Source organism: Lactobacillus ultunensis DSM 16047, assembly GCF_001436305.1.
Classification (GTDB): Bacteria; Bacillota; Bacilli; order Lactobacillales; family Lactobacillaceae; genus Lactobacillus; species Lactobacillus ultunensis.
Genome location: NZ_AZFO01000002.1, coordinates 57,672 through 115,342 on the forward strand (window position 1 = coordinate 57,672; position 57,671 = coordinate 115,342).

Below are 57,671 nucleotides of genomic sequence, written 5' to 3' on the forward strand. Positions count from 1 at the left end.
TGCATATCTTTACCATCCAAGTAATCTTGTGCTTCCTGCTTCAATTCATTAATAGCGGCTTGACCTGCACCAGAAGCAGCTTGATAAGTCGAAACGATAATTTGTTTTAAACCAAACTTTCTCCTAATTGGTTCCAAAGCCATAACCATTTGAATAGTGGAGCAATTTGGATTAGCAATAATACCATGATGATGTTTCAAAGCTTCTGGGTTAACTTCTGGCACAACCAATGGGACATCTGGTTCCATTCTAAATGCACTAGTATTGTCAACACATACAGCTCCACGCTTTACTGCTTCTGGTAAAAACTTTTTAGAAACAGCACCACCAGCTGAAGATAATACTAAATCTACACCATCAAATGATTCTGGCTTAGTTTCTTCAACTGTTAAATCTTGATCTCTAAACTTTAAAACAGTTCCAGCTGAACGATATGAGGCTAAAAGCTTAACACTCTTAACAGGAATAGTTGACTTAGCCAACTGATCAATCATTCTTCTACCAACGGCACCAGTAGCGCCTAAAATTGCAACATTATATTCTTTAACCATTATTTATCCTCTTGTAAAAACTTATTGATTCTCTTCATTGCTTCATGCAAATTCTCATCACTTGATGCATATGACATTCTCACGTAGCCTTCACCACCAGGACCAAAAGCACTGCCTGGAGTGATGCCCACTTTTTCTTTAAAGGCTAAATCCAAAGCAAATTGCATATCATCTTTGCCATACTTTTCAGGGATCTTAGCGAAAATATAAAAGGCACCTTCAGGCTTAACCGCATGCATCCCCATCTTTTCCAATTCTTGCAGAACATAGTCCCGCCGTTTTTCATAAATATCACGGTAATACTTTGGATCATCTAGTCCATGTTCCAATGCTTCGATAGCTGCGGCTTGTGAAGAATCAGTAGTTGTAGTTACCATTAAGCCATGAACCTTGCCAATTTGTTCCATAATCTTAGCAGGAGCAGCAACATATCCTAGACGGTAACCGGTCATCGCATGAGATTTAGATAAACCTGAAATATAAATAGCTCTTTCAGGGATCAAACTGGCAATTGAAAAATGTTTAACACCATAAGTTAAAGTTGAATAAATTTCGTCAGTAATTACATATAAATGATTTTCTTCAATTACTTTAGCTAAAGCTCTAATTTCTGCTTTACTGTATTCAACTCCAGTTGGATTAGTTGGATAATTCAAAATAACCGCCTTAACACTCGGATTTTCTTTGATAGTTTCTTCTAACTTAGCTGGAGTTAATTTAAAATTATCTTCTGACGTATTCATCAACACATAATCTGCATCTGCCAATGTGGCAACTGGCCAATAAAGTGAAAAGACAGGCGTAGGAATTGCAATCTTATCACCAGGATTAGTAATTGCATACAATGCGGCATTAATCGCTTCTGTAGCTCCAACAGTCACCACAATCTCAGTTTCGGGATCATAATCAATACCAGTTGCTTTCTTCAAGTATTGACTAATAGCTTTCCTTAATTCAAGCTTGCCTTTTTGAGGAGCATAGTGTGAATCATTATCTTGGATACTTTTAATTGCTGCTTGTTTGACATGTTCAGGAGTATTCATATCAGGTTCACCTAAAGTCAACTTGATAATACCGGGAATAGTTGAAACTTTATTATCAAAGATTCTGATTCCAGAAGCCTTAACATTTTTTACTTTTTGACTAAATTTTAAGTCTTGAGCTAATTCTGGCATAAGTTGCCTCCTTTATAGAATATTTTCTAATCCTACTACTAATTCATTCAGTTGATCGACCTTTTCCAAGGCAACTTTGACACCGCCCATAAAACTGCCACGATCAAATGAATCTTGTCTGATAGTTAAAGCCTCACCTGGACCACCAAACAAGACTTGTTCATGAGCAATATATCCAGGTAACCGAACAGAATGAATTTTAATACCCTGATAATCTCCGCCACGAACATTCTTTAAAGTTTCAATTTCATCTGGCGCAGTTTGATGTGCTGGTCTATTTTCTGCAATCATTTTAGCTGTCGATAAGGCTGTACCTGAAGGAGCATCCTTTTTATCGGCATGATGCATTTCAATAATCTCAACATCTGGGAAATATTTAGCTGCTTCCTTAGCAAATTTCATCAGTAAAACAGCTGACATGCCAAAGTTAGGTGCAATTAAACCACCAATTTTTTCTCGTTGTGAAATTTTAATCAATTCTGCTTCTTGCTCATCAGTCATTCCTGTAGTTCCAACTACAGGAGAAATGTGATGAGTTAAAGCAAACTTCACATTGTCATAAACAGCTTTAGGAGTAGTAAAATCAATCCAAATATCAGCTGCATGATCAGGGATTTCATCTAGACTCTTAAAAATCTTGGCATCAGCTGATAAATGATATTTTTCTGGATCATTTTCAGCAATCGGAGAAAGACCAGCTACTACTTCAAAGCCATTTAACTTATTAACTAAGCCAACGGCTTTTTGCCCCATTGCTCCGGTAAAACCGGCTACTAAAACTTTTTTAGTCATTTTCAAGTTCCTTTCCTAAATCGAGTGGCAACTTTTGCATTAATGCATTTTCATTTAAACCTAAAGCCTTAGCTAAAGTCTCTTTTTCTTCATCATCTAAGCTAACAATTGGCAAACGACAACCCCCCACTTTCAAGCCTTGAGCATTCAAAACTGCTTTAATTGGTGAAGGTGACGGATACATAAACAAAGCCTGCATCTTCGGTGTCAACCAGCGTTGAATCTTGGCTGCTGCTGGATAATTGCCTTCATAAAGAGAATTGTACATCTGACGCATTTCTTTAGTATAAATATGACTAGCTACAGAAATCACACCGTTGGCTCCCAATAATCTGGCAGTCAAAGCTTGCGTATCTTCTCCAGTGAAAACCTGGAAATCTTTATCTTTGTTTTCAATGATATATTCCATTTCTTCTAGAGAGGCACATTGCTTAATACCTTTGATATTCTTCAAATGAGAAAGTTGAACGATCGTTTCCTTTTCCATCTTAACGCCTGTTCTACCAGGGATGTTGTAAATCAAGATTGGCATATCAACATTGTCATTGACAGCAGTGAAATGAGCAATCATACTGCGCTGATTTGGTTTATTGTAAGGTGGAACAACAACTAATGCATAATCTATACCTTTAATTTTTGCTACTTCATTAGTAAAACTAATCGTCTCTGCAGTATTATTGCTTCCTGTTCCTGCAATTACAGGAACACGACCATTCACAATTTGACCAAAATGCGTATATAAGTCAATTTTTTCATCATGGGTTAAAGTGGGAGTTTCTCCAGTGGTTCCTCCAACAACAAAGCCATTGCATCCCAAATTGATTAAACGATTAGTCAATTTTTCCAAACTAGCAAAATCAATCTTTTTATTCTCATCAAAAGGTGTAACAATTGCCGTTAATAAATCTGCATCAATTAATGTAGCCATTTTAATTCTCCATTCTATTGATCAAAAATCCCTTAATTGCATCAATACCACGTTGGACACTTTTTTCATCTGGTTTAAGCGTAGCCGAATGCAGTTGTGCTCCAGGATCGCCTACGCCTAACCAAAACATAGTTCCTGGGAATTTAGCTAACAAGAAACCAAAATCTTCACCAGTCATCTTAGGAGCAGTTTCGATGAAATTAACCTTTGGATTATTTTTCATGTAAGAAATAAAATTCTTAGTTAATTTAGGATTATTCTCTACGGGCCAATAGCCCCCTTGATTCAAATCCAATTTCACTTTCATATTGTAGCTACGAGCAATACCTTCACAGACATCTTTTAAACGATGATCGATATGTAAAATCATCTTTTGTGTTAGGCCACGGATAGTACCTTCAATTCGAGCATGTCCTGCAATGACATTTCTAATTGTTCCTGCTTCAATCTTACCTAAAGTGATCACACCACTTTGAATGGGGTCAATACTACGAGAAATAATAGTTTGAATCTGCATAATCAAACTTGCCGCAGCTACAACTGTGTCATTGGCATTCTGTGGGAAAGCTGCATGACCGCCTTTCCCCCAAAGATCAATATTAACTTCGGTAGTACCAGCAAATAATGTTCCCATTCGGCAGCCAATCGCCCCAGCAGGCAATTCAGGATTATCATGCAAGCCATAAAACTCATCAGGCTTGAATTTTCCTTGCAAAACACCTTTTTCATAGGCTTGCTTGCCGCCACTTTCACTTTCTTCAGCCGGTTGGAAGAAGAAAAGCAAATTATCTTGCGGTTGCTTTTCACTAAAATAATTCAAAAGCCCTAAAGCTACCGTCATATGAATATCATGCCCACAAGCATGCATTACGCCCGGATGTTTAGAAGAATATGGTAAATTTGTTTTTTCTTCTACTCGTAAAGCATCAATATCGGTACGATAACCAATTGTTCTTTGCGGATTTCTTCCTTTTATTAGAACCAAGATTGCGGTTGGCAATTCCTTAGGCACTTCAATTGTTAAATAATCTTGCTTAAAACCTTTAATTATTTCCAATAAATAATCATGTGTCTCTTGCTCGTGCAAAGCGAGTTCTGGAATTTCATGCAAATGTCTTCTAATCTGAATTAATTCATCTTCGCTTAAAATCGCCATTTTATATCTTTCTCAAATCGTCTTCGAGTCCTGTCTTGCTTTCAGTTTGCTCATCAACTTTTTTAATTACACGAGCTGGAACACCCGCTACCATTGTATGTGGTGCAACATCTTTAGTAACAACCGCACCAGCGGCAACTACTGCACCTTCACCAACATGTACGCCTTCAATTACTACGCTATTAGCACCCATGACAACATTATCATCAACCTGAACTGGTTTAGCCGAAGCTGGTTCAATTACACCAGCCAAAACGCTACCGGCACCAATATGACAATGTTTACCGACAATTGCACGACCGCCTAAAACAACGCCCATGTCAATCATGGTATCATCGCCAATTTCGGCACCAATATTGATGATCGCTCCCATCATAATTACTGCATTTTTACCGATTGCTACTTGATCACGAATAATTGCACCAGGTTCAATCCGCGCATCAAACTTTTTCAAATCAATTAATGGCACAGCTGAATTTCGAGCTTCATTTTCAATATAATAATCTGTAATTTCACTATGAGCTTTTAAAAATGGCTCAACATCTTTCCAGTCACCAAAAATTACACCAGAATGTTCTTCTGTGAAGTTTTCAATTTCCTTAGGAAATTCAACTTTAGTTAAATCACCTTTAATAAAAACCTTAACTGGGGTCTTCTTAGGAGCATTGCCAATATATTCAATAATGCTTTTTGCATCTAATTTTGCCATAGCTTTTTCCTTTCATTAATCTGCACTATAAGACTGATCTAAATGAACTAAATCTTCCAAGCTTTCTCTTTTAATAACTACCTTAGCTTTTCCTTTTTCCGCAAAAACAACAGCTGGACGAGGATTACGATTGTAATTAGAAGCCATCGAATATCCATAGGCTCCCGTATCTAACATAGCAATTAGAGAACCAGCTTTAGTTACTGGTAATGCTTGATCCTCAGCTAAGATATCACCACTTTCACAGTATTTACCAGCAATACGAACATGTTCAGTTGAAGGCGCTTGAGGATCGCTAGCCAAAACTGATTCATATTTTGCTTGATATAAGGCTGGGCGAATATTATCACCCATTCCTCCATCAACTGCGACGTAAGGACGATGTCCTGGGATTACCTTGCGACTACCTGTAGTGTACAAATTATAACCGGCTGGACCTACAATTGAACGACCTGGTTCAATATCAATTTCTGGAACTGGAAATGATGCTCTTTCTGCTTCCGTTTTAATAGTTTCTACAATCGCCTGAACGAACTTTTCAGGTCTTAATGGATTATCCTCGGCCGTATATTTAATACCAAAGCCCCCGCCAACATTAATCACCTTAGCGGTATAACCATATTGATTACGCCAATTTTCAGCAACCTCCATCAATTTTTTGGCCGCCATTTCAAAACCGTTCAATTCAAAAATTTGCGAACCAATATGAGCGTGAATACCAACTAAATTCATTCGAGAATTGTTCAACACTTGTTCCAAAGCTAAATCAGCTTGACCAGATTCTAGATCAAATCCAAATTTGCTATCAACTTGTCCTGTTTGATCATATTCATGCGTATCAGCTGAAATACCAGGCGTAATTCTAAGCATAACGTCGATTTTGGCATTCTGTTCTTTCAGTACTTGATCCAATAACTTGATCTCATGGAAATTATCAATAATGATCTTGCCAACATGATGCTTAACAGCCATTTCAAGTTCAGCTAAGGACTTATTATTGCCATGAAAACTAATATGTTCTACAGGGAAATTAGTTTTTAATGCTGTATAAAGTTCACCTGCTGAAACTACATCAGTATAGGCACCTTCTTGCTCGGCAACCTGATACATTGCAACGCAACTAAAAGCCTTGCTTGCATAACTTACAGCGTATTTAACGCCTTCTTCTTCGAAAACCTTCTTAAAGGCTCTAATTTGATGACGAATTTGTTCCACATCATAAACAATTAGTGGCGTACCATACTTTTTAGCTAACTCAACTAAATCAACTCCACCAATTGTTAAATGACCTTGTTCATTAATCTGATCTACCGAAATCTGAGGATTCATGTTTACACTCCATTCTGATTGGACGAAACGCTAATAAAAAAATCCACTGTTTGCGCTAAGCAAACAATGGATTAAATAAACTTCACTTAATCTTATGGTCGATAGCGCTCCGCGAATTATGTTTTCGCGACAGTTCGCAATTTATTCAACTGCGACCCAGCTTATCTCTTTGGCATGAAATAAGCTTCGGCAACCTCCCCTTTCACAATTCATCTTCGTTTTGCCTAACTGCTAATTGCTACTAATGTCAGTTGCACCTCTATAGATTTACTTGTAGTCTACAGTTTTATGAAAATATAGTCAACTCTTTTATTATAAAAATTTAATTTTCAATTATCTTTTATTGTTTTTCACCTGATTGCATTCAAGTTCTTCTTGCAAGATTAAAAAATAATGTTAAAATTCAACTAAATTCAGTTTGATTTTATTATGTAAATTAACGATTTCTGAAAATTATTTTCAAGGAGTTTTTTTATGAAAGTTGTTAAGTTTGGTGGTAGTTCACTAGCTAGTGGACCAAGCGTAGAACATGCATTACGAATTATCCTAAGTGATTCACAAAGACAGGTAGTAGTAGTCTCAGCACCAGGTAAAAGAAACGACAAAGACATCAAGGTAACTGATTTATTAATTAAGTACGCCAACTCTGTTTTAAATAAAAAAGAAACAACTAAAATAGTCCAACAGATCTTTTCACGTTATCAAGAAATAGGCCATTATTTCGGCTTAAATGATGATCATTTAGAGCAAATAAAAAATATCTTAATGGCTTTACCAGAACAGGATTACCCAAATTCTGATTATCTAATGGCTGCATTTAAAGCACATGGTGAACGACTTAATGCTCGTTTGATTGCACTAATTTTGCAGCACAAAGGTGTGAAAGCTCGTTTTTTAGATCCAGTAGATGCTGGCCTAATTGTTACTGGTGAACCTAATGACGCCCTAGTTAATCCAGAAAGCTATTTAAATCTGGATCAAGTAAAAATTGATCCAGATGAACGTATTATTTTCCCTGGTTTCTTTGGCATCACCCCATCAGGCAATATCGCTACCTTCTCACGTGGTGGTTCTGATATTACTGGTGCTATTTTGGCGCGTGGCTTTCACGCTGATTTATACGAAAACTTTACTGATGTAAACGGCATTTTTGCCGCAAATCCACACATTATTTCTCATCCTCAGTCAATTAGAAAAATGACCTATCGAGAAATGCGTGAATTGTCCTATGCCGGTTTCTCTGTCTTTCACGATGAAGCTCTAATTCCTGCTATTCAAGGGCAAATACCAATCAACGTTAAAAACACGAATGAACCTGATAATCCAGGTACAATGATTGTTCCTGAAAAGAATTTTGCTCCAGATAATACCATCACAGGAGTAACTAGCCAAAAACATTTCTCTGCTTTGTACTTACATAAATATTTGCTTAACAAAGAAGCTGGCTTTACCCTGCGTATCTTACAGATTTTATACAAACACAATATCCCTTACGAACACATGCCATCCGGGATTGATGATATTACTATCATCTTCAATAATGACTTTCTTAATGATCAACTTATTGATCAAATCTGTAATAAAATTCAAGCAACAATCAATCCAGACCAATTGGAATGGATCGACGATTATGCAATTATTATGATTGTCGGTGAAGGGATGAAAAAAGAACACGGCGTTAGCAGAAAAATTTTAGATTCACTGGACGATCACGATATTACCCCACGTATGATCAACCAAGGTGCATCCCAAATTTCAATGATGATTGGCACCAAAAAAGAAAAGGCTGATCAAGCCGTTAAAATTATCTATCATCAATTTTTCAACTAAGGAGAGAAAATGGTCAATTTATTAAAAGTTCATGGCTCACAAAATCATTTCTTCATTCTAGATCAAACTGAATTAGAATCCCCACTAACGGATAACGAACTTAAATCATTTACCAAAAAAATTAGTGATCCAAAAACCGGTTTATTAAATGGTACAGACGGTGTTTTAGTTATCAATAAGCCAGTGCGTGAACATGCTCTAGCACAAATGCGCGTGATCAATGCCGATGGTAGTGAAGCTTCTATGTGCGGTAATGGTTTACGTACAGTCGCTCGTTATTTAAGTGAAAAATACCATAAAACTTCTTTTTTAGTAGACACTATGAATGCGAGTTTGCGTGTACGTAAGGACAAAGATTTTGCTCCAAATGTACCAGCTTTTGCGGTTGAAATCTCACCGGTTCGTTTCAATAAAGAAGCTTTGCCTTTTGATAATTTAGGTTATGATCGTTTAATTGATAATTATATTCCAGAAATTTATCCTGGTTTACGTTTTACTTCAATTGCGGTTCCTAATCCCCATCTGATCAGTTTCATGAATCAAAAACAAATTACTGGACCAATTCTTGGGACTGTTGGTAAAAGGTTAAACGATAAAAATCCTTACTTTACAGATGGGGTAAACGTTAACTTTGCTCAAATTCTAGATAAAAATAAGTTATTCGTTAGAACCTATGAAAGAGGCGTAGGCTTTACTAATGCCTGTGGTACAGGAATGTCAGCTACTTCCTTAGCCTTAGTATTAACACATCCTGAAATGGCCGATTTGGATACGCCAATCAGTGTTTATAATCCAGGTGGGATGGTTAAAACCGTTGTTCACTACGAAGAAAGCCAATACTGGATTGAGTTAATCGGTAATGCCACATTTACACATCATCTCTCGCTTGATGAGGCAGACTTGAGAACTGGCACTTTTGAACATGTCAAAATTACCGAAACTAATGAACAAACAGCCTATGAAAAGTTTGTTGATCAACTACCAAAATTTAATGATATTACAACTTTAGCCTAAAAAAAGAACTTGCAATTGAGCAAGTTCTTTTTGATTGCTATTTAATCTAAATCTTTTAATCCATGCTTCTTCTTCGAAATACGATAGAAAATATAAGCTACCAATCCAAAGAAGATAGGACCAAAACCAGTCCAAAATGCAGTCGCATATCTGTGTTCCAAAACTGGCTCCAAAACCGTAAAAATGATTCCCGTGCAAACAATAATTTCAACGAATACTACTAAGGCAACAGTCCATTTATAGTTAGTAAATATTCTAAATTTACGAGAATAATCTTTTTTAAGGAAGAATGGAAAAGCACCGATTAAGAAAATATAAGGAGCTGTGGCAGCTACATTACCCATATCGGTTAAGATTTGATAGAAGCTTGTGGCGGCACTACCACCAAATGAAACAACTGCAATTAACAAACATACAAAAATTGTTTGTGCCCACATTGCATTAGCGGGGATGCCATGCTTATTTAGCTTAGTAGCTGCTTTAGGCCATAATCTAGCATCTGAACCCATGATAAATGATTTGATTGGAGAATAAAGCAATACAAAGAATGCACCTGTCATTCCCATCAAACCAGATAAAGCAATTGCTCTGGTAAAGATTTTACCAATCATTAAGCTAGTATGCATATCTAGATTAAATGCTTGACCAAATGCTTTACCTAAAGTGCCATATACTACATAGGTAATATTACCAGTATTAGCACCAGTCTCCACAATGTCTTTTTGATAATTGACTGAGAATCCAGTCATAAAAATCATTAAGACATAAGAAATGATAGTAAATAAGCTCCCAATGATTAGCCCCTTAGGGAAGTCTTTTTCAGGTCGCTTCATACTATCAATCACACCACCAACAGTTTCCATACCGCCATAAGCAAAAACAGCATAAACAACGAAGGAAATGATCGTAATTGGGGTCTGGAAATCCTTATTAGGTGAGATGATAAAGCTTTGCCAGCCATGAATTGGCTCAGCAAGTTGCCCATGGTTCATAATCAAGACTAATAAACTAGATAAAATAAAGACTAAATTCATCCCAATCATAAACCAACCACCAATAGAAGACATGATTTTAATTCCTGTCATCCCTCTTGAAGACAAGTAAGTGGAAACGATCATGAATAAAATAGCCAATACACCAATCAGCTCGGTACCATGCAGTCCTAGAATATCCCAACTCTGTGTTGTGTCTTTACCGAAAATTAAGGCAGAAATCGAAATCCAAAGCCTTGAAGCACTGGAAACTAACCAGAGAACCCAGTTAGCAAGCCAGACAAAAGTTCCAATAAAAGCCCATTTTTCGCCAATTGATCCAGCTAACCAAGAATAAATACCACCTTGGGCATCATGAAAAGCAGAACCATATTCCGCCATCATCAATCCGGCTGGGAAGAAAAAACAAATCCCAGCTAAAACGAACCAAATAATACCGGCATATGTCATCTGCCGATAGGAAACAGAAACATTACCAAAACCATAAACCGTCGTAATAATCATTAGGACGAGGCTCATAGTAGTTAATGTTTTCTTTGTTTGTGAATTTTTATCATCCAAGATAAAACCTCTACTTTCTTTTCTACTCCTTCATTTTATCATTGTTCCTTTCAACCGTATTTTTTCTAATAATGATCTCATAAGAAAAAAGCTGTCAAAATCTGACAGCTTTTTTATCTAATCTATAGAATATTTATTCTTAGGTGCATCATTTAGATCTATATGGACACTATTCTCAGAGCCAACCTGATCTTCTTTCTTTAGCTTAGATTTCATTAATTCTGCTTTAGAATCATTAACCACATCTTGTGGTGAGTCAATCGCTGAAGTATCAGCAGATTCGGCAGCCTTTTTTTCTTTTATTTTCTTAACTAAAAAGTAGGTCCCAGCTACCGTAGCACCAATGGCACCAATAGTGGTCAATGTCATTCCTAAAATTCTTAAACCTTTTGTCATAGGAATACCTCTTTCTATTATCACTTTTTATCTTACTTTAATTATACGGGGCGAGGTATTACCATGCATTTTTTATGCCTACAAAAAAAGCGTTGCATTGCAACACTCTTTTAATCGCTAATCTTATCTTCGATCCAGTCACCTAATTCAGCTACATGCAATTTGGTTACTGAACTAAATGTCAAAACAGTCACATGATCATAGTTGAGATCTAACTTGCTTTTAAGACCAGACATCACTTTGTTAACTTGACTCTTCTTGATCTTATCCATCTTGGTACATACTACCAAAATAGGGATATTTAGATACTGCGCATAATTATACATCGCAATATCATCTTTTGTAGGTTCATGTCGACTATCTATTAAAATGATTAAGCCCTTTAAATTGGGTCTGGTTTCCAAATAATCTTGGATCATTTCACCAAACTCTTGTCGTTTCTTTTGAGAAACTTTGGCATAACCGTAACCTGGTACATCAACTAAATAGAAATCATCATTTACCATATAGAAATTCAAAGTCTGCGTTTTCCCAGGCTGAGAAGACGTTCTAGCAAGATTTTTTCTCTTTAACAGGGTATTTATCAGGCTTGATTTACCCACGTTAGAACGGCCTGCTAAGGCTATTTCAGGCAAATTATCCTTAGGATATTGACTTTCTTTAACAGCACTAACTGCATAACTACTACTTTTAATGATCATTAGCGCTTACCTGTGATTTTTCATTTTCTTCTGTTTTCTTACGAATAACCCTTGGCTTAGCATGACGAGTAATTACGTCTTTAGTTACTTCAACAGCTTCAATATCTTCTTCACTAGGGGTTTCATACATGATATCCATAATTGAATTTTCAATGATAGTTCTTAAACCACGAGCACCCATATTTCTCTGAATAGCAAGATCAGCAATTGCCTTTAATGCGCCATCAGTAAACTTAAGATCAACACCATCAAGTGAGAGCAACTTCTTATATTGCTTAACAAGTGCATTCTTAGGTTCTGTTAAAACTCTGACCAAATCTTTACTATCAAGTTTATCAAGAGTAGTAATAATTGGAATTCTCCCAATAAACTCGGGAATCATACCAAACTTAACCAAATCTGCAGTAGTCAAGTGACGAGTCCAATCATCCGCATCAACTTTACTTACTTCATTTTCGGCACCAAAACCAATCGTCTTTTTACCTAAACGGTTCTTAACGATTTGTTCAATACCATCAAAAGCACCACCAACGATAAACAAAATATTGGTAGTATCCATCTTAATCATTTCTTGTTGTGGATGCTTACGTCCACCTTGAGGTGGTACAGAAGCAATCGTACCTTCCAAAATCTTTAGTAGTGATTGCTGTACGCCTTCCCCAGAAACATCTCGCGTAATTGAAACATTTTCAGATTTCTTAGAAATTTTATCAATTTCATCAATATAAATGATTCCACGCTGAGCACGTTCCAAATCATAATCCGCATTTTGCAGTAACTTAAGTAAAATGTTTTCTACATCTTCACCAACATAACCAGCCTCAGTCAATGTAGTAGCATCTGCAATTGCAAACGGTACATTTAGAATTCGAGCCAAAGTCTGGGCTAAATAAGTTTTACCAGAACCTGTAGGCCCAATCATTGCAATATTTGACTTTTGCAATTCAGTTGAAGAATCAACATCCATTTGGCTAATTCTCTTGTAGTGATTATAAACAGCAACTGATAATACTTTTTTAGCACGATCTTGACCAATTACATATTGATCAAGTTGTTTTTTAATTTCAACTGGTTTAGGTAATTCACGAGCAGTTTTTAATGTATCAGCTCGTAATTCATCGTCAATAATTTTTTTAGCCAAGTCTACACATTCATTACAAATATATACACCGTTTCCGGCAATCATTTTTTTGACTTGGTCTTGAGTTTTACCACAAAAAGCGCATTTAATCTCTTCTTGATCTGTAAACTGATTTGCCATTAACTTTTTTCCTCCTATATCTACCAAAAATTAGATTATCATATTTTACCTAATATTGATAAATATAAAGCTTATACATCAAAAAAAGCGGCCTAAAGCCGCCTTTTTTTGAGAAATCAGCAATATATTTTATATTACTTGCTTTCCTTCTTATCATCTGAGTCTTTTGCTTCAAGCTTTGACTTAGCAACTTGTTTAGCATTGTCAGTAACAAGATCCATAGCCTTACGTACAGTGATGTCGTGACTTAACATATCATCTGATAAAGTGTTACGTACAGTCTTTTCATCCATGTTGTATTCAGCAGCAAGATCCTTGATTTCCTTATCAATTTCGTCCTTAGTTGCCTTAAGACCTTCCTTATCAACAATTGCTTCAAGAACTAAGTTAGTCTTAACTCTTTCAGCTGCGTTCTTAGCAAATTGTGAACGTAATTGTTGTTCGTTGGTATTAGTCAACTTGTAGTAAGTTTGAGGATCAATACCTTGACGTTGCATGTTGCCCAAGTATTGGTTCAATTGAGTATCAACGTCTTCTTTAATCATAGCATCAGGAATTTCATCTACAGTAGCATTCTTTACTGCACCTTCAATAGCAGCTTCTTGAATAGCTTCCTTAGCAGCTTGTTCCTTTTGATCCTTCAAATCCTTCTTGATCTTTTCCTTTAAGTCATCAAGAGTATCTACAGAATCGTCAACATCCTTTGCAAATTCGTCATCTAACTTAGGAAGTTGCTTTGACTTAACTTCGTGGATCTTAGTTGCAAAATGAGCTTCCTTACCAGCTAAATCCTTTGCACCGTAATCCTTAGGGAAAGTTACTACAACATCAACATCGTCGCCTGCTTCGTGACCAACAAGTTGATCTTCAAAACCAGGGATAAATGCGTTTGAGCCTAATTCAAGTGAGTAGTTTTCAGCTGAGCCACCTTCAAATTCCTTACCATCAATAGTACCCTTGTAGTCAATGGTTACAGTGTCGCCTTTTTCAGCCTTGCCCTTCTTAAGAACGAGTTCAGCATTTTGTTCACGACGCTTGTCAAGTTCAGCATCAACATCTTTTTGGTAAACACGAGTATTTTGCTTAGGAACTTCAATGCCCTTGTAGTCACCTAACTTAACTTCTGGTTGTACAGTGACAGTAGCCTTCATAGTCCAGTCCTTGCCCTTGTCCATTGATACAGGAACAATTTGTGGTTGGCCAACTGCAGCAATACCTGCTTCCTTAACGGCTGCAGAATATGCATTTGGCAATACAATGTTCAAAGCATCTTCGTATAAAGCTTCTTCACCGTAGTATTGATCAAAAATTACACGAGAAACATGGCCTTTTCTAAAGCCAGGTACACGCAAGTTCTTCTTTACTCTTCTAAAAGCTTGATCTAAGCCTAATTTAATTTCATCTTGTGAAATATCAAAAGTAAGATCACCGGTTGTCTTACCGGTCTTTTCCCATTTTACAGACATTAATAAAATACCTCCAATGTCAAGTTTGAGTTTGCTTCTTGCATACTAAGTTATCTTACCTTAAACTAGCGCAAAAAACAAATCTAAACGAAAAAAGATGCGCTCCAGTGAAGAAGTGCATCTTTTTTACTATATCGTTAGAAATTAGTCAAGGATTTCAGTAACCTGACCGGCACCAACGGTACGACCACCTTCACGGATGGTGAACTTAGTACCCTTTTCGATGGCAGCTGGCTTAATCAAGGTAACAGTAAATTCAGTGTTATCACCAGGCATAACCATTTCAGTACCTTCTGGCAATTCAATTTCACCAGTAATATCAGTGGTGTGGAAGTAGAATTGTGGACGGTAGTCTGAGAAGAATGGGGTGTGACGACCACCTTCGTCCTTCTTTAAAACATAAACTTGACCCTTAAACTTCTTGTGGGTTTGAATTGAGCCTGGAGCAGCCAATACTTGACCACGCACAACTTGGTCACGGTCGATACCACGAAGCAAGATACCAACGTTATCGCCGGCTTCACCTAAATCCAAAGTCTTGTGGAACATTTCCAAGCCAGTAACAACTGACTTAAGAACCTTGTCTACCAAACCAACGATTTCAACTTCGTCACCGATCTTAACAGTACCACGGTCGATACGACCTGAAGCAACAGTACCACGACCAGTAATAGTGAATACGTCTTCAACTGGCATTAAGAATGGCTTGTCAGTTTGACGTTCTGGAGTTGGAATATATTCGTCAACGATTTCCATCAACTTCAAGATTTGTTCTTGAGCTTCCTTGTCGCCTTGTAAAGCCTTCAAAGCTGAACCACGAACAACTGGAATATCGTCACCAGGGTAATCGTATTCAGTTAACAAGTCACGAACTTCCATTTCAACCAAGTCGATTAATTCTGGGTCGTCAACCAAATCGCACTTGTTCAAGAATACTACGATGTAGTTAACACCAACTTGACGAGCAAGCAAAATGTGTTCACGAGTTTGTGGCATAGGACCATCAGTTGCAGCAACAACCAAGATAGCACCATCCATTTGTGCAGCACCAGTAATCATGTTCTTGATGTAGTCGGCGTGGCCTGGAGCGTCCATGTGAGCGTAGTGACGATTTTCAGTTTCGTATTCTACGTGGGCGGTGTTAATAGTGATACCACGTTCCTTTTCTTCTGGTGCAGCATCAATTTGTGAGTAATCTTCAGCCTTAGCCAAACCCTTGTCAGCTAAAACAGTAGTAATAGCCGCAGTTAAAGTGGTCTTACCGTGGTCAACGTGACCGATAGTACCAATGTTTACGTGTGGCTTAGTTCTAACGTAATGTTCTTTTTCTGCCATTAAAATGACCCTCCTGTAAATTTGCAAGAAGTCCGTTGAGATAAGTTAACGGATAATTCTCTGTTGAATATTGTACTACTTTCTTCGGCAAATGCCTAGTAAAAAGCTTAAGCTATATTGCCTAACGAAAATATCCTTTGCTAATTATACTAAATACTTAAAAAAAGTAAACCTTTTTTGATTATTTTTTACTTTGGAATATATTGATAGACTTGTTTAAATAATTTTTGATGATTTCGACCATCTTCATGCTGCAAAAATGAGACTAAATCACTGGCAAAACTATCTGGCTCATCAACGTATTTAGAAATCTTAGGATATAAGCTCCCCATCACCAAATTCATCTCGCCTATCATCAAAGGCAATTGACTTGGATTGTGACTAAATCTAGAACCGATTGCAGAAATAATTTCTTGATATTTAGTCTCTTTCTCCAGTAAAAGCGTACCAGCTGGAATAAATTCTTCTAAGTTACCAATCACCCATATTCTGAATTTTTCTTTCAATCCTAAACGAACCAAGTCTTCGCAGAGTGCTAAGCGTACTGCAAAGTCTGGGGTAGGATCCAATAAAATACTTTGTACAAAAGCTTTAAAGTTTACTAAGTTGAGTTTATGCAAGCTTTCATAATCTGTTTGATTAATTTGCTTTTTTTGCTTAAAAGCTTGCATAATCATTTGCTGCTTCTGTTCAGAAACAGGTTCTACTCTAACCGGTAAATTCAAACCGGTAATATTCTTCAACTGCAAAGCTTCTATTAAAAAATGATTTTGCATTAAAATTTTACAATAGGTTCGATAAACTCGCTGATCAGAAAAAAGATCAGGCTCTTCTTTAATTAAAGCGTAAGCCTGATCCTCTTGTTTATTAGCACAATAAAGCTCACAAAGCTGTAATATTACATCAAGAGAGTGTTCTCCTCTTAATGCTTCCTCTAAATTCTCAATTGCAGCTTCAAGATCTCCTTTGCGCCTGTTTTCTTCAGCAAGTTTCAATAAATTTTTTTGACTTACTGATGTCATTATTTATTTTCCTTGTTTTTATTAGTATTATTTTTCTTTTTTACTATTGTTTTATTTTGCTTGGCTTTATTAGAAGCATGTGACTTATCGTTTTGTGCCTTTTCATTGCGTTTTTGCATTGCACGGTGACGATTTTGGTTAACTTCCATCACGACTGGCAAAATTACTGGACGACGGTTAGTCTTTTTATACAAGAATTTTTCTAAGTCGCCACGAATATCTTGTTTGAGCTCAGTCCAATCAAACTTCTTATGCTCAAAATTATTCTTAATTGCCTTTTTAATTACTTCAATCGAATCATTCATCAATTGACGGTTTGCTTTGATATAAACGAAGCCACGACTAGTAACTTTAGGTTCAGCAATAATCTTTTTCTTCTTACGATCAATAGTGACAACTGCAATGAAAATACCGTCATCGGATAAAACTTCACGGTCCCGCAACACAATATTGCCGACGTCACCAACTCCAGAGCCATCGATCATTGTATCATCGCCTGGCACAGGATCAGATAAGTAGAAGCGTTTCTTCTTAAAATCGTAATCTAAACAGTCACCATTCTTGGTAATATAGATGTCTTTAGGATTCATTCCGGTCTTTGTAGCTAAACTGCGAACGATCTCTAACAAACGATATTCACCAATAACTGGAATTAAAAACTTAGGTTTTAATGTATCAATCAGTAATTGAATATCACGACCAGTTGCGTGACCGCTAGTGTGCATGTTGCGTCCAAGTTGAACAACTGTACCGCCAGCTTTGTAAACCAAGTCACTTGTTTCGGCCACCATAGTTTCAACTGCATGTGAAGGTGTAGTAGCAATAAAGACTAAATCGCCTTTATGAATAGTAATCATACTGTGACGCTTCTTAGCCATCTTTTGCAATGAATTAAGAGGCTCACCCATACGACCTGTTTCCAAGATAACCGTTTGGTCATTAGGGACAGTCTTTAAGTCTTTAACACGCATTAAGAGACCATCTGGCACATCTAGATATCCCAATTTCATTGAAGTTCTGACAATTTTAGCCAAATCACGACCAGTTAAAAGAACTCTCTTACCTGTTGCTTTAGCTGCATTTAAAACCTCTTGTACACGATTTAAGTTAGAAGCCTTAGCTGCTACTATGATTCTGCCCGTAGCATTTCTAAAAACATTGGTTACAAATTTACCAATATCTTGTTCCGAAGCATTTGGAAATGATGCTTCAGCATTTGAAGAATCACTTAGCAAAGCCAAAACACCCTTAGTCTCGATTTCAGCTAAGCGATCCATATCAGTACGATAGTTCTTAGCAGCTGTTGGATCGAATTTAAAATCACCAGTATAAACAATCTCACCTTCCGGTGTATGAACGTCAATTCCAAGTGAATCAGGAATTGAGTGAGTAGTATGGAAGAATGAAATGCTGGTATTTTTAAAGTCAATCTCAGTATCTGCGTCAATAACGTGGAATAAACTATTCTTGCGATGCTTATTCTCACGTTGAACTTCAATTTTAGCTAGTTCAATACTCAATTGTGAGCCAAATACTGGAATATCATATTTTCTTAAAATATATGGTAACGCACCAATTGAGTCAGCATGTCCGTGCGTCAAAAAGATACCTGCTACTCGATCTCCATATTGCTCAAAGAAATCGAGATCAGGAATTACTACATCGATACCAAATAAAGAACTATCAGGGTACTTTAATCCGGCATCAAGAACAAAAATTTCATCATTAACTTGAACGGCAAACATATCTTTTCCTTGTTCACGCACACCGCTCAAGATCATAATCTTAAGTTGATTAGCCATTGTACATCCTTTTCTATCTAATTTTTAATTTTTTATGGATCAAAATGATCACAACGTAAAAATAATCTGTTTCAATTTTAGCATAAAGAAGGAAAAGATAACAGGCACAAAAAAAGCCAGCCAAATGGCTGACTTTTCCCAATCGTAAAATTAACGACGAAGACCTAACTTCTTAATTAATTCACGGTAACGGTTAATGTCGTTGTTTTCTAAGTAACGAAGCAAGTTACGACGGTGACCAATCTTCTTAAGCAAACCAACGTATGAGTGGTGGTCATGCTTGTGGCTCTTCATGTGGTCAGTCAAGTTGTTGATATCTGCAGTTAAAAGAGCAACTTGAACTTCAACAGAACCAGTGTCACCTTCGTGAGTTGCGTATTCCTTCATAATGTTATCTTTTTCAGTTTTTGAAATTGCCATAGTTTTTCACCTTTCATTTCAACAATTGCCATTAACAACGTTTATCGTCGGCATGAACGAATAAACAGCGTTAATGGTTCACAACAGCGTCTATATTACACATTATTTTTTAAAAAAGCAAGCATAAATTGCCTTGCATCGAAGATAGTTCTTAAGTATAATGTATGAAGTAAATTTCTAAATCATTGGAGGTGAATTTCATGCCACAAATCAAATCAGCTATCAAACGTGTTAAGACGCAAAACGCTACTAGAGAACGCAACGCTTCTGAATTAAGCAAGTTAAGAACTGCTGTTAAGAAGTTCAAGAGTGCTGTTGAAAGTGATAGTAAAGAAGACGTCTCCAAATTGCATTTAGAGGCTGTTCGCGCTTTGGACAAGGCTGCTTCAAAGGGCTTAATCCACAAGAACAAGGCTGCTCGTGACAAGAGTCGTTTAAACAAATTAGCAAACAAGTAATTAATACTTATTACTAATCAAAAAGAGAGAAGATCTAAGATCTTCCCTCTTTTTTATTTTCCTTAAACATTTAAAACAAAAAGCTGCAAAAAGTTATCTTCATGATAATTACCATTCTTATAGTTATATTCTAAATTAATTGCATCCCGTAAAAGCTGCTCTAATTTACCAATGGCCAAGCGGTTTTTTAATGCCAGTTTTACCCGATAAGGATGAACTCCCAATTCTTTAACAATTTGCGGCTCACTTCTCCCTCTTTTAGCAAGAATTTTAACTACCAGTATTAGCTCCAGTTGATTCTCAAAAACAGCCAACAACTGAATTGGTGATGTACCTTCTCTAAGTTGATTATTTAATCTATCAATTGCTTCTTGATAATTTTTGCTCAACGCTGATTCCAAAATAGCAAAAATATTTTGTGCCAAGGACAAATCAACATTTTGCATAACAGATCTTTCAGTAATTTTGTTATCTGGAGCTGCCATCTTTAGTTTTTGATAGTTACTCAAAATTGTGTCCATCACTTGATCACTACGCTCAATTAAGAGCTGCAGCGCCGACTGAGTAATAGTATATCCTTCATCCTTGATTATTGCTTTAGTAATTGCACCTACTTCATAAGAACGAATTTTGGGTTCTACCACATTAAATTCTTTTAAAACTGTTTTTGTTAATTTCTTTCGGCGATCAATTTTGTCATACGAAGCAACAATTACAACTACGTCTTCTAACTCCTGCAAGTTTTCAAAAATCTTTTGCAAATCATTAACTTGTTTTTGAAACTTTTTTGGAACTTTAGCAGTTAGAAAAAATGGATTTTTAACCATAATTAATTTTTGCTCACTAAATAAGCTTGATTCAGTAAGACTAGCAATTAGCTCATCTAAGCCATCACTTTCACAATCTACAATAACATGTTCCAGATCCTTAAATTGTTCTTCATGAGCATAAGATTTTGCTAAATAATCATTCAAAAAATCATCCTCACTCCAAATTAAAGTATGAGGATTATCGTTATTAGTATTTTTAAATAAAGAAAGTAAGGTCATCTTTTACCCCGCTTTAAAAAGTAACTAAATTTGGGACTTTGCATCCCGCCATAATACCAGCTAATCATACCACAGTCTTGAGTTGAAACCCATGGTATCCGCTGATTAGTTAATGTATCTAATGTCTCTTGATGAGGATGACCAAAACGATTTTTACGTCCTGCTGAAATAAAAACAAGTTTAGGATTAATCGCATGCAAAAATTCCGGTTTAGAAGAAGTCTTACTACCATGGTGTCCCAGCTTAAAATAATCTACTGGTAGATTCATCTTTTGCATAATTTCACTTTCTCCTTCTCGACCTAAATCTCCTGTAAAAAGCCAATTTTTATTTGCTAACCTAAAATATAAACTTAATGAATCTTCGTTCTTTCCTTCACCTGGCAAATATGGATAAACTACATTAAAAACTATTCTAGGTTCTTTTATCTGCGTTCCTGCCAATAATTCTACTAACTTAGTATATTTAATTCGATTATTGATTCTTCTTTGAAAAGACGGATTGTTAATCAAACCCTTAGCCATATATAACTTCTTTACTTGAACTTGTTCAAGTAAAGGGCCTAAATCTCCAACATGATCCGCATCTTGATGAGAAACAAACACGCCATCAATCCTACTAATTCCTTGGCTCTTCAAAAATGGAATCGTAATTCTATTAATTTGAGGCGTTAACTTCTTACCAGAAAAATTCAATTTACCTCCAGTATCAATCATATAGACTCTGCGCGGAAAAGGAGTAGTAATCAAAATACTATCACCTTGCCCTACATCAATAAAAGTCACTTGTCCATATAAAGGAAAATGAATCATGCTAAAAAATATTAAGTATAACAAACTTATGCTGATACTTATCTTCTTTGGACTAAATTTCCATTCTGTTTTTTCTCTCAATGCAATAATCAGACACAAAGTAATTATCAACAGTGATATACATTGCCACCAATTCATTTGTCCAAAAGTTATTAATCCCCACTTGGTTTGAGACAATTGACTAATTACTTTTTCACCCAACTCCAATATTTGCTCAAATAGTGGCGCTAAATTCTTAATAAACGGGAAGATTATCAGATTAATAAAAGTAAGTGGTATAACTATCCAATTAAAATATGGAACGACTAACATATTAAACAAAACAGTAAGCAAGTTCACTTGATAAAAGAATAATAATAAAAGTGGTGTTAATAATAAATTCAATAAAATTGATTGCTTGATTTCATTAAATTTATCTGTCAGCTGCAATCCTAACGCTAAAACATAACTTAATATGGCTCCAGTAGCCATAAATAAACGTGGTACTACTAAAAGATGCAATATGCCAGTTAAGCCCAGTAAATCAATCTTAGCTACACGATAACCCTTAAATTTACATATTTTTCCTAAACAATAGGATATGCTTGCCCTAACAAATCCTGCTTGACCATTGCTCAAAAAAATACCGAGCAACAGAACCAACATACAAACTAGAAAAGTTTCTTCATCGGTCATTTTCAAGTAAAAACAGAGCGTACTGATAATCCAAACATATAAACCAACATGCAATCCAGAAATACTTAATAAGTGGATAACGCCTAAGTTACGATAATTATTTAAAAGTTCTTGATTTTCTTGCGCACTATTTTCACCTAATATTAATTCACTGGCAAAAAAGCCAAGTAATTGTGGCATTGTCTTAAAATAATTCTGCAAAATAAATCGCAATTGATGCAATTTATCAATAAAACTCACTGAAGCAATATTCATTTGAGTACTAGTAAACTTTATTCGTTGATTAATTTTCTTGGCAGCATAATACCTGCGATAATCAAATTCACCAATGTTAGTAGCTGGCTCTACCATCCCAGATTCACCATTTATTTGACTAAGCATAATAGGCAAGCCTTTTTTAATAAGTTCTTCTTGAGCCTGGGTTACTTTTCCATTAAGTAAAATCGTTCCATTTTTCACATGACCAATGCCAGTCAAATAACTATCCTTTACTTTTACTTGATCAGGATAAATTCTAATTTGACTAGTTTTATCTAAATTAAAACTATTTATATCTTTATTGAAAAAAGCAAAACTAAAAAATAAAGTTACTAATAAAACTAAAATTTTAACGCTAACTCTATATTTCTTTAGTAACAGATAAACAAAATATCCTAGAAATAAAAAACAAATTATTTTTTGAATACTAGAATCACAAATAAAAAATAAGAAAGAAAATGTCACTAAAAATAGTGCTGCTATAAGATAAAAGCCCACATCATTTTTAAACAGCCAATTGATCCTTAAGGCTTGCAAAAGTCTTTTCTCCTATTCCTGAAACTTGCATTAAATCTTCTGGTTTCTTAAAAGAACCATTTTGTTCACGATAGGCAATAATTTGCTCTGCTTTTTTCTCACCAATACCTGTCAATTTTTGTAAATCAGATACGTTAGCTGTATTTAAATTTATTTTTTCCCCATCACCGTGACTTGATGAAGCAGCATTTTTTCTACCAGGATTATTATTTTCTGTTTGAGAATTTGAACCTGTGCCCGTAGTAGTCATATTCTCTACTTTTTCACCTTTGTAAGGAATATGAATTTTGTCTTGATCTTTTAATAAAACTGCACGATTTATCGCCTTTAATTGAGCTTTATCAGTTGTGCCACCAGCTGCTTCAATCAATTCTTGAAGTCTAGCTCCGTTTTTCAACGTATAAACACCTTGATGTTTTACAGCTCCAGAAATATCACAAGTAACCGTCTTAGAATTAGAACTTTGTGTATTATTCATATTCACTTTAGAACTAGAGGAACTGTTCGATTGCATTATCTTGGAATTCTCTAGTTGTATGTTGTTCTCTTGACTGTCTCCTTTCTTCAACCAAAATCCTCCAGCTAGAAGAATCACCCCTACAATGAAATACATTTTTCTCTCAACTATAAAATTTTTAATTTTTTCAAAATCCATAAAATTCACCTCTATTATTTATTACGCAAAAAAAGCCCAGAATTTTTTCTGGACTTTTATTTTTCTTAAAAAATTTTAGTAATGTGTCTTTAAATAATGAAGTGCATCATCAAAATCACCAACCGGTACTATTTTCATTTTAGTATGAATTCGTTTAGCAGTACGTTTGGCTACTGCATAATTGGTTTGACTCTTTTTTACATCAGTAGAATCAGTTGGCGCAAAGAAGATTTCAGCTCCTTCACGACTGGCAGCTACTACCTTTTTATCAACACCACCGATAATTCCAACCTTCCCAGTTGGTGATATCGTACCTGTTCCAGCAATTTTATGACCATGACTAAGATTTTGTTTGGTAAAGACTTCATAGCTTTCCAACGTAAACATCAACCCAGCAGAAGGACCGCCAATCTCACTGGCATTAATTGTAAGTTTAGGTTTAGTTTTTACGGTCACATGCTCGACCAATTGAATTCCAATACCAGGTTTATTGGTACCTTTTACTCTAACAATTTTACCAGTTAGTTTCTTCTTCTGCTTACCACGCAAAACCAAGATTGTCACTTTATTACCAATTTTTTGCTTACGTAAATAAGTCATCATCTCTTCTGTAGAATGAAAACGATGACCATCAGCACCGAGAACCGTATCTCCAATTTGCAATTTTTTTCTGAAGCTTGATCCCTTTTGTACTTCCATTACATAGACACCGAGATATTTCAAACTATGCTTTTTACCAGCTTTTTTGGCTGCATAATAAATTGCATTTTGTTGACTAGTTTCCATATACCAGTTTTGTAATTCATTGTATTGCGCATTAGTTTGTCCACCTAGCAATTCTTCGCTAGGTACTCGATCATCATAAGGCTTGGTATAACTCCACAAATATTGCAGGATCGAAGCTGGTTGACTAGTAACACTAACAGTCACCAAATAAAAGTTATTGGGTTTCTTATTTGGTGATTTGATAAACTGTCCCACTGGAACTGCTTCACCAGGAGATTCTATATAATAATCGGTCGGCCAGAATGCCAAAAAAGCTACTGCAACGATTGCTATAATAGCAATTATCCAATTGCGTGCCCGCCGACTTTTATTTGATTTACTCATGATTCAATTTCTCTCTCAAAGCTTTAGCTGCTTTTTTTGGTAAAAATTGACTAACATCTTCATCAAAACGTGCCAATTCTTTAATCATACTTGAAGCTACAAAAGAATTTTCGGGACTACTAAATAACAAAACTGTGTTAATATCTGGCGCTAAACGTTTGTTTATTCCCGCAATCTCTTGCTCGTAGCGAAAATCCGCGCTATTTCGCACTCCACGGACAATGGCTTTAGCCTTTAATTTATGGGCTAAATTTACCGTTAATTCATTTGGCCTTTCAAGTACTTCAATATTAGGTGTATCTTTTAAAGCATCCCTAATAAATTCAGCTCGTTCTTTAGCTGAGAATAAATATTTTTTAGAAGTATTTGTCATTGCAACTACATAAAGCTTATCAAAAATTTCTGCTGCTCTTTTCGCAGTTTCAACGTGTCCATTAGTAATTGGATCAAAACTTCCCGGAAAAATGGCAATAGTCATTATTTATCCTTTCGATAAATCCTTACAATAGTTTTACCTAAATGATGGTCTTTTATTAATGAAAAGCCTGTAATTTTACCTAATTCAGTATGATCATCAGTCTCGGCAACAACAATTGCATTTTCATTTAATAAATCTAACTTATTCATTTGCATCATATCCTTAGCAATCTTTTCTTTTGCATAAGGTGGATCCAAAAAGACTAAATCGAATCTTTCACCATTTTCAGCAAATAATTTTAAGGCAACTGAACTGCGCATGTTATAAACATCAAAGCGATTCTCTTCTTTAGTTAAGGCAACATTCTTTTTAATAATTGAACAAGCAGCATGATTGATATCTACTAAGCTTGCTTTGTCATATCCTCTTGAAACAGCCTCAATGCCTAACGCACCACTTCCAGCATACAGATCTAAAACATTACCACCATGAAAAAATTGACCTAAAGAATTAAACAAAGATTCTTTAACCTTATCACTAGTTGGACGAGTACGATTGCTTTTTAGCGTAAATAAATTTCTTTTAGCATATTTTCCTGAGATGATTCTCATTGCATTTGATCCTCATTTTTCTCTTGCTCTAGTTGCAATTTCTTTTCTGCTTCTTTAGCCATTTCAGTAAGCTGGCCTTCAATGTGTTGACTATCCAGATTTACCTCTTCTTCTGCTGATATTTCTACATAAGTTACAAAATCTAAATGATAAATCTCTTCTTTAACTTCTCTAGCATCTTTGCGATTAACATAAAGAACACAGTATTTCATGTTTTTAGAAAAATAAACAATATCGCCAAAGCGGCGCAGCTTAAATTGATCACTCACCGATTTCAAATAAATAATTAAAGCTACTCGTTTAACCAAGTGCGTACTTTCGATTTCTTTATTAATACTCATGCAACTGTTTCATCCTTTTCTTTTAACATTTTTTCATTGGCCGAAACATTTAAAACTAAGCCAATTGCTGCTGTCAAAACAATCATTGATGAACCACCATATGAAATAAATGGCAACGTAACCCCAGTAATTGGTAAAAGACCTAAAACAGCCCCAACGTTAAATAAGGCTTCAGTAAAGATAATTGTAGTTACACCAAAACAAATTAAAGCGTCGAATTGAGAAGCGGCATTGATGCCCACTTCCATGATTTCCCACATTAGGTAGAACAAAAGTCCTACTAACAAAATTGTACAAACTACACCAAGTTCCTCTGCAGTAATGGAAAGAATAAAGTCAGTATAAGGTTCTGGCAAGTAGCCACGCTTTTGCATACTATTACCCAAACCTACACCAAAAAGGCCACCATTATGAATCGCATAATATGAATTAACCAGCTGTGCCCCCCCTTTTCTCTCTAATTGAAAGGGATGCAAGAAAGACATCAACCGCTGAAACTGATAGCTTTCTTGCAAAAACTTAGGATTCCAAGTAGTTACAGCCCAAAAGACGAATCCAACTAAAAGAGCTATCCCCGCTAACCAGGCTAAAGCTAGTTTTGTAGGCACACCAGAGACTGAAAACATGACTAATGTGATCATGAATAAAATTGCAGTACCACCAAAATCTGGTTCAACAATAACTAAGCACATTAAAAATGCAGCTAACATTGCTGGATGAGATAAATTAGATTTAATTTTACCTTTTACTAATTTCCCATCTCTCCGATCAAGTACATAGGCAAGATAAATTACTAATGCTAACTTAGTAACTTCCAAAGGCTGTAAATTAATAAAACCTAAGTTAATCCACCCTACGGCACCATTAACGGCAGCTGAACTACCATGTGCAAATCGCAGAAAAACCAGCCATAGTAACATTACAACACAAATTAGCAAAAATCCTGCTACAAATTTTGGACTTTTAATGACCTTTAGTCTTAAGGCAAAAAATGGAATACCAAAAAATAGAAAAACCACAGTCGCATAAATCGCCTGTCTTATTCCATACACATCTGGTTTAAATCCATTAACCAACAAAATATCTGAACTAGCTGAATATACCAAAATTATTCCCAATACTACTAAAATTAGATAAGGAACGAAAATTCGGTAATTAAGATAACTTAATTTTCGACGCACGAGCGTTGCCCCTTTATTTGAAATAATACTTTTTCATTATAAAACAAAAAAGCCGTTGCTTCTATTAAGCAATGACTTTTTAGTATTAATATAACCTAATTATTTAGTACGGTTACGCTTCTTATCAGCCTTTTGACGTTCTGAAGTATTCAAGATCTTTTTACGTAAACGAATTGACTTTGGAGTTACTTCACAGTATTCATCATCATTCAAGAATTCGATAGCTTCTTCAAGAGTCAAGGTCTTTGGTGTCTTGATAGCGGCTGCGTGGTCCTTACCTGCAGCACGAGTGTTAGTTAAGTTCTTACCTTTAGTAACGTTAACAGCAATATCACGTTCACGAGAAGATTGACCAACGATCATACCTTCGTAAACTTCAACACCAGCACCAATGAACAAAATACCACGTTGTTCAACAGATTGTAATGAGTAAGTAGTTGATTGACCTTGGTTAATAGAAACCAAAGCACCATTTCTACGACCTGGGTTCCAGTTCTTAACTACTGGCTTGTAGCATTCAAAACTGTGGTTCATAATTCCGTAACCACCAGTTTGAGACATAAATTCGTTATTGTAACCAATTAAGCCACGTGAAGGAACTAAGAATTCCAAACGAGTTTGTCCGTTACCAGTGGATTCCATATTCTTCATTTCACCTTTTCTTTGTGAAAGAGAATCAATAACACCACCTACATATTCGTCAGGAGTATCAACTTGAACAGATTCAAATGGTTCACACTTCTTGCCATCAATTTCACGGTAAATAACCTTAGGACGTGAAAGTTGTAATTCGAAGCCTTCACGACGTAATTCTTCAACTAAAATTGAAAGGTGAAGTTCACCACGACCAGAAACAGTCCAAGCGTTTAATTGATCAGTTGGTTCAACCTTTAATGAGACATCAGTACGAGTTTGACGAATTAAACGATCTTCCAACTTCTTAGGAGTTACTTGGTCACCTTCACGACCAGCAAATGGTGAATCGTTAGCAACAAAGTCCATTTGAAGTGTTGGTGGATCAATCTTAAGCAATGGTAAAGCTTCTGGATGATCAGCTGAGGCAATTGTTTCTCCAACGTAAATGTCATTAATACCACTAATAGCAATAATGTCACCAGCTTTAGCTTCCTTGATTTCGTTACGCTTCAAACCAAAGTAACCAAACAACTTAGTAACACGGAAGTTTTGAGTAGAACCATCACGTTTCATAACTGTGATGTTGTCGCCCACCTTAACGTGGCCACGATAAATACGTCCTACACCGATACGACCTACATAATCATCCCAATCAAGCATAGTGATTTGGAATTGAAGAGGTTCATCAGAATTATCAATTGGAGCTGGAATGTACTTCAAAACAGTATCGAAAATTGGATCCATAGTGTGCTTTTGAGTAGCAGGATCTGGATCATAAGATGAAGTACCATTCAAAGCTGAAGCATAAACAACTGGGAAGTCAAGCTGTTCGTCATTGGCACCTAATTCGATGAATAATTCAAGAACATCATCCAAAACTTTCTTTGGACGTGCGCCTGGACGATCAATCTTGTTCAAAACAACGATAGGCTTTACGCCAGCTTCCAAAGCCTTCTTCAAAACGAAACGAGTCTGTGGCATTGGACCTTCATAAGCATCAACTAAAAGCAATGCTCCGTCTACCATGTGCATAACACGTTCTACTTCACCACCGAAGTCAGCGTGTCCTGGCGTATCAAGGATGTTAATAGTAGTGTCCTTGTACTTAACAGCAGTATTCTTAGATAAAATAGTAATACCACGTTCACGTTCAATGGCATTTGAGTCCATTGCACGATCTTCTAGATTCATGTGCTCTGGTAAAGTATCAGATTGTTTCAATAATTGGTTAACCAAAGTGGTTTTACCATGGTCAACGTGGGCAATAATAGCAATATTTCTAATATCGTCTCTTCTTTTTTCTGACAAGTGTATTCCTCCCCACTCTTCAATAAAAAAACTGTGACTCTGTCACAGTTTCGGTAACGCAATTGCGCCTTATCGAAGTGCTTCTTTTTAAATCTGTATAGTTACGTTAGTGAATTTTACCACCTAACTGCACGCGGGTCAACGCTTAACAATAAGTTAACTTTTCATTTATTTTACCTAAAACTAAGCAAAAAGCGTTAAATTATGGTAAAAATATATTAGATTAGTTTTTTTAAAGGAGTAATTATTTTGATCTTAATGAAAGATATTGTGCGTGACGGTGATCCCGTTTTACGCCAGGTTGCTAAGCCATTAACTTTTCCACTTAGCGATCATTATAAAAAATTAGCAAAAGACATGATGGAATACTTGATTAATTCTCAAGATCCAAAGATTGCTGAAAAACATCAATTAAGAGCTGGTGTAGGTTTAGCAGCTCCTCAAGTTGGGGAAAGCGTCCAAATGGCTGCACTTTTAGTTCCAGATGATGAAGGCAAAATTATTTTTAAAGAAACTTATGTTAATCCTGAAATTATTTCGGAATCAGTTCGTCAAGCTTGTTTAAGTGAAGGTGAAGGTTGTCTTAGTGTTGATAAAGTAATCAATGGCTACGTTCCTCGTCCTGACAAATTAACTATTCACTACTATACCGTTGACGGTGAAGAAAAAACAATTCGATTAAAGGATTACCCAGCCATTGTTTCTTCTCATGAAATTGATCACTTAAACGGTCATTTATTCTACGATAGAATCAATAAGAAAGATCCTTATTCTCTTAAAGAAGATACAGTAGTTATATCCTAGATGTTATTTGAAATTGAGTAAAATAAAAGGGCGAAAAATTCTTCTTAAAGAATTTTCGTCCTTTTTAGTTAAAGGGGAAAAGTCAATTAGAACTTTTCTCCCACACACTTTTATGCGTAAAAAACCACTAGATGACTAAACTAGCAGCTTATACATTGGGAATTAAGAAGATTGAAGAGACTTCTTATAGCGAGCAAATGAGTTTAATAATTCATTTACTACATTGTCATAATACAATTTACGTTATTTTATGTCAATGATATTCTTAATTTTTTCAAAAGAATTTAAGGAACGGAGTAATTAAACATATTTATATACTTAGCTTTATAAATATGATAAAATTTTTAATAGCTATTGAGTAATTTTTGCTCTAAATTGAACGTTTATACATTAATTAAGGAGAATCATTTATGATTTACAAAGTTTTGTATCAAAAAGACAAGATTGTCAATCCACGTAGAGAAACTACACAAACTCTTTACATGGAAGCTGACAACATGGTCGAAGCAAGAAGTACGGTTGAGGACAATACCCCCTACAACATTGAACTCATCCAAGAATTAACCGGCAATTCTTTAACTTACGAAAAAGAACACGCTGACTTTAAGTTAACAAAGTTCGATAAGAAGTAATAAAGAGTGCGAATTAAAAATAATGAAGTAGCCGTTTATGCAATCGGGGGTTTGCATGAAATCGGTAAAAATATGTATTGTGTGCAGTATCAGGATGAAATCATCATCATGGACTGTGGTATTAAATTCCCCGAAGACGATTTATTAGGTATTAACTATGTTATTTCAGACTATTCTTACCTAATCAAAAATCGTAAGAAAATCAAAGCTTTAGTAGTCAGTCACGGACATGAAGACCATATTGGTGGTATTCCATTTTTATTGGAAAAGATTCCTGAAATTCCGGTTTATGCGACTCCATTTGCCTTGTCATTAATTAAAGGTAAATTGGAAGAACACGGAATTCTAAAAACGACTGAATTGCATGAAGAACATGAGGATACTGTTCTAAAGTTTAAGAAACTTTCAGTTACTTTCTTTAGAACTACCCACTCCATTCCTGATACATTAGGTATTGCCGTGCATACACCATTAGGCGCTGTAGTATTCACCGGGGATTTCAAATTTGACTTAACTCCTGTAATGAATCAACCTGCACCAGACTTTCAAAGAATGGCTAAATTAGGCAATGAAGGCGTACTTGCACTTCTTTCAGATTCCACTAACGCAGAAGTTACCCAGTTTACTAAATCTGAAAGATTCGTAGCTAAGTCATTACATAATATTATTACTGGAATTCATGGTCGTATTATTTTTGCCACGTTTGCTTCCAACCTTTACCGTGTATCAACTGCTATTCAAGCTGCTATTGATACCGGAAGAAAAGTTGCTATCTTTGGTCGAAGCATGGAAAACGGTGTCGACAATGGTATTGACTTAGGTTATCTAAATGTGCCTAAAGATTTAATTGTTGATGCTGACGAAATTAATAAGTTACCACCTGAAAAAGTAATGATTTTGTGTACTGGCTCACAAGGTGAACCATTAGCTGCCTTATCAAGAATTGCTAATGGTACACATAGACAAATCACTTTACAGCCAGGCGACACGGTTATTTTCTCTTCTAACCCAATTCCAGGAAATACATTAAGCGTTAACCATCTGATCAATAAATTGATGGAAGGTGGAGCTAATGTAATTCATGGCCGAGTAAATAATGTTCACACTTCTGGACATGGTGGTCAAGAAGAACTGAAAATGATGGTTCGTTTAACCAAACCAAAGTATATGATTCCTGTTCACGGTGAATACAGAATGCAGGTTATTCACACTCAACTTGCTCAACAAGCTGGTGTCCCTGCTGAAAATACTTTTGTATTATCTAATGGTGAAGTTGTCTGCTTTGGACCAAAGGGTGCCAGAATTGCTGGCCATATTCCAGCTGGTGACGTCTATGTTGATACTTCTGGTACAGCAGATGTTGGTAATGTTGTTGTCCATGATCGACAAATTCTTTCTGAAGAAGGGCTTGTTGTTGCAGTTGCTACTGTTGACTACAAGCATAAGCGTGTATTAGCAGGACCAGACATTCTAAGTCGTGGTTTTGTTTATATGCGTGAATCAACAGAATTAATCAGTCAAGCTCAGAAACATGTTTACCATGTTCTCCGTAACGAAATGGCAAAATCAGATAAGCCTAAAGAAAATGATATAAAGAAAGCTATCACAGAGAACTTGTCTGACTTCCTTTATTCAAAGACTGAAAGACGACCAATGATTTTACCAATCATAATCGAAAAGAAATAAACATCGCAAGATCCCTTCGGGGATCTTTTATTTTGAATAACAATATTATTTATGAATAAAAATATCAAAGTTCATTTATTGGTTAATGAAGTTGCCGGTAATGGTAAAGCTGTTAAAGCCGATAAGGCTATCTTAAACATATTAAAAGAAAAAGAAATTCCCTTCGATCAACAAAAAAGTCACTACCCTAGTGAATTAACCATACTTGCCAAAAGATATGCTGATGCTTCTATTCCAAAGAATAATTTCTTAATTGTAATTGGCGGTGATGGTTCATTTAACGAAGCATTGAACGGTATTAAGCAATCAGCTAATCCTGAAACTCCTATTACTTATCTACCAGCAGGTACAGGTGATGATTTTGTCCGTGGTGTGGGACTAACTGATGATCCTAAGCAATTAATTGATCATTTACTTACGTCTCCTCAACTCGAATGTGTTGATTGTGGCTATTTTTGTTCGAATATTCCCGGTAAAAAATAGGTTACTTTGTTAATAATTTTGGAATTGGCTTTGATGCATTAATTGTTCATCAAAGCAATCATGAACAATTAAAAAAGAAAATGAACCATTTAAATTCTGGTAACCTAATTTATGGTTTAAACGTGATTAAGGCGTTGGCGAGACAAGATACCTTTGCTGTCACCGTAAAGACACAAAATAAAACCGTTCATTACGGTGATGCTTATTTTGCTGCCACAACTAACCATCCTTATTTTGGTGGTGGCTTTGTCATCCTACCAAAAGCTAATATTTTCAGTCATGAGCTTGATACAATAATTGTTGAAAAGCCATCTCTAAGTAAATTTATCTTTCTTTTTACTAAACTACTGAAGAACGGATCTCACGTGAATGCACCTCAATTTCATTATGTGGAAGCACAAGAGATTCATATCGAAACTAAAAAGCCTAAATTTGCACAAATTGATGGTGAAGATATTGAAGCGCAAAAATATCAAATTAACTTTAGAATTGATCACTTTAATTTATTGAAATAATTAAGAGCTTGAGAAAAATCTTACAGTAAATTTCTCCAAGCTCTTTTTTGTAAAATCATTTTCTTTTCTGATAAAGGTCTTTTATAAGATATATTACTATTACAATAATCCAAACTACAGAGATTCTAATTCCCCATTTATCATTAACATATAACATCCAGATAAGTAAAAGGATCCAAAAAATTAACAACCCGAAAAATTTAGATTTAAAAATATTTTTCAAATGAAACTTCATCCTTTTTTATACCTCATCTAAAATGTCTTTTTGTACTTGATGCTGTTGATAATAATTATCTGCATCCCTAAAATCATAAACCTGACTATAAAATTTTTTCCAATAAAGATAGTTTTGATACTGTTTTTGCCAGCGACGAGCATCATTTAAATAGCTAGCAAGCAATTCATTAATATGTCCTATTCGCTTTATTATTTGATTGGCATGATACAGTTGCTCATCAACCTTCTGCTCATTTAAGTCCATGTCATCTTCAAATAGTAATACATTTTCGTTAAAAGTTTTTTCTTCTTCCAATGCATCATTATTAGTCAGTTCTTCTCTAACCGCTTCAATTTCTTCCGAATGTAATCCAATATTATTTTTTGCTTTAACCAATATGGATTGAACATCAGCAAGTTGACCAACTTCTATACCCATTCTTTGATAACGCTCTGTTTTTTCAAGTGAAAAATCAGTCATATTTCTATCAATAAAAACAACTACATTACGAATCAATTGGTCAATACTAGGAACTCTTTTCAGAAGATTAATAATTATAGGGTTATTACTCTTCTCTAAAACATATTTGATACTCTCTTTATGCTTAGCTACTTGATCTGCAATGTCATCATAATCAGTTAAAGCATCATAACAACCCTTTTGACTAGTGCGTGCTTTAGTTTCAATACAGAAAATGCCACTAGAAGCCAATACCAAATGATCAATTTGATTACTCCCAAGACTATTTTGTTTCTCATATGGATATGGCAAAATCAGATTATGTATTAATTCCTTACCAAACTGAACTTCTCGAATCTTTCGATTAACCAATTCTTCAGCTGCAGCACCAGCTAATAAATTACTAAGGTGATGCAAATCTCGATTAGTTAAAATATCCATTGGACGTAAATACTTAATTTTACCTAGATGTAAATCATTCATCCGCTGTTGAAAATTCTTAACAGTTTTATTATAGGTTTTAAAGCCTGAATTTATTGCACTGATACGAATTACATTACGAGAATGAAGCGCTCTACGAATATCTCGTTTTTTCGTTAAATCTAGTTTTTCCGCCTTTACAATTGAATGGATCGCCTTTGTGTCCGTTATTGGTTTTCGTTTAACCCACTCTCTTTGATAATAAGCATGATTTTCCACTTCATTAGCATACTGTTTAAGATCATTTTCAATGGGTAGTATTTCATCTTTGCCCTGTTTGACCATTGAACTGTAGTACTGAAACTTGCTTTTTATCTGAGATAATTCAGTTATCGTTTCTTTTTCATTTTGATAAAATTCTGTTTTTTTATTTTGAGCATCCCAATTTGTCTTACGTAAATAATGTCCATCTTGAGGTCCAAATTGTACAAACTCTGCTACTGTTCGATCAAGATTATATTTTATCAAAAAATGACAGTGTCCACGACTATCAAAAATTCTACGTTTAATAAAACCTGGACGAACAAATTCAACTATCTGAAACTTTAATTCTTTTCTATTTGGGAAACGATATGGTAATCTTTTCCCAGCTATTTTCTCTATTTTATTCAATTCTTCTTTATCTATATCACTAAGTTCTACTTTTTTCATCTTATTTTTTATTTTAATCGATCGAAAAAAATAATAGGTTATGAGACCTATTGTAATCGTTATAATCGTAATATTCATGTTAAATCACTATTTTAATTAAGAACGTATGTTTAAACAGACTTAATTATATCACGATTTTGTATAATCGAAAAGCCCCATGATTAGCTAATCATGGGGTCTTTTTTATAATTTGATATTTTCCATTCCAATCATTGGATCAATCTCTCCTGAATAAATTTTCTCAGGAGTTAAAATATAATCTTCCGTTTCTTTTTTAGTAGATTTTTCTGTTTTTTCTTCTTTTACTTGTTTCTTAACTTGCTCAGACTTATTTTCTTCAAGCTCAATACCTAATTGCTTACAAATCTTATCCGCTAGATCAGTCTTACGATCATTACCAGGTGTCTTAAAAGCTGCTACAAAAGCACGAGGATCACCCACAAGCACTAAATTCTTCTCTGCCCGCGTTACAGCTGTATACAGGAGATTTCGCTTAAGCATTACATAGTTTTGCATAGTTAAGTTCAAAACTACTAGAGGGAATTCTGAGCCTTGAGACTTGTGAATAGTAATTGCATATGCTCGTGTCAGATCATTCAAATCTTTACGATCAAAAGTGACTTCTCTTCCATCAAAATTGGCTACCATACATTCTTTAGATTTATCTTCATCAATACTCATAATTTTGCCAATCTGACCATTATAAATATCTTTTTCTGGATTATTCTGTAACTGTAAAATTCTATCACCAATTCGGAAAATTTCGTTGTGAGCTTCTAAAGATTTAGAATGCTCTTTAGCTGGATTCATAATCTCTTGAATAATATCATTCAGATTATTTACTCCACCATTTCCATGATACATGGCACCTAAAACTTGAATATCATCTTTAGCAAAACCACGCTTGAGAGCTAAAGTAACAATTTGACCGACTGCATCTCCGACTAATTCTGGTCGGCAACTAATAAACGAATAATTCTTTGTTCGTTTGAACAAAGCCTGCTCATTTTTACCTTCATTAATATCATGAGCCAAAGTGATAATTGTAGAATCATCACCTTGTCTATGAATCTGTTTCAAGATAGTAGTAGGGAATGCACGCGACTTAATTAAATCACTAAAAACATTTCCCGCTCCTACAGATGGGAGCTGATCTTTATCACCTACAAAAACAATATGTCGAACTTGATTAATACTGGATAATAATTGTTTAAACAAGAACATATCAACCATCGACATTTCATCGATAATCAAAATTTCTCCGTTCAACTCATTTAATTCTTCGGTACCTGTATCACCAATACCTAGTCCTAACATGCGATGAATTGTTTTAGCGCTAATACCAGTTACTTCACTCATCCTCTTAGCAGCTCTACCAGTAGGAGCAGCCAAAAGAAATGGTGGATCTTCACTATATAGTGCAGAAGCTGGAATTTCAGCTAATTTTCTTAAAGCTAGCAAGATTCCGTTAATGATAGTTGTTTTACCTGTACCAGGCCCCCCTGTCAAAATAGAAATCGGATGATTCAATGCATTCTTTATTGCAAGTTTCTGTGTATCATCATATTTGATCTCTAATTCTTTTTCGGCATCTCGGATAGCTTCAGCTACATCATCATCGCCATATTGTTCATCTTCTTGTTGCTTTCTAGTTTCTACCAAATATTTCATTGATCGAGCTATATCCTGCTCAGTTTTAAAAATATTTTGTAAAGAAACTTTGTCGCCATCAACAACAATTTTTCCTTGTTGACACAAGTTAATCACGCAGTTAGCAATTGGATCAAACTGATTTATTTGTAATAATTTGCTAGCTTCAGTCAACAATTCTGGCGATTTTACGTAAGTATTGCCGTCACCATTCAAGGCATCCAACAAAACTTGATAAATTGCTCCATTAATTCGCCGAGGATCGTCAACTTTAATATCTAATTGCTTTCCCATAATGTCAGCCGTTTTAAAGCCAAAACCAGCAACATCATTTACAGTAGCATAAGGATCCTTTTCTAATTTTTTTAAACTATCACCATGATAAAGTTGATATACTTTACCAGCAATACGTTTATTAATACCATACTGTGCCAATTTCAAAACAATTTCTGAATACGAATCCATCGCATTCAAGCCGGACAATAAACTGTCCTTCTGCTTACTTGATAACGACAATGTATCAATCTTTGCTGGATTTTCTTTCAAAACATCTAACGCATTTAATCCCAGTTCGTCAATTATCGTATTAGCTGCTTTTTTACCAATACCTGGAAATTTATTTGAACTTAAGTATTTAGTGAGTGAGCCTTCCTCATGAGGTAAAACCTGCTTGTAGCTACTTGCTCTAAACTGCAAGCCAAACTTCTCATGCATGACAAGTTTTCCCTCAAAACGATAACTTGACTCAATTTGAATATCACCAAAATTACCGGTCACTTTAATTTCATCACGTGAATAGTTTTCCAGTGAGCCAATAATTTCTACATCTAAAATCTTATATAAATCCTTGTCGTTCTCGAAAACGATCCCGTTAACCTTACCGGTAAATTCGACCATTACTTTTTCTTTTCCTTATCATTTAGCATTTTCATAATCGACGCATATTGATTCATTGCTCGCTTATAATATTTTTCATCCATTTGTTTAGCTTTTGCAAAATACTGTTCAGCTTGCACGCGATCTGCTTCTAATGTGGACACACCAAGTAAGAAATAGACCTTTGCTGTACGTTTTATTTCTGGGATTGCTAAATACATTTGTCGTGCCTGACGAGATTCTCCCAAGCTCATCCAAATATCACCTAAAAGTTCTTGTACACGCTCATCTACTTTTTTTATAGTCAAAGCATACGCTAATGCCTTTTGACTTCGCCCTAATTTTAAATAAGTGAGTGCCTTTTGATAAAGCGTCAAATCATCATTAGGTATTTGATCCAGCAAAGCAAGTGCCTTATCAAAATCCCCTTGCATGTAATAACAAACTGACAAATTATAACTCAATTCTTGTGGTTTCTTAACCAAATGCTGAGCTTGCTCTAATAACTTCTGTGCCTGATCAGCACTACCTTGCTCAATCAAATAAGTCGATAATTGCAAATAGTTTTCAACATTTTGCGGTTTTTGATCAATTTTTTTAATCAATTGATGAATAGCATCATTTACCTTGCCATCATCATAGAGTTCTGCAATTTTTTTATCCATTACAATGAATCCGTCTTTGATAATTTTCTGCCCAAATAGCTAGTTTCATTCCAAACTACAGGCTTAAAGGTCTTGCCACCATCTTTTGTTTCTAATACCGTTAAACTAGTATTGCTTAAGCCACCATTTTTACGGATATCTTTCAAAGGATAACCTAAAAGTCCACCCATAATGGCTGATAATGCAGCACCGTGACTAACTGCCAAGACTTTGTCATCGTCATCAGGAAATCTTTTAGCCATTTCCATGGCAAACGACTTGCCTCGTGCAATTACATGCTTATAATCTTCACCATGAAGTTCAGTTGGATCATATTTGTCAGGGTGATGCCAGAAGTTATTCATTTGTTCAGGATACTTCTTTTCTGCATCCGCAAACTTCATTCCTTCCATGTCTCCTAAATTGAATTCACGCAAGCGTTCATCAATTACTACAGGAAGGTTGGCATTCATTGCATCATCAATACCTTGTGCAGTATTAAATGCTCGATCCAATGGACTCGCAAAAATACCTCTAAACTTAGTTCCTCTCAGATGTTCACCTAACTTCTTAATATCCTTCTTACTTTGTGGTAAAAGTGGAGAATCTCCATGTTCACCTTGAAAACGGCTAGCTAAATTCCATTCAGTTTTGCCATGACGAACAAAATAAATTTGCATTTTTATCTCTCCCCGAAATCTCTAATCATTATAAATAGTTTAACACAAAGAAAAAGACGTTCGAGAACTCGAACGCCTTTTTAGGTTTTATTTTTAAACTAATTGTAATTGTTTATCTTCTTGGTAAGCAGCATCAATATTACCGCCACCGAGACATTCTTCACCATTGTATAAAACAAGTGCTTGGCCTGGAGTAACAGCACGTGCTGGTTCATCAAAATATACATCTGCAGTGTTATCAGCTGCATGATATTTAACAGTTACACCAATATCACATTGACGATAACGGAATTTAGCACTGCAATGCATTTCAAAGTCATGATCAGGTTGTCCAGTAAAGAAAGACATATCACTAGCTTTTAGATGACTAGCGTAAAGAAGGGGACTATCATAACCCTGTTCAACGATCAATTCGTTCTTCTTCAAGTCCTTACCTACTACAAACCATGGATCTGTTGATTCCTTGGTTGAACCTAGGCCTAGACCTTGTCTTTGACCAATAGTGTAATACATTAAACCGGCATGTTCTCCTACAACTTTACCATCAGGAGTAACCATCTTGCCTGATTTAGCTGGTAAGAACTCACTCAAAAACTTTCTAAAGTTTCTTTCACCAATAAAACAAATTCCAGTAGAATCCTTTTTCTTAGCCGTAGCTAAACCATTAGCTAAGGCAATTTCTCTCACTTGTGGTTTAGTTAAATTAGCTAATGGGAAAATTACCTTTTGGATTTGATCTTGACTTAATTGGCTTAAAAAGTAAGTTTGATCCTTGTTACCGTCCTTCGGACGCATCATATGCACAATACCATTTTTATCTTTGACTGTTTTAGCATAGTGACCCATTGCAATATAATCAGCATCAAGATCCATAGCAAAGTCCAAGAAAGATTTAAACTTAATTTGACTATTGCACATTACATCAGGATTAGGGGTTCTACCCTTTTTATATTCATTTAAGAAATATTCAAAAACGCGGTGCCAGTATTCCTTTTCAAAATTAATTGAATAATATGGAATACCTATTTTATCAGCAACTTTTTTTACATCTTCATAGTCTTCAGTAGCAGTACAAACGCCAGCATCGTCAGTGTCATCCCAGTTTTTCATGAAAACACCAACTACATCATAGCCTTGCTGTTTGAGTAAGAGAGCTGAAACTGATGAATCAACACCACCACTCATTCCAACAACTACTCTAGTCTTACTATTGTCAACCATTATTCAATCAATCCTTTACTTGCTGCAAAATCTTGCGCTCCTCAAGATCCTTCAAAATATAATTTAAAAGATCAACTGTTGAAGCTAATTGCTTGTTTTTAAAAATATTAACTTTTTGCAAACCACTGCGATCAGTAACAACCATAGTTAAATGAGATAATTCTTTGTTAATTGTCATCTTTAACTTAGTTGGAGCATTGTAAGGAGAATCATTATAAAGGGGATGTTCATAAGTAAAATTCCCTTTCACACTCTTTACAAAACCAGCATCAATTAAAGCATAAAGCTTTAAATCGGGGCTCAACGTAAATTTACGCTTATCACCATTAATCACAACTGTATTTGCCATAATTGTCCTCGCTTATTTATAATAAGTTACTTTCTTTTTAAAAGCAACTATTTATTTCTAGATTGAATTCTTTGTACAATTTTTACTAATTCTTGTGCAAACGCCTTAACTTCATCAACAGTATTATACCGACCAAATGAAATTCTAATCGACTCATTAATTCGTGGTGAATCAGCACCAAAACATGCAATTAAAACATGAGAAGGTTCTAGAGAACCAGCTGTACATGCAGATCCACCAGAAACTGCAAAACCATTCAAATCAAGGTTGGTCTGCAAAGAAGTAGTTGATACACCATTCAAACGTAAGTTTAACACATGATGAGAATAACCTTCACCATGTCCACCATTAATTTCGTACTTAATATGATGATCATCAAGTTCTTTTAAAATGATATTTTGAAAGCGCTCATATTTTTCTTGTAATGCTTGATGACCAATCTCTGAAAGTTCCTTAACAGCTTCACCGAAGCCAGCAATTCCAGGTACATTTTCAGTACCAGCACGACGTTTAGTCTCCTGTTCTCCACCCAATACTAGACTAGGAAGATTAATTGCGGAATTTTCATACAAAAAGCCTAAAAACTTAGGTCCATTTATTTTATGGGCTGACACAGAAAGCAAATCAATATTCATTTTCTTAACATCAACATCAATTGTTCCCATCCCCTGGACATCATCAACATGAAAGTAAGCATTACTGCTCTTTACTAAAGCGCCAATTTTTTCCAAGGGCATAATTGAACCCACTTCATTATTAACTGCCATAACGGAAACTAAAATAGTATCTGGTGTCAATTCTTGTTTTAATTGATCTAATGAAATATGACCTGTTTCATCGACATCAAGATATACAACATCGTACCCTTCATTTTCAAGACGTTTCATTGGATTTAAAACTGAAGGATGCTCAATTTTAGTGGTAATAATTTTCTTACCAATGTTTTTTCGACTATAAGCCGTACCAAAAATAGCAGTATTATTACTTTCAGAACCACCTGACGTAAAAATGATTTCACTATCTTTGGCATTAATATTTTCAGCAATTTGATGACGAGCCTGGTCAATCACGTTTCTTGCTTTGCGTCCCAATGCATAGGTACTTGATGCATTACCAAAATCATTTTTCATCTCATCAGTAATAACATCTACTACCTTTGGTGACATTGGGGTAGTTGCAGCATTATCTAAATAAATCTCGCGCACGTTTAATTCATCTTTTCTAAGTAATCACAAATCAACTTCGCTGCCTTGGCGCCAACCTTTTTGACGAAGACATCAAAATCTTCGCTAGCACTGCCATCACCATTATCAGAAATAGCACGCACGGCAACCAATGGCTTCTTAAATGCATGAGCTACTTGAGCAAATGCGGCACCTTCCATTTCAGCACATAGTGCATCTGGAAAGTTTTTCTTAATTTCTTCTTTTTGTTCATTTGAAGCAATAAATGAATCACCAGTAACTACTAAGCCTTCACGAAAAGCAACATTTTGCTTCTTCAAATATTCAGCGAATGCAGCATGTTCTGGTGAATCAAGTGCAAACTTAGCTGGTTGTTGTGGGATTTGACCTTCTACATAGTCACCTGCAGCAGTGTTATGCGCATCATAGTAAGAAAAAGCATTAGGCAATACCAAGTCTTCCTGATGAACATCTTTGGCTAACGCACCAGCAGAACCTGTCATAAAAATAACGTCAATATCGACATTACTTAATAAACTAGCTAAATTCATAGCTGCCTGAACTTTACCAATACCACTTAAACCTAAGTAAACATCATTTCCGTTAACAGAAAAATGTTCGAATTCTGTTGATCCGAACATTTCTTTCTTTTCTGAATGGAAATGATTACGATAAAATTCAGCTTCTTCAGCCATTGGAACAATAATCGCAATCTTCATCTTTATCCTCATTTCCAATTACAAGTGAAATAGTGCTAATAGCACTAAAATAATCAGAACAAACACTATCAGAATAGCACGATTCAATCTTTTTTTCAGTCTTAAAGCCTTATCTTCACGCACTTGTTCTTTATTAATAGGTTGTTCTTGCTGATAGAATTCTTGTCCATCTCCAACTAAAGGACGTCTTCGATTATCAGAATCAGATTTGTCCTTGCGAAAGTCAGGATTGACATCGACTTCTTCTGAGTCATTATTTGAAAAAGCAGATTTCACCTTACCAAGTAAGCTTTTTTTCTGTCTTTTTCGATAATCAGAACGTTTTTCTGCCATAGTTATTCTTGATTGTCATTTTTTGCACTGCGCAACATCATATTTTCCCAAACAGTGATGGCGTAAATGGTTTTGGCATCGACAATCTTTCCCTCAGCCAATAAATTCTTCAATTCATCTAAACTGTACCAATCTGAAGTTAAAAATTCATCTTCATCTAGTGATCTCTTATCAGTTAATTTGGTCAAAGTATCACAATAGAAAAGGTACATTTTTTCATCACAAAAACCAGGGGAAGAGTAAAATTCACTTACCTTTTCCCAGTAATCTGCTCTATAGCCGCCCTCTTCATTCAATTCACGCTTCATTGCATCAAGCGGACTGGCATCCGTGGGATCAATTAAACCAGCAGGAATTTCTAAAGTTAACTGTTTAATTGGTTCACGCCATTGCTTAACCAAAAGCATTTTTTGTTCATCGTTAATAGCAATCACGCCAGAAGCTGGTCGATGATTAATTACTTCCCTAGTAGCCGTTTCACCGTTAGGAAGCTTAATGGTACGAACAGACAGGTTTAAAATGCGTCCTTGAAAAATCTGTTGTGATGAGATTTCTGTTTCTTTTAAATCCACTAAGTCTCATCCTCCTTCTTAGGCTAAATAAACATTAACACATTGAAGGCCGTTCTTACCCTGAGCTAACTGATATTTAACTCGATCGCCAACTCGTAGCGTTTTATAGCCTTCTTCTTTAATAGCTTTGTAGAAGACAAAGTATGATTTATGATTTTGATCATCTTCAATAAAACCATAACTGCTGCCTTCATCAAATTGTTTAACGGTACCTAAACGCATTATTTATCTAATCCTTCTTGAACGGCTTCAGGGAAATCAGCTTCAACAATCTTAGCACAACGACCACAAAGCATTGGCAACTTAGGATCTTCACCAATATCTGTTCTGATCATTCTACAACGAGGACAAACTTCACCTTCTGCATGTTCAACAACAATGCTTGCATTATTTAATTTTTCAGCATTTTCAGGAGCTTCACCTTCTGCAATAGTCAATTTAGATACAATCAAAATTTGTCTGAAGTCTGCATCCAAGTCATCAAGCATTGCTTTAGTTTCCTTATCTGGATAAATAGTTACAGCAGCTTCAAATGACTTACCAATCAACTTCTTGTTTCTTGCATCTTCCAAAGCCTTCAAAACATCATCACGTAACTTCATAAACTTACTCCAGTTTTCAAGAAGTTCATCACGGTTAGCGTAATCTTCCACCTTTGGCATATTAGCAAGTTGAACGTAATCTTCAGGTTCCTTTAAGAAGCCCCAAATTTCTTCCATAGTATGTGGCAAAATTGGTGTCAATACCTTATCCAACTTAACTGCAGCATCGTAAATAACGGTTTGCATTGAGCGACGAGCATGACTATCTTTACTTTCGATATAAAGAACATCTTTAGCAAAATCAAGGTAAAATGCTGAAAGGTCATTTGAAATAAAGTTGAAGACTTTCTTAAAGACAGTAGTGAAGTCAAACTTGTCATAAGCTGCAAGGCAGTCCTTAACCAAATCATTCAATTTAACTTCCACATATTGATCAACTGAACGAAGGTCATTATAAGCAACGCGATTTTCCTTTGGATCAAAATCAGAAGTATTAGCCAACATGTAACGGAAAGTATTTCTGATCTTTCTGTAGCTTTCTGCTGATTGTTGCAAAATTCCCATAGATACAGCAACATCTGAAGTAGTGTCAGCTTGTGCAACCCAAAGTCTGATGATTTCAGCACCCATACGCTTAATAACGTCATTTGGTGAGATGACATTGCCAAGAGACTTGGACATCTTGTGACCCTTATCATCCAATACGAAACCTTGTGACAACACTTCTTTATAAGGTGCCTTACCAGTTACAGCAACTGAAGTAATCAAACTTGAGTTGAACCAGCCACGGTACTGGTCACTACCTTCAAGGTAAAGGTCAGCTGGATATTGTAAACCATCACGTTTTTCCATTACGCCTGACCAAGATGAACCAGAATCAAACCAAACATCCAGGATATCCTTTTCCTTAGTAAATTCACCGTTTGGTGAGTGTTCTGAAGTAAAGCCGTCTGGCAATAATTCCTTAGCAGTGTGAGTGTACCAAGCGTTTGAACCTTCTTTTTCAAAGATCTTAGCAATATGATCAATAGTTTCTGGAGTAACGATTGGAGTACCATCTTCAGCGTAGAAAATTGGAAGCGGAACACCCCATGCACGTTGACGAGAAATTACCCAGTCGCTACGATCCTTGATCATGTTGTAAAGACGAGTTTTACCCCATGAAGGGATGAAACTAGCTTTATTAATTTGATCAAGAATTTGATCTCTGAACTTATCAATTGAAGCAAACCATTGAGTAGTTGCTCTGAAGATAACAGGTTTCTTCGTACGCCAATCATGTGGGTATGAGTGAGTGAAGACCTTAAGTTTAAGCAATGCACCTGCATCCTTAAGCTTTTGAATCATCAATTTATCTACATCTTGATAGAACATACCTTTAAGCTCAGGCACTTCATCAGTATAACAACCATGTGCATCTACCGGACTAAAGATTGGCAAATGATACTTTTGACCAACATTAAAGTCGTCTTCACCAAAACCAGGAGCGGTATGAACCAAACCAGTACCATCATCTAAAGTTACGTGGAAACCTTCAATTACCAAACTATCCTTATCATAAATTGGATGCTTAGCTTTCATGTATTCCATGTCTTTACCCTTGACAGTTTGTACAACCTTGTAATCATCCCAGCCAATTTCTTCAGCAACTTTATCAAGTAAGCCAGTAGCTACAACATATCTCTTATCGCCTACTTGAACGACTGAGTAATCAAACTTAGGATTAACACAAATAGCTTCGTTAGCTGGAATAGTCCAAGGAGTAGTAGTCCAAATTACAAAGTAAGTATCCTTAGGATCAATGATGCCCTTGCCATCAGTAACTGGAAATGCTACGAAAATTGAATTAGCTTCAACGTCCTTGTATTCAACTTCTGCTTCTGCCAAAGTTGATTCACTTGACCATGACCAGTAAACAGGCTTCTTACCCTTGTAAATGTAACCTTTCTTGTACATTTCACCGAAGACGCGAATTTCTTGTGCTTCAAAGTCATGTTGCAAAGTAATGTATGGATGATCCCAATCAGCCATGACCCCTAAGCGTTTGAAGTCTTTCATTTGCTTTTGAATTTGTTCTTCAGCATATTGACGACAAAGTTCACGGTATTTGGCACGATCCATTGTTTTACGGTCGACGCCCTTCTTAGCAAGTTGTTGTTCAACTGGAAGGCCGTGAGTATCCCAACCAGGTACATAAGGAGCATAGTAGCCACTCATGTTCTTATAACGAACAATAATATCCTTAGAAATCTTGTTCAAAGCGTGACCCATGTGAATATTACCATTAGCAAATGGAGGACCATCGTGTAAGTCAAAACGAGGATGACCTTCGTTTAACTTTAATCTTTGTTCATATAAGTCATTTTCTTCCCATTCTTTTTGCCATTCAGCTTCACGAACAGGTAAATTACCGCGCATCTTAAACTTAGTTTTGCCTAAATTCAGAGTATCTTTGATTCTCATTAACATATTCCTTTCTAAAAAAGAAAACCTCGTCCCAAATTAGGACGAGGTTAACCGTGGTACCACCTAAATTGAACTCCAAAGAGTTCCACTTATTTTGCGTAACGTGCAAAAAGCGTTTAGATCTATCTGGCAGCTGATCAACCTTCCAGCTCTTATGTTAGTCTCACACCATCACTAACTCGCTGTATTGCTTTCGAGTTTTACTGTCAATCTAATTCTCTATTTTTTATAATCATCCGGAAAGACAATCATTGGACCTAATTTATTATCATTATCAGGCTTCAAATTGATTGTCTCATGACTAGGACTATCACCAGTCATTGGCTTAGGTTTAGAGTCATTTTGATCATCATCAGAATCATCTGGTGGATCTAAACTTAAGTCATCGGACTCTTGAGAAGAGTTTACGTCATTTTCATCGTCGTTGTCAACATCTTCATCATCTAAAGCTGCCTCGCGAGCAAATTCTTCTTCTTGAGTTTCTGGACCAGCATCAATTGGTTCAGCACCATCACCTGGATAAAAACGTTGTAAATGGAAATATTCATCAAGTGCATGCTGCCATTGATCATCGTTTAAATTATCAATTTCTTCTTGTAACATGGCTTGCATGTGACTACGGAACTCACTAATTTGCTTCTTTAAACGCTTATAGTCTTTAGAAATTGTATTCTTTTGTTGTTTTTGATAATCAGTATCTGTTTCTGCTTGTCTCTTAGCATTAACTAGAATACTCTTAGCTTCTTCTTCTGCCTTTTCTTTCATTTCGTCAGAAGTTTGTTGAGCAGAAATAAGTGATTCTTTCAGTGATTTCTTCTTATCATTATATTCATCAACTTGTATCTGTAGATTCTTAATCTGATCTTTGAGAGATACGACTTCATTTTTAAGATCAACTACTTGATCTAATGCATCACCATAGTCATCAACAATATCATCTAAAAAACTATCAACTTCATAGCGATCATATCCATTGCGACCTCGACGCTTAAATTCCTTATTATGAATATCCATCGGGGTTAATTGTATTTTTTTGTCTGCCAAAGTTTAAGCACCACCTTATACTTACCTTTTCTTGTAGCAGAAACATCTTCAATCAAAATTCGACCAAAATGTCTCAAACTCAAGACATCATTCTCTTTTACCATTATATTAGAATCTGCTATATCATGCCAATTTAATTTGACCAAATGACTAGTAATCATCTTTTGAATCTGACCACGACTTTGTTTACTGATACCAGATAAAATTGCATCAATTCTCATTGATGCCATGATTTCAGTTCTTTCGACAGAGTCATCTTCAGGTATTAATATTTCTTTAAAAGTAATCGGCTTTAGCTTAACTTGCGCTTTACCGATACGGGTTATTTGTTCTTCAAAAAATTCTGTTAATTCTTTTTTAGCTAAGAATTGCCATTTACCTTTACCATCAGTAAGAATATCACCGAAAGTATCTGTATTGATACCTGAATTAGCTAATGTACCCAAAATTGCACTATGATTTATTTGCATAAATTTTTGCGGATATTCAATTTCATAAGGCTGAATTTGATAATCGCTTGGTCGTAAACTCAACCATTCCTCACTTAGATAAACTCGTTTTTTCTCCGCATTAGGATAACCGCCGTATTCCTGAGTAAAAGCGTCATTTCCAACTATCGTTTTTAAAATTGCCCTTTTACCAGGATCCAAAAAATCGGTCAAAATTAGTTCATGCTTAAAAATTAGCTGATTAAAAAGACCAGTAAAATAGTCAATTACTGGTCTTTCTTCCTGATTAAAATGTGGGTAAAACTTACTTGCTTGTCTGCGTTCCATCAACCTACTAACCTCAACAAAGTATTAAAAATCCAAATTAAGATGTAGTTCTGTACAAAGTACAAAATAAACAAGCCAATTATTGGAGAAACATCAATTCCCGTTGAATTAGCGAAACTAGCAAATGGACCTCTTCTAAATAGATTCAAGTATGGATTTACAATTTTATCCAAAAAGCGACCAACGACAGAATTACTCAATATTGGTAACCAACTCATAATTGCGTCAATTACAATGAATAAACTGTAAAGCCATAAAATCCAAGTAAGAACTAAATAAATTATATGTAATATATTAACCATTAACTTAAATTATCTTTCTTATCCACTAAGTCGCTAATCTTCCCATCAGTAACAAACTTTGGTGGAGTTGCCAAAAAGATCTTGTCACCAATACGTTGAATTTCACCATTTAAAGCATAAACAGTACCTGTAATAAAATCAACAATCCTTCGAGCAGAACTATCTTCCATTCTACTAAAGTTAATCACAACAGCTTTATTATTCAATAAATTCTGTGCAACATCTTTAGCATCAGAATATACTCTTGGCTCATATAGAACAATTTTACTTTTAGATGAGTTCAAACCGGATTTGATTGAAACGACATTATCACGATTAATAGAATTCAGCGGTATATCGTCACGATCTTCTTTATCCTGAGTAGGATACTCATCATTTGATAAATCATCATTAGAAATACCAAAAAATCTACCTAATTTGTCAAAAGCCATCTACACCTACCCCCCTAAAAATTAGTTTTCATCGCGATGCTTGAAGAATGGAATGTTACTATTGTCATCATCATCTTGTGCACTAGTCTCAATCTGAGAAATATTATCTTCTGTTTCATTACTAAAAGTATCATAATCTTCATGATTATTCTGAGGTTCAGCTTCTTGAGTATTTCTTCTTTGATTATCTTGACTATTATTCAATCCCCAAACACTAGTTGGATCAACAATAGTTTGCTTTGATTTATTAACTTTTTTTTCAGTTACATCATTTATAGGTTGCGAACGATGATTTTCAGGTTGTACAATTTTATTTTTAATGAATTTAGCTTTCTTCTTAGGTTGAGCCTTGATTTGGCGACTACGTCCAGGCAATTGTTTAGAAGCAGCTTCTTCAGCTTCTGAATCAATACCAGTAGCAATGACAGTAACAACTACTTCATCACCTAAATTAGGGTTGATTGAAGTACCAAAAATAATGTTTACATCATCACCAGCAGCTTTAGATACAATTTCAGAAGCATCTTGAGCTTCAAACAAAGTTAAATCAGGACCACCGGTAATATTAAGTAATACTTGTTTAGCACCATTAATCGAAACCTCAAGAAGCGGTGACGAAATAGCGAGTTTAGTCGCTTCAACAGTTCTATTTTCACCACTAGCACGACCAATGCCCATTAAAGCAGCGCCTTGATTTTCCATGACTGTTTTTACGTCAGCGAAGTCTAAATTCACATAGTCAGTCGATGTAATCAAATCAGAAATACCTTGCACACCCTGCTTTAAAACATTATCAGCTTCTTTGAAAGCATCCATCATAGGGGTCTTCTTATCTACCATTTCAAGTAAACGATTGTTAGCAATAATAACTAGAGTATCAACATATTGCTTTAACTGAGTAATCCCTTCTGCTGCATTCTTTGTCCGCCTAGGACCTTCAAAACTAAATGGTCTTGTAACAACACCAACAGTCAATGCACCTGTTTCACGAGCAATCTTTGCTATAACTGGTGCAGCTCCAGTACCTGTACCACCACCCATACCGGCGGTAATAAAAATCATATCTGCTCCTTTAAGTGCATCTTCAATTGTTTGTTCACTTTCTTCAGCAGCCTTTTGACCAACCTCAGGATGTGAACCAGCACCTAAACCGCGTGTCAATTTAGGTCCCAATTGAATCTTATTTTCAGCTTTATTACTATTCAAAGCCTGCACATCAGTATTAGCCGCAATAAAGGAAACACCTTGTACACCATCATCAATCATCCGGTTAACAGCATTTCCCCCAGCACCGCCAACACCAATAACTTTGATGACCGCATTTTTATTATCATCAGATTCAAATGTAAAATCCATTAACTTAACCACCTTTAATCAAAAAATTTTTTAAAAAAGCTCTTTAAAATATTAGGTTTGTCTTCATCACTATCTTTTTTGCTTATAGAAGCTGTACTTTTATTAGACATTTTATTTTTATTATAAGCCTCTTTGTCTTCACTTTCACTAGTGGAAGCTGTACTTTTAAAAATCTTGGAACTTTTCGACTCAGATTTTGGTTCTTCATCCACATTTTCACCAAAACCATAAATTACGCCATTAACCAGATAATCAATTTCTGACATCTCATATGAATAATTTACAATACCATAAGCTACCGTATAAATTGGATTACGCATCCCAATCTGGTCAGGCTGATAGTTTCTTGCCTTCACATTCAAACCATTAGCAGTTAAGCTGTCAATACCCTCAAGCAAACTTGTTCCGCCAGTAATTACTATACCACCTGGCTGTCTTAAATAATGATGTTTAGCAAGTCCCTTACCCAATCTAGTTAAGATTTGTTCTAGTCTGGCATTAATAATTTCACTTAAATATACTTCATCAATCATACGTTGACGATTAGTACCAATACTATTAATAGCAAATTTACCATTCTTTGAAGCAAAACTGGAATCAGCATACCCGTAATCCAATTTAATTTGTTCAGCATCTCTTTTAGAAATACTCAAAACAGTTGAAATATCACTAGTGATATCACTTCCACCCTCCAAATCAATATTTGCATATTTGATTTGACTACCTTTAATAACGGTAGCTGTACTTACTCCGCCACCAAGATCAACAATAATTGATCCAAATGTTCGTTCACTTTCATTCAAAGCTACACTTGAAATAGCTAACGGTGTTGGAACAAAAAAATTATTATAATAACCTGCGCGTTCAATCACTTTCTTAATATTATGAAGCGGACCAGTTGGAGCAGTGAGTAAAATACCACTTACACCCAAAGAACGAGCAATCATTTTCCGAGGATCATCGACTTTAGTTTTACCATCAATTAAGAAACTACTAGGCAAAAAAGTAATTGCCTCCCGATTATCTTTAGCTACCGAGTGAATAGCTGATTGGATAACTTTCTTAACATCATAATCACTTACTTCTCGACCCTGTTCTCCGACATTGAAAAAGCCAGTAGCAGTTTCTAACTGTAGCATTCCTACGGGAATACCAGCCACTACACTATAAATTTTAGCATTAGTCTTTTCAGCTACACTCTTTAATGCACGACTAACAGCTATAGCGGTTTGATCAATATCAATAACTTGTCCATGACGCATACCTGTATTTGGTGTAGCAACAGCACCTATCACCTTACCTGAATCTGCGACAACGGCTTTTATACTTGTGGTTCCTATATCAAGTCCCACTAATAGGTTTGAATTCTTCAAAATTAAGCCCCCATTAATATTTGCCCTGAAAAATTCTAACACAGATAATCTTTTAAAGCAGCTACGATATTCCATAAGCTTTCTTTTCACTTGAAGTTAGCGGTCTACTAAACGCACCTATTTCTAAATCAATTAGGCTGTGCTTCCCAGCTTTATTTTTAATTGCCTTATAATAATGGACTTTCTGTTTTAAAGTTATCATGTTGCCAATCACTACATTGCCATCTTTCATAACTAAAACAATCTGTGAATTTCGTTTGGTATTATCACTTAATAATTTTACTTGATCTTTAAATGATTCCGGTAAACTATTAAATAATTTTACATCTTCCTTTAATGAATTAGATTTGTTATAACCTACAAAAATTGGCTTATTTTGAGTAACTTCCGACCATACTAAAGCTTTGTTACCTATTTTCTCATTATCTAAAATTTTACGGTAACTATCGCCATCTTTTAAGTAGCCAACTACTTTACGTTCATTAATCTGCAAAATTAATTGGTTAATATGTCCCAAATGAACTTGTACACTTTTTATCTCTGGATACTTTTTTGACAATTTTTTACTTAAATCTTTTTGTTGAAATAAATAATCAAAAACTTTATCGCTAGCCTTAATTTTGGACACTTTAATGATTTCTTTAGTTGGTAAATCAGAAGCTCCAATAACTTTCACTGTACTGATATTGGCCATAGGTGATATATAAAATCCTAACCCAGCAATAGCTAAAATCGAAACTGTCATTATTAGACCCAATCTGCGTCGCAAAGACCGCCGTCTCTCCTTCTGCAAACTAGAAAGTGAGGCAGAAATCTTGGCTTTGTTTTTGCGACTGTTCCTCTGCTGATTAAATTCATGATTTAAATAAGGAGACAATTCTTTTTTCGGATCAATTTTGGTTACCGGTTCTTTTGCCATCTGCCTCATCTACTTTCTAACGGGCAATTTCTTGCATTACTTTAATTACTTGGTCTGAGGCGTCTGGTACCCCAAGTGCCTTGGAGGCTTTACTCATCTCAGTAGCATATTTTTCATCTAACAAAATGTGATCTATTGAAGAAACAAAGTTATTAGGATTCAAGTCATCTTCTGGAATAACCAAAGCTGCTCCCGCCTTTTCCAAATCAAGCGCATTCTTCATTTGATGATTATGAGTTACATTAGGACTTGGAATCAAAATTACAGGTACGCCAAGTGCTGTAAATTCAGCGATACTTGTTGCTCCTGATCTTGAAACAACACAAGTCATTTCTGGCAGCAAACCAGGCATATTTTGAATATAAGGCAAAATTTTAATATTAGTACCAATATTGATACCCTTTAACTTCTTTTGGACTGAATCAAAATAATAAGTACCTGTAGCCCAAATAATTTGATATGGCTTTTTCTTTAAATCCATCAAAGACTTAAGCATAATTCGATTGATTGCTAAAGCCCCACGAGATCCACCAAAGACTAATACAGTGGGCATTTGAGGATTTAAGCCCCATTCCTTCTTGATATCAATCTTTTTCTCGTTTAAGCCTAAAACTTGTTGTGATCTAGGATTACCAGTTTTTACTAATTTTTTCTTTTCAGAAAATTCTTTAGCAGCATCGTCAAAAGTGTAACAAATTTTGTCAACATAATGACCCAAAAACTTATTAGCTAATCCCACAACTGAATTAGATTCATGAATCATGGTTGGAATGTGCATCTTAGCTGCTTCATAAACCATGGCGCCACTAACATAGCCACCAGTACCTAAAACAACATCTGGTTTGAATTCTTGCAAAATTTTACGCGCACTTTTAGTAGCTTGCAGGAATAACTTAATTGTTTCAAAGTTTCTTAAAGGGTGCTTACGGTTGAAACCTTGGATCTTAATAGTCTTAAAGTTCACGCCGGCAGCAGGAACAATCCTTGATTCCAAACCCTTTTGCGTACCTACAAACAAGATTTCATCATCTTTACTAATACCACGTTCTTTCAAACGTTCAATAATAGCCATGATTGGATAAATGTGACCGCCTGTGCCACCACCTGTAAATATAACTCTCATTTTATTTAGTCTTCAATTCCTTAACAAATCTAACAAAGTAATCGCCACGTTCTTCAAATGTTCTAAATTGATCCCATGAAGCACAAGCTGGTGAGAACAAAAGCACATCGCCTGGTTGAGTCAATTCATAAGCTCTCGGAACAGCTTCTTGCAAAGTATTAACAATTACGATTTCTTTAATTCCAGCTTTTCTAGCTGCATCAGCCAATAGATACTTAGTTTCACCATAAAGCACAATTGCCTTAACATGCTTCTTAAATAATGGAACTAAATCATCAAAAGTGAATCCTCTGTCCAGTCCCCCTGCAATCAAAACTTCTGGTTCTTTAAAAGCAGGAATAGCAACTGTGGCAGCTTCAATATTAGTTGACTTAGAATCATTATAAACCTTGCGTCCATCAAGAGTCGTTACATATTGCAAACGATGTTTTGCACCAGCGAAAGTACTCAATACAGCTGCGATATCATCATTGTCTGCACCCATAATCTTAGAGATAGCAATTGCTACCATACTGTTTTGCAAATTATGAATACCAGGCAACTTGATATCAGCGATCTTCATAATCTTTTCGTTTTGACTTTCAAGATATTCATCGCCAATAAAGTAATCTGCATTATGATCAGTTTCTGAGAAAGTCTGAATCTTAGCTGGTGATACTTTCTTTTCTTTAGCTAAAATATCTTTTTGATCGTAGTTAGCAATAAAGTAATCGTCACTAGTTTGTGTTCTAGTAACATTTAACTTAGCGTTGACATAATTTTCAAATGTCTTGTGGTAATCCAAGTGAACATTATTATAAATATCAACGATAGCAGCTACCTTAGGATCAATATCAGTTACACCTAAAAGTTGGAAACTTGAGATTTCTACTACCAAAATATCATCTTTGGTTGCCTTAGGAACAACTTCTGAAATTGGTACACCAATATTACCAACAGCATATGCGTGATGACCAGATTTTTGCAAATGATGATCTAAGATTCTTTGGGTAAGCATTACAGTAGTAGTCTTCCCATTTGAACCAGTTACACAGACGTAAGGAGCTTCGCTACAGCTTAATGCTATTTCTGGTTCAGTAATAATCGGAATATTTAATTCCTCAGCTTTTTTAACCATTGGGTTTTCATAAGGAATACCAGGGTTTTTAACCAAGTAATCAAAGTGTTCTTTTTCGAGCAAATCAACTGGGTGATGTCCACCGATTACTCGTACTCCTCTATCTTTTAATTCCTGAGCTTTTTTGTTTTTATCAAGATCAGCTTTATCGTTCAAAGTTAATTTTGCACCAAGCTTTAAAAGAAGTTCACTAACTGCAAAACCACTCTTACCTAAACCTAAAACCAAAATATTCTTATTAGTGTAAGTTTTAATATCTTTCATTTTTTATCCCTAAATTGCTAAATACAAAATACTGCCAATCAAGCCAACAATCCAAAATACAGTGTCAACTTTCCATTCTGACCAACCCAACATTTCAAAATGGTGGTGAATAGGAGTCATCTTGAAAATTCTCTTTCCTGTAGTTTGGAATGAAATAACCTGCAAAATTACACTGGCAGTTTCACAGACAAAAACAATGCCAATCAATAACAGTGACCATGGTCTATTCAACATGATGCTGACAGTAGCCAAGCCGCCACCTAAGGCAAGTGAACCGGCATCCCCCATAAAGATTTTAGCTGGTTTATGGTTGAAAATGAAGAAGGCTATCAAACCACCAATTACACTCATACAAAAGGCCAAAACAGCGAAATTCTTTTGTTTAAATGCAATATAACCATATGTACCATAAGCAACAACCGATAAGCCTGTAGCCAATCCATCAAGTCCATCTGAAAGATTAACCGCATTAGAGAAGCCAACCAACCAGAAAATAATAAAGATAATGAACAAAGCAACGCTATGAACTACACCAGCAAATGGAATGAATAAATTGAATTGGAAATGATCACTTGAAGCAATCAATACAATCAAAATTGCGATAATAATTTGCAATGCTAATTTTTGCCAAGCTCTCAAACCTAGATTACGTTTAAAATAAAGCTTGATCCCATCATCCAAAAAGCCGATAATGCCATAGCCAAACAAACTGATAACTAAGATCCAAACAACTTTATTCAAATTGTGTTGCCATGCACTAACCCAAATAACTGAGATAGCAGCAGCTAATACAAAGATCGTCCCGCCCATTGTTGGCGTACCAGATTTTTTCTGATGCCACTTCGGTCCTTCATCACGAATTTCTTGTCCTTCATGATGAGAACGCATAAAATTAATCAACCAAGGTATAAAAATCACTGTTAAAATCAATGAACTAATCAAAGCAATAAAACTTGCCAGCATAATATTCATTCTATGCTACTCCTTTAATTTAACTTTTATTTTATTTCCAGCTTTTATTTCTGTCCCTTTAGCCACATCTTGACTAGCAACGGTGCCGGTTCCTCTTATATTAAATTTAACATCAGTCAAATTTGTAAATTCATGCAAATCATTAATACTCCAACCATGCATATCTGGACACTTCACTTTACCGGAAGTATAGACAAAAATTCTATCACCTAATTCCAACTTCTCCCCCTTCTTAATGCCTTGATCAGTGACACGACCACTTTCACCAATTTTTACCAAAGCAAGCCCAACTTGCTTAGCTTTAGCTAAAGCTTGACTATAAGTCATATCTTTAAAGTTCGGCACAATCGTTGTAGTAGCGGTATTGTCATTCTTAGACATGGCGATAATTCTACTCATCATTGGCTTGAAGATTGAAGCTAAAATCTTTTCAGCAGTAGTTTCACCCAAGTGCGGTTGTTTAATTGTTAAATAAATACAGTAGCGAGGTTTACTTGCTGGATAAATACCCACAACTGAGAAAATATAATTATTATCACCTTTTAAATAACCGCCTCCTTTTGGATTGGCCATTTGAGCTGTACCAGTCTTAACAGCAATATCGGCTTTTCCCATCCTATAAGCACTACCAGTACCAGATTGCTTATTAAGTACTTTTCTCATATTGGTTACCACAGTTTCTCTAGTCTTTTTATCATAAACCGGTGAGCCAACTCTTTGAATTTCATAGCCTTTTATAGTTTTACCATTAGAGTCAGTAATTTTATTAACTAATTGTGGCTTTAACATTTGACCATTATTAGCCAAAGAACTATAAGCTTGCATCATTTGCATGACATTAACGTTCACACCTTGTCCAAATGCTGTAACAGCTTGATCCATAGGCGTATTAAATGAAATAAAACCTGGTTGTTCTCCAGGAAGAGTAATTCCCGTCTTTTCTCCAATATGGAATTTTCTTAGATACTTTTTCCAAGTCTTTGAACCCATTTTTTGTTCAAGCTTAACAAAACCTGTGTTACTTGAACGTTCAAAAGCTTGCGAAAATGGAATCGTACCCCAACCTGATGTTAACCAGTCATGAATAGTCGACCCACCAATATTTACTGAACCTGAACGATAATATTCATTCGGATTATAATTACCACTATTTACAACTGCTGCAAATGAAAGGACCTTAAAGACTGATCCTGGTTCATAAGTATCTTGAACCAAAATATTACGATAAGATTTAGTCAAACCTTTCTTTGTTTGTGGATTAAAAGTTGGTCGCTGCGAAGCTGCTAAAATCTTACCTGTTTTCATATCCTCTACAACCGCTGTTAAAGAAGTCGGGTCATAG

At 35.5% G+C, this 57,671-nt stretch carries 56 protein-coding genes and 1 riboswitch (2 of these 57 cut by a window edge); of the genes, 8 read left to right on the forward strand and 48 right to left on the reverse strand.

Translation table 11 applies throughout. The features are described from left to right. The 7 genes in view from FC57_RS00940 to lysA are tightly spaced (at most 15 nt apart) and all read right to left on the reverse strand, a layout consistent with a single transcriptional unit that may run on beyond the window. Window positions 1-551: the 5' portion of an aspartate-semialdehyde dehydrogenase gene (locus tag FC57_RS00940; RefSeq protein ID WP_007125440.1), read on the reverse strand. 508 nt of this gene lie to the left of the window's left edge; 551 of the gene's 1,059 nt are visible here — the first part of the coding sequence; its start codon is at window positions 549-551; its stop codon lies beyond the left edge, outside the window. Continuing rightward, entirely contained in the window at window positions 551-1,726 is a 1,176-nt protein-coding gene (locus FC57_RS00945) for an aminotransferase class I/II-fold pyridoxal phosphate-dependent enzyme (RefSeq protein WP_007125439.1), read from the reverse strand. The genes FC57_RS00940 and FC57_RS00945 overlap by 1 nt, the downstream gene beginning before the upstream one ends. 12 nt (window positions 1,727-1,738) lie before the next feature. Further along, window positions 1,739-2,518, reverse strand: coding sequence for a 4-hydroxy-tetrahydrodipicolinate reductase (dapB, locus tag FC57_RS00950; protein ID WP_007125438.1), 780 nt, complete (start codon window positions 2,516-2,518; stop codon window positions 1,739-1,741). Next, on the reverse strand, window positions 2,511-3,446 hold the full coding sequence (gene dapA / locus FC57_RS00955) for a 4-hydroxy-tetrahydrodipicolinate synthase (protein WP_007125437.1): 936 nt from the start codon (window positions 3,444-3,446) through the stop codon (window positions 2,511-2,513). The genes dapB and dapA overlap by 8 nt, the downstream gene beginning before the upstream one ends. 1 nt (window position 3,447) lies before the next feature. Beyond that, a complete protein-coding gene (locus FC57_RS00960; RefSeq protein ID WP_007125436.1) occupies window positions 3,448-4,602 on the reverse strand; it encodes an N-acetyldiaminopimelate deacetylase in 1,155 nt (384 codons plus the stop codon). A gap of 1 nt (window position 4,603) precedes the next feature. Continuing rightward, window positions 4,604-5,311, reverse strand: coding sequence for a 2,3,4,5-tetrahydropyridine-2,6-dicarboxylate N-acetyltransferase (gene dapD, locus FC57_RS00965; RefSeq protein ID WP_007125435.1), 708 nt, complete (start codon window positions 5,309-5,311; stop codon window positions 4,604-4,606). A 15-nt stretch (window positions 5,312-5,326) separates the two neighbouring features. Beyond that, window positions 5,327-6,640, reverse strand: a complete 1,314-nt coding sequence (gene lysA, locus FC57_RS00970) for a diaminopimelate decarboxylase (protein WP_007125434.1) — start codon at window positions 6,638-6,640, stop codon at window positions 5,327-5,329. 94 nt (window positions 6,641-6,734) lie between these two features. After that, window positions 6,735-6,910: riboswitch (Lysine riboswitch) on the reverse strand. Window positions 6,911-7,114: 204 nt separating this feature from the next. On the opposite strand from lysA, the gene FC57_RS00975 reads away from it, so the two are divergent. After that, on the forward strand, window positions 7,115-8,470 hold the full coding sequence (locus FC57_RS00975) for an aspartate kinase (protein ID WP_007125433.1): 1,356 nt from the start codon (window positions 7,115-7,117) through the stop codon (window positions 8,468-8,470). A 9-nt stretch (window positions 8,471-8,479) separates the two neighbouring features. Further along, window positions 8,480-9,484 carry a diaminopimelate epimerase gene (gene dapF, locus FC57_RS00980; RefSeq protein ID WP_007125432.1) on the forward strand — a complete coding sequence of 335 codons (1,005 nt, stop codon included), beginning with the start codon at window positions 8,480-8,482 and terminating at the stop codon, window positions 9,482-9,484. Between the two features lie 41 nt (window positions 9,485-9,525). Here dapF and yjeM read toward each other — a convergent pair whose 3' ends face one another. From yjeM to rpsO, 9 genes are all read right to left on the reverse strand, one after another. Beyond that, window positions 9,526-11,037, reverse strand: coding sequence for a glutamate/gamma-aminobutyrate family transporter YjeM (gene yjeM / locus FC57_RS00985; protein WP_007125431.1), 1,512 nt, complete (start codon window positions 11,035-11,037; stop codon window positions 9,526-9,528). 117 nt (window positions 11,038-11,154) lie between these two features. After that, window positions 11,155-11,433 carry a hypothetical protein gene (locus FC57_RS00990; protein ID WP_148449530.1) on the reverse strand — a complete coding sequence of 93 codons (279 nt, stop codon included), beginning with the start codon at window positions 11,431-11,433 and terminating at the stop codon, window positions 11,155-11,157. Window positions 11,434-11,543: 110 nt separating this feature from the next. After that, the gene (gene yihA / locus FC57_RS00995; protein WP_007125429.1) at window positions 11,544-12,134 is read right to left on the reverse strand and encodes a ribosome biogenesis GTP-binding protein YihA/YsxC; all 591 of its coding nucleotides are present in this window, start codon (window positions 12,132-12,134) and stop codon (window positions 11,544-11,546) included. After that, the gene (gene clpX, locus FC57_RS01000) at window positions 12,124-13,395 is read right to left on the reverse strand and encodes an ATP-dependent Clp protease ATP-binding subunit ClpX (RefSeq protein ID WP_040529374.1); all 1,272 of its coding nucleotides are present in this window, start codon (window positions 13,393-13,395) and stop codon (window positions 12,124-12,126) included. The genes yihA and clpX overlap by 11 nt, the downstream gene beginning before the upstream one ends. A 134-nt stretch (window positions 13,396-13,529) precedes the next feature. After that, on the reverse strand, window positions 13,530-14,861 hold the full coding sequence (gene tig, locus FC57_RS01005; protein ID WP_007125427.1) for a trigger factor: 1,332 nt from the start codon (window positions 14,859-14,861) through the stop codon (window positions 13,530-13,532). 144 nt (window positions 14,862-15,005) lie between these two features. Next, window positions 15,006-16,196: an elongation factor Tu gene (gene tuf / locus FC57_RS01010; RefSeq protein ID WP_007125426.1), complete on the reverse strand. Its 1,191-nt coding sequence runs from the start codon at window positions 16,194-16,196 to the stop codon at window positions 15,006-15,008. 188 nt (window positions 16,197-16,384) lie between these two features. Next, on the reverse strand, window positions 16,385-17,218 hold the full coding sequence (locus FC57_RS01015; protein ID WP_007125425.1) for a tetratricopeptide repeat protein: 834 nt from the start codon (window positions 17,216-17,218) through the stop codon (window positions 16,385-16,387). Next, complete coding sequence (locus FC57_RS01020) at window positions 17,218-19,020, reverse strand: ribonuclease J (protein WP_007125424.1); 1,803 nt, start codon at window positions 19,018-19,020, stop codon at window positions 17,218-17,220. The genes FC57_RS01015 and FC57_RS01020 overlap by 1 nt, the downstream gene beginning before the upstream one ends. 150 nt (window positions 19,021-19,170) lie before the next feature. Next, window positions 19,171-19,440, reverse strand: a complete 270-nt coding sequence (rpsO, locus tag FC57_RS01025; protein ID WP_007125423.1) for a 30S ribosomal protein S15 — start codon at window positions 19,438-19,440, stop codon at window positions 19,171-19,173. A 200-nt stretch (window positions 19,441-19,640) separates the two neighbouring features. Between rpsO and rpsT the strand changes: the two genes are divergently transcribed. After that, window positions 19,641-19,898 carry a 30S ribosomal protein S20 gene (gene rpsT / locus FC57_RS01030; protein ID WP_007125422.1) on the forward strand — a complete coding sequence of 86 codons (258 nt, stop codon included), beginning with the start codon at window positions 19,641-19,643 and terminating at the stop codon, window positions 19,896-19,898. A 62-nt stretch (window positions 19,899-19,960) separates the two neighbouring features. Here rpsT and holA read toward each other — a convergent pair whose 3' ends face one another. From holA to typA, 9 genes are all read right to left on the reverse strand, one after another. Next, a complete protein-coding gene (gene holA / locus FC57_RS01035) occupies window positions 19,961-20,947 on the reverse strand; it encodes a DNA polymerase III subunit delta (RefSeq protein WP_007125421.1) in 987 nt (328 codons plus the stop codon). Beyond that, window positions 20,944-23,229, reverse strand: a complete 2,286-nt coding sequence (locus tag FC57_RS01040; protein WP_007125420.1) for a DNA internalization-related competence protein ComEC/Rec2 — start codon at window positions 23,227-23,229, stop codon at window positions 20,944-20,946. Before FC57_RS01040 ends, holA begins: the two co-directional genes overlap by 4 nt. Further along, window positions 23,198-23,884 carry a helix-hairpin-helix domain-containing protein gene (locus FC57_RS01045; protein ID WP_007125419.1) on the reverse strand — a complete coding sequence of 229 codons (687 nt, stop codon included), beginning with the start codon at window positions 23,882-23,884 and terminating at the stop codon, window positions 23,198-23,200. Before FC57_RS01045 ends, FC57_RS01040 begins: the two co-directional genes overlap by 32 nt. Before the next feature lie 75 nt (window positions 23,885-23,959). Further along, a complete protein-coding gene (locus FC57_RS01050) occupies window positions 23,960-24,994 on the reverse strand; it encodes a SepM family pheromone-processing serine protease (protein WP_007125418.1) in 1,035 nt (344 codons plus the stop codon). Further along, on the reverse strand, window positions 24,987-25,472 hold the full coding sequence (coaD, locus tag FC57_RS01055) for a pantetheine-phosphate adenylyltransferase (RefSeq protein ID WP_007125417.1): 486 nt from the start codon (window positions 25,470-25,472) through the stop codon (window positions 24,987-24,989). Before coaD ends, FC57_RS01050 begins: the two co-directional genes overlap by 8 nt. Beyond that, complete coding sequence (gene rsmD, locus FC57_RS01060; RefSeq protein WP_007125416.1) at window positions 25,472-26,023, reverse strand: 16S rRNA (guanine(966)-N(2))-methyltransferase RsmD; 552 nt, start codon at window positions 26,021-26,023, stop codon at window positions 25,472-25,474. Before rsmD ends, coaD begins: the two co-directional genes overlap by 1 nt. Continuing rightward, window positions 26,020-26,364: a DUF2129 domain-containing protein gene (locus tag FC57_RS01065; RefSeq protein WP_007125415.1), complete on the reverse strand. Its 345-nt coding sequence runs from the start codon at window positions 26,362-26,364 to the stop codon at window positions 26,020-26,022. The genes rsmD and FC57_RS01065 overlap by 4 nt, the downstream gene beginning before the upstream one ends. Beyond that, window positions 26,361-27,545 (reverse strand): FtsW/RodA/SpoVE family cell cycle protein, encoded by a 1,185-nt coding sequence (locus FC57_RS01070; RefSeq protein ID WP_040529373.1) that lies wholly within the window; start codon window positions 27,543-27,545, stop codon window positions 26,361-26,363. Before FC57_RS01070 ends, FC57_RS01065 begins: the two co-directional genes overlap by 4 nt. A gap of 99 nt (window positions 27,546-27,644) precedes the next feature. After that, window positions 27,645-29,489 carry a translational GTPase TypA gene (gene typA / locus FC57_RS01075; protein ID WP_007125413.1) on the reverse strand — a complete coding sequence of 615 codons (1,845 nt, stop codon included), beginning with the start codon at window positions 29,487-29,489 and terminating at the stop codon, window positions 27,645-27,647. A gap of 249 nt (window positions 29,490-29,738) precedes the next feature. Here typA and def point away from each other — a divergent pair, with 249 nt between their 5' ends. The 5 genes from def to FC57_RS11465 all read left to right on the forward strand — a co-directional run bounded on the left by def (window position 29,739) and on the right by FC57_RS11465 (window position 33,609). After that, window positions 29,739-30,293: a peptide deformylase gene (gene def, locus FC57_RS01080; protein WP_007125412.1), complete on the forward strand. Its 555-nt coding sequence runs from the start codon at window positions 29,739-29,741 to the stop codon at window positions 30,291-30,293. Window positions 30,294-30,703: 410 nt separating this feature from the next. Next, entirely contained in the window at window positions 30,704-30,925 is a 222-nt protein-coding gene (locus FC57_RS01085; RefSeq protein WP_007125411.1) for a DNA-dependent RNA polymerase subunit epsilon, read from the forward strand. 6 nt (window positions 30,926-30,931) lie between these two features. Next, on the forward strand, window positions 30,932-32,611 hold the full coding sequence (gene rnjA / locus FC57_RS01090) for a ribonuclease J1 (RefSeq protein ID WP_007125410.1): 1,680 nt from the start codon (window positions 30,932-30,934) through the stop codon (window positions 32,609-32,611). Between the two features lie 51 nt (window positions 32,612-32,662). Next, window positions 32,663-33,094 carry an acylglycerol kinase family protein gene (locus FC57_RS11460; RefSeq protein ID WP_007125409.1) on the forward strand — a complete coding sequence of 144 codons (432 nt, stop codon included), beginning with the start codon at window positions 32,663-32,665 and terminating at the stop codon, window positions 33,092-33,094. 80 nt (window positions 33,095-33,174) lie between these two features. After that, on the forward strand, window positions 33,175-33,609 hold the full coding sequence (locus tag FC57_RS11465; protein WP_007125408.1) for a diacylglycerol/lipid kinase family protein: 435 nt from the start codon (window positions 33,175-33,177) through the stop codon (window positions 33,607-33,609). Between the two features lie 241 nt (window positions 33,610-33,850). Here FC57_RS11465 and FC57_RS01105 read toward each other — a convergent pair whose 3' ends face one another. The 23 genes from FC57_RS01105 to FC57_RS01215 form a co-directional block, all read right to left on the reverse strand. Continuing rightward, on the reverse strand, window positions 33,851-35,494 hold the full coding sequence (locus FC57_RS01105; protein ID WP_007125406.1) for a nuclease-related domain-containing protein: 1,644 nt from the start codon (window positions 35,492-35,494) through the stop codon (window positions 33,851-33,853). A 105-nt stretch (window positions 35,495-35,599) separates the two neighbouring features. Next, window positions 35,600-37,963 (reverse strand): SF1B family DNA helicase RecD2, encoded by a 2,364-nt coding sequence (gene recD2 / locus FC57_RS01110; RefSeq protein ID WP_007125405.1) that lies wholly within the window; start codon window positions 37,961-37,963, stop codon window positions 35,600-35,602. Then, entirely contained in the window at window positions 37,963-38,607 is a 645-nt protein-coding gene (locus FC57_RS01115; RefSeq protein WP_007125404.1) for a tetratricopeptide repeat protein, read from the reverse strand. The genes recD2 and FC57_RS01115 overlap by 1 nt, the downstream gene beginning before the upstream one ends. Continuing rightward, entirely contained in the window at window positions 38,607-39,266 is a 660-nt protein-coding gene (locus FC57_RS01120; RefSeq protein ID WP_007125403.1) for a histidine phosphatase family protein, read from the reverse strand. Before FC57_RS01120 ends, FC57_RS01115 begins: the two co-directional genes overlap by 1 nt. A gap of 93 nt (window positions 39,267-39,359) precedes the next feature. Further along, on the reverse strand, window positions 39,360-40,487 hold the full coding sequence (gene mnmA / locus FC57_RS01125; protein ID WP_007125402.1) for a tRNA 2-thiouridine(34) synthase MnmA: 1,128 nt from the start codon (window positions 40,485-40,487) through the stop codon (window positions 39,360-39,362). A gap of 7 nt (window positions 40,488-40,494) precedes the next feature. Beyond that, window positions 40,495-40,836 (reverse strand): DUF1831 domain-containing protein, encoded by a 342-nt coding sequence (locus FC57_RS01130; protein WP_007125401.1) that lies wholly within the window; start codon window positions 40,834-40,836, stop codon window positions 40,495-40,497. 47 nt (window positions 40,837-40,883) lie between these two features. After that, a complete protein-coding gene (locus tag FC57_RS01135; protein WP_007125400.1) occupies window positions 40,884-42,041 on the reverse strand; it encodes a cysteine desulfurase family protein in 1,158 nt (385 codons plus the stop codon). A 2-nt stretch (window positions 42,042-42,043) separates the two neighbouring features. Further along, complete coding sequence (locus FC57_RS01140) at window positions 42,044-42,739, reverse strand: 5'-methylthioadenosine/adenosylhomocysteine nucleosidase (protein ID WP_040529372.1); 696 nt, start codon at window positions 42,737-42,739, stop codon at window positions 42,044-42,046. Window positions 42,740-42,757: 18 nt separating this feature from the next. Continuing rightward, on the reverse strand, window positions 42,758-43,072 hold the full coding sequence (locus tag FC57_RS01145; RefSeq protein ID WP_007125398.1) for a hypothetical protein: 315 nt from the start codon (window positions 43,070-43,072) through the stop codon (window positions 42,758-42,760). Window positions 43,073-43,074: 2 nt separating this feature from the next. Then, window positions 43,075-43,644, reverse strand: coding sequence for an NUDIX hydrolase (locus tag FC57_RS01150; RefSeq protein ID WP_007125397.1), 570 nt, complete (start codon window positions 43,642-43,644; stop codon window positions 43,075-43,077). Window positions 43,645-43,662: 18 nt separating this feature from the next. After that, window positions 43,663-43,866, reverse strand: a complete 204-nt coding sequence (locus tag FC57_RS01155) for a cold-shock protein (RefSeq protein WP_007125396.1) — start codon at window positions 43,864-43,866, stop codon at window positions 43,663-43,665. Then, the gene (gene ileS, locus FC57_RS01160; RefSeq protein ID WP_040529371.1) at window positions 43,866-46,649 is read right to left on the reverse strand and encodes an isoleucine--tRNA ligase; all 2,784 of its coding nucleotides are present in this window, start codon (window positions 46,647-46,649) and stop codon (window positions 43,866-43,868) included. The genes FC57_RS01155 and ileS overlap by 1 nt, the downstream gene beginning before the upstream one ends. Before the next feature lie 222 nt (window positions 46,650-46,871). Next, complete coding sequence (locus FC57_RS01165; protein WP_007125394.1) at window positions 46,872-47,696, reverse strand: DivIVA domain-containing protein; 825 nt, start codon at window positions 47,694-47,696, stop codon at window positions 46,872-46,874. Then, window positions 47,672-48,472: a YlmH family RNA-binding protein gene (locus tag FC57_RS01170; RefSeq protein ID WP_007125393.1), complete on the reverse strand. Its 801-nt coding sequence runs from the start codon at window positions 48,470-48,472 to the stop codon at window positions 47,672-47,674. The genes FC57_RS01165 and FC57_RS01170 overlap by 25 nt, the downstream gene beginning before the upstream one ends. Then, complete coding sequence (locus FC57_RS01175) at window positions 48,472-48,774, reverse strand: YggT family protein (protein ID WP_007125392.1); 303 nt, start codon at window positions 48,772-48,774, stop codon at window positions 48,472-48,474. The genes FC57_RS01170 and FC57_RS01175 overlap by 1 nt, the downstream gene beginning before the upstream one ends. Next, entirely contained in the window at window positions 48,774-49,205 is a 432-nt protein-coding gene (locus FC57_RS01180; RefSeq protein WP_007125391.1) for a cell division protein SepF, read from the reverse strand. The genes FC57_RS01175 and FC57_RS01180 overlap by 1 nt, the downstream gene beginning before the upstream one ends. Before the next feature lie 21 nt (window positions 49,206-49,226). Beyond that, a complete protein-coding gene (ftsZ, locus tag FC57_RS01185; protein ID WP_007125390.1) occupies window positions 49,227-50,561 on the reverse strand; it encodes a cell division protein FtsZ in 1,335 nt (444 codons plus the stop codon). 14 nt (window positions 50,562-50,575) lie between these two features. Continuing rightward, complete coding sequence (gene ftsA, locus FC57_RS01190) at window positions 50,576-51,934, reverse strand: cell division protein FtsA (protein ID WP_040529427.1); 1,359 nt, start codon at window positions 51,932-51,934, stop codon at window positions 50,576-50,578. 61 nt (window positions 51,935-51,995) lie between these two features. Beyond that, on the reverse strand, window positions 51,996-52,853 hold the full coding sequence (locus tag FC57_RS01195; protein WP_040529370.1) for a cell division protein FtsQ/DivIB: 858 nt from the start codon (window positions 52,851-52,853) through the stop codon (window positions 51,996-51,998). Between the two features lie 16 nt (window positions 52,854-52,869). Then, on the reverse strand, window positions 52,870-53,976 hold the full coding sequence (gene murG, locus FC57_RS01200) for an undecaprenyldiphospho-muramoylpentapeptide beta-N-acetylglucosaminyltransferase (RefSeq protein WP_007125387.1): 1,107 nt from the start codon (window positions 53,974-53,976) through the stop codon (window positions 52,870-52,872). Between the two features lies 1 nt (window position 53,977). After that, on the reverse strand, window positions 53,978-55,357 hold the full coding sequence (gene murD, locus FC57_RS01205) for a UDP-N-acetylmuramoyl-L-alanine--D-glutamate ligase (protein ID WP_007125386.1): 1,380 nt from the start codon (window positions 55,355-55,357) through the stop codon (window positions 53,978-53,980). A gap of 9 nt (window positions 55,358-55,366) precedes the next feature. Then, window positions 55,367-56,329, reverse strand: a complete 963-nt coding sequence (gene mraY, locus FC57_RS01210; RefSeq protein ID WP_007125385.1) for a phospho-N-acetylmuramoyl-pentapeptide-transferase — start codon at window positions 56,327-56,329, stop codon at window positions 55,367-55,369. A 6-nt stretch (window positions 56,330-56,335) separates the two neighbouring features. Next, window positions 56,336-57,671: the 3' portion of a penicillin-binding protein gene (locus FC57_RS01215; protein WP_007125384.1), read on the reverse strand. It continues 824 nt past the right edge of the window; only the last 1,336 of its 2,160 coding nucleotides appear in the window; its start codon lies off the right edge, out of view; its stop codon occupies window positions 56,336-56,338.

Bases quoted from the DNA above. Each gene is read 5' to 3' on its own strand.
- FC57_RS00945 (WP_007125439.1), bottom strand. From the start codon at position 1,726: ATGCCAGAATTAGCTCAAGACTTAAAATTTAGTCAAAAAGTAAAAAAT.
- dapB (WP_007125438.1), bottom strand. From the start codon at position 2,518: ATGACTAAAAAAGTTTTAGTAGCCGGTTTTACCGGAGCAATGGGGCAA.
- dapA (WP_007125437.1), bottom strand. From the start codon at position 3,446: ATGGCTACATTAATTGATGCAGATTTATTAACGGCAATTGTTACACCT.
- FC57_RS00960 (WP_007125436.1), bottom strand. From the start codon at position 4,602: ATGGCGATTTTAAGCGAAGATGAATTAATTCAGATTAGAAGACATTTG.
- dapD (WP_007125435.1), bottom strand. From the start codon at position 5,311: ATGGCAAAATTAGATGCAAAAAGCATTATTGAATATATTGGCAATGCT.
- lysA (WP_007125434.1), bottom strand. From the start codon at position 6,640: ATGAATCCTCAGATTTCGGTAGATCAGATTAATGAACAAGGTCATTTA.
- FC57_RS00975 (WP_007125433.1), top strand. From the start codon at position 7,115: ATGAAAGTTGTTAAGTTTGGTGGTAGTTCACTAGCTAGTGGACCAAGC.
- dapF (WP_007125432.1), top strand. From the start codon at position 8,480: ATGGTCAATTTATTAAAAGTTCATGGCTCACAAAATCATTTCTTCATT.
- FC57_RS00990 (WP_148449530.1), bottom strand. From the start codon at position 11,433: ATGACAAAAGGTTTAAGAATTTTAGGAATGACATTGACCACTATTGGT.
- yihA (WP_007125429.1), bottom strand. From the start codon at position 12,134: ATGATCATTAAAAGTAGTAGTTATGCAGTTAGTGCTGTTAAAGAAAGT.
- clpX (WP_040529374.1), bottom strand. From the start codon at position 13,395: ATGGCAAATCAGTTTACAGATCAAGAAGAGATTAAATGCGCTTTTTGT.
- tig (WP_007125427.1), bottom strand. From the start codon at position 14,861: ATGTCTGTAAAATGGGAAAAGACCGGTAAGACAACCGGTGATCTTACT.
- tuf (WP_007125426.1), bottom strand. From the start codon at position 16,196: ATGGCAGAAAAAGAACATTACGTTAGAACTAAGCCACACGTAAACATT.
- FC57_RS01015 (WP_007125425.1), bottom strand. From the start codon at position 17,218: ATGACATCAGTAAGTCAAAAAAATTTATTGAAACTTGCTGAAGAAAAC.
- FC57_RS01020 (WP_007125424.1), bottom strand. From the start codon at position 19,020: ATGGCTAATCAACTTAAGATTATGATCTTGAGCGGTGTGCGTGAACAA.
- rpsO (WP_007125423.1), bottom strand. From the start codon at position 19,440: ATGGCAATTTCAAAAACTGAAAAAGATAACATTATGAAGGAATACGCA.
- rpsT (WP_007125422.1), top strand. From the start codon at position 19,641: ATGCCACAAATCAAATCAGCTATCAAACGTGTTAAGACGCAAAACGCT.
- holA (WP_007125421.1), bottom strand. From the start codon at position 20,947: ATGACCTTACTTTCTTTATTTAAAAATACTAATAACGATAATCCTCAT.
- FC57_RS01045 (WP_007125419.1), bottom strand. From the start codon at position 23,884: ATGGATTTTGAAAAAATTAAAAATTTTATAGTTGAGAGAAAAATGTAT.
- FC57_RS01050 (WP_007125418.1), bottom strand. From the start codon at position 24,994: ATGAGTAAATCAAATAAAAGTCGGCGGGCACGCAATTGGATAATTGCT.
- coaD (WP_007125417.1), bottom strand. From the start codon at position 25,472: ATGACTATTGCCATTTTTCCGGGAAGTTTTGATCCAATTACTAATGGA.
- rsmD (WP_007125416.1), bottom strand. From the start codon at position 26,023: ATGAGAATCATCTCAGGAAAATATGCTAAAAGAAATTTATTTACGCTA.
- FC57_RS01065 (WP_007125415.1), bottom strand. From the start codon at position 26,364: ATGAGTATTAATAAAGAAATCGAAAGTACGCACTTGGTTAAACGAGTA.
- FC57_RS01085 (WP_007125411.1), top strand. From the start codon at position 30,704: ATGATTTACAAAGTTTTGTATCAAAAAGACAAGATTGTCAATCCACGT.
- FC57_RS11460 (WP_007125409.1), top strand. From the start codon at position 32,663: ATGAATAAAAATATCAAAGTTCATTTATTGGTTAATGAAGTTGCCGGT.
- FC57_RS11465 (WP_007125408.1), top strand. From the start codon at position 33,175: ATGAACCATTTAAATTCTGGTAACCTAATTTATGGTTTAAACGTGATT.
- FC57_RS01105 (WP_007125406.1), bottom strand. From the start codon at position 35,494: ATGAATATTACGATTATAACGATTACAATAGGTCTCATAACCTATTAT.
- recD2 (WP_007125405.1), bottom strand. From the start codon at position 37,963: ATGGTCGAATTTACCGGTAAGGTTAACGGGATCGTTTTCGAGAACGAC.
- FC57_RS01115 (WP_007125404.1), bottom strand. From the start codon at position 38,607: ATGGATAAAAAAATTGCAGAACTCTATGATGATGGCAAGGTAAATGAT.
- FC57_RS01120 (WP_007125403.1), bottom strand. From the start codon at position 39,266: ATGCAAATTTATTTTGTTCGTCATGGCAAAACTGAATGGAATTTAGCT.
- mnmA (WP_007125402.1), bottom strand. From the start codon at position 40,487: ATGGTTGACAATAGTAAGACTAGAGTAGTTGTTGGAATGAGTGGTGGT.
- FC57_RS01130 (WP_007125401.1), bottom strand. From the start codon at position 40,836: ATGGCAAATACAGTTGTGATTAATGGTGATAAGCGTAAATTTACGTTG.
- FC57_RS01140 (WP_040529372.1), bottom strand. From the start codon at position 42,739: ATGAAGATTGCGATTATTGTTCCAATGGCTGAAGAAGCTGAATTTTAT.
- FC57_RS01145 (WP_007125398.1), bottom strand. From the start codon at position 43,072: ATGGCAGAAAAACGTTCTGATTATCGAAAAAGACAGAAAAAAAGCTTA.
- FC57_RS01155 (WP_007125396.1), bottom strand. From the start codon at position 43,866: ATGCGTTTAGGTACCGTTAAACAATTTGATGAAGGCAGCAGTTATGGT.
- ileS (WP_040529371.1), bottom strand. From the start codon at position 46,649: ATGAGAATCAAAGATACTCTGAATTTAGGCAAAACTAAGTTTAAGATG.
- FC57_RS01170 (WP_007125393.1), bottom strand. From the start codon at position 48,472: ATGGAACGCAGACAAGCAAGTAAGTTTTACCCACATTTTAATCAGGAA.
- FC57_RS01175 (WP_007125392.1), bottom strand. From the start codon at position 48,774: ATGGTTAATATATTACATATAATTTATTTAGTTCTTACTTGGATTTTA.
- FC57_RS01180 (WP_007125391.1), bottom strand. From the start codon at position 49,205: ATGGCTTTTGACAAATTAGGTAGATTTTTTGGTATTTCTAATGATGAT.
- ftsZ (WP_007125390.1), bottom strand. From the start codon at position 50,561: ATGGATTTTACATTTGAATCTGATGATAATAAAAATGCGGTCATCAAA.
- FC57_RS01195 (WP_040529370.1), bottom strand. From the start codon at position 52,853: ATGGCAAAAGAACCGGTAACCAAAATTGATCCGAAAAAAGAATTGTCT.
- murG (WP_007125387.1), bottom strand. From the start codon at position 53,976: ATGAGAGTTATATTTACAGGTGGTGGCACAGGCGGTCACATTTATCCA.
- murD (WP_007125386.1), bottom strand. From the start codon at position 55,357: ATGAAAGATATTAAAACTTACACTAATAAGAATATTTTGGTTTTAGGT.
- mraY (WP_007125385.1), bottom strand. From the start codon at position 56,329: ATGAATATTATGCTGGCAAGTTTTATTGCTTTGATTAGTTCATTGATT.